We start from the raw sequence: 57,671 nt of genomic DNA on the forward strand, positions 1-57,671 counted from the left end.
TTTGAAATACGTAATTTTCAAAATCTCAAAATAGCTTAAAATCAACATTCCTTTATCATTTTTATAAACCACTCGTCTTAGCACTCTGGGGGTTTATCGAGTGGCGGCTTACGCCACCACTCCGTGCATTCGCACGCTCACTCCTTACGCTTCGCACGGAGCTATGCTTACGCTACTGCACGCATTAAATCCAAATAGAGAAAAACAGCTCCTTAATAAGTGGAAACTGCTGTCACGCACTACCGTTTGTGAGGGCAGTACGACCGTGGAAAATTGCTTGCCTTTGGCAAGTCGTCCTTCGGACAGACGGACAAGTCCTATAATTTACGCACCGCCGACTGCAGGTTTTATCAATTTTTTTGAATAAATCTAAGCCGTAGGCTTATTAAAATTCTCAAAATCTTTTTTGTACTCCGCTTCATCCGCCAAGATTTCATCAATAGCCGCATTCAAGGTCAACTCTCCTGCTTCTTTGGCAGAAAAGACAGATTGAATGGCATAGTAATCATCTTCAGTATAAGGAGCTTCCTCTCGAATAGAAAATCCCCCTGCAGCTAAACGCTCAATCACTGTTTTTACAGTTTTATTTGGCTGTTCCAATTTGCGGCTTAAAGATGTGATGGTATAAGTTTTTTCTTCTAATTGTCCTGCTTCTGCACGTTCTTGCTCAATATTTGAGATAGGAGGTGCTTCTAGCTGAACAGGTTGAACTTCTTCCAACACAGGAAGTTTTGCAAGTTCTGAGATAAAATCATACCCTTCCGCAATCGGCACAAGTGGACTATAAAATTCACGTGCCAATTCACCATTATTTGAAACATAACCACGACCGATTTTCCCTTTAATATATTTAAAGGTTTTCTTTTCGTTTTCATCCCCAAAAATCATACGATAACCGGAAGCCGTTAAACGACCAACCGCCAAACGTTTCATGAAGTTATCACGTAGCGCTGTTTTAAGATATTCCCCATCAGGGCGTTGCATAGCCAAGATAAGAAATACACCTGAAGCACGACCTTTTAAGACAATTTGTGTGACCCATTGAATCACTTCATCATATTCTTGATAAGATAAACTTGCAATGAAGGCTGCCCATTCATCAAAAAGAATAAAGTCAGGAGGCAATCCATAATCTGAATATCGTTTGCCTGGCTTATATTCTGGATGACTGGTCATGGTATCATAGCGCTGATTCATAAATTCAACAGCTTGCCTTAAGCAATTCATCATACTTTCTTTATCGATGAAAACACGGTCTTTAAAAACTGGAACATCTATTAAACCGACAAAATCTGAACGCTTAGGGTCACAGATACTCACTCTACCTACACGAGCCAAGGCTGAGAGCAAGGACATTAAGAGTACTGTCTTACCTCCACCTGTACCCCCTGCAATCAGTAAATGTGGGTCTGATTCATAATTCCAGTACACTCCATTCATGAGTTTCAAACCTAATTTCTTATCGATAACAACATCATCAACACCAATTCTATTTCGTTCTCCATCAATCGCAAACACATATTCTACATAAGACCTTTTAGCCAAAATCCTATTTTCATCAATAAAATTTTGTTCTTGAAAGTCCGCAAAGAAGGTTGTTTCTAATTCTGCAGAAAGAGATAAGAATTTTTCTTGATGTGTACCTCCATCAATTGGAAAATAAGTATGTAATTCATAAGAATTGGGCTGTTTTACATAGATTCGAGCAAGTTTATGCCGTTCCCTTGTTCCTTTATCTGTTTTAACCGTCACTTTCTCAATAAGATTGTGTTGCACAAGATAATTCAATAAAAGCCTTTTATAATTTTTCATAGAAAAACTTCTAAAATGACCATACGTGAATACCAGCAATCCAAATCCCAAAGAAAAAGCAATAAAAAAAATGCCTGTCAAAACAAGAGCGAGCATTTTAGAATCCATTGCTTGAAAATCTTTATAAAAAGCTGCACTAGGACTACTCAAAATAAGCCCTACAATGCCTACAAAACTTTGACGGTCATATTTATCAGACAGTCTTAAACGAGAACCCTTAGACACATTTTTTTGTCCCATAGGCTATTATTTTTGGTCTGCAGCTTTATTTTCTGATTTATTTTCAGGTTTTGGAGCAGCAGTTTGATTGGAATGATTAACTTTGCTTGCTTTTTCAATACTATCGGCACGGAACTTCACACCATCATAGTAATTTGTACGTGTTTGACCATTGTAAGTCGTCACTTCTTTATCATTCCAGAAGAAAGCAGAACGATTGCCGAGTTTGACTTCATCTTCAAATTCAATACCATCAAATTTTGTGGATTCAGGCATTTTAACTTCAATTTGTTCACCAAGTGCTTCAGAATAAAGTTTCACTTCATAATAGTCAACTACATTGGTTGGACGGCGTTTAATTTCACCTCCTTCAGCTTCATAATCTTCATAAACCATTTGTGGCACAGCAGTTTGGAAAGTAAGTTTTCCAAGCCCTTTGTCAAAATCTGCGATTTCTTCAGTCAATACATTTTGTTTTTCAAATACTGTACTTAATTTCAATGTCATATATATTTCCCCTTTTTAAACTAATTTCAATGATTCAGCGTAAACAACATATTCATAAACAAATTTCCCTTTTTGGGTACGATTGCGAACTTGTGCCAGTTTAACATCTGTCAAAACAACTTCTTGACGGCGTGTAGGTTTTGCGGCACTAGAGCCTTCGACACGGATTTCAAAACCTTCTGGTTGTTCTTTACTGGAAGCATGGTAACGAGTATAACCTTGCTCAACACCACGTTTTGCTTCAACTGTAACATTTTTATCTACGATGATTTTCTCACCGAGTAATTTTTTGGCTTTAATTGGAAATTTAATCATTTTCTCTCCTTAAGATTAATATATTTTGCTAGTTAATGTCATAGCAGACAAAGTTAGGACATCATTTTTTCAGGTTAAATATGAATTTGAAAATTAATAATGGTAATAACACAATTGAGATAACCATAGCCATTAATATTATCACTAAAGAAACATTTTCTTCATCTTCATTTGGCACTTCATAATAATCATAAATCATATTTTCATAACCTCAATAAATATTTACTTAAGACATAAATTTTTTATATGTTGCTTTAACACGTGTTAAAGTCCGTTCTGCATTCAAAAAGCCCCAGTCATTACTGGAAGCTTTTATTTTTTGTAACTGATCTATCGCTTTTTTATACGACAGTTGCAAGGCTGTTCTTTGGTCATAACGTAAACAACAGTCCATATGAAAATTATCATATATCAAATTGCAACGTCGCTCTATTTCTGTCAAATAGTTTCCTCTCTTATTCTAAATTATTCAACCAGTTCTCACTCTCATGAAAAATCCTTTGAATAACAACTTCATCTGAATAATCAATAAAAAAATACCAATATTTCCATTGGTATTTTTTACGTATTTTTTTATTGTGTTCAAGTAAAGGATAACCTGATGGATTTTTTGAAATACTATCCTTAGCATTTTCAAACTCTCTATCAAATTTTCTTAAAACTTGTCTTGACCTTGTTTGATAGTAAAGGAAGTCCCTTAAGCGTTCTAGGTCACGAGCTGCTTTAGTCGATAAACGTACGTTGTTCATCTTTAACCTTTAATCTTCCCAATGCTTCATCAGCATCTACTGTCCCTTCTCTGTAAGCAGAAGATAAGCCCTCCATAAGTTTACCATCTAGGATAACTTGATTACGGAGTTTTCGCAGTTCATCCTGCATATCGTCATATTCTCTTTTAGAAATGGTAACCATTTCCTCACGTGATATATTCAGCATAGCCATAACTTATCTCCTTTACTTTTTCTACTTTGATTATACCATAGCTTTATAACTCTATAAACTGTCCTACTTTCTTTTAGATTTTATCTTTGCGTTATATTTTGATTTTCAGTGCTTATCGACTACCGCCCTCCGTCTGCCGTACTAGCAAATAGTTCAAGGTTTGAAAAACAAAAAAAGCTCTTTCCACGACCAAGAAGAAAGAGAGTGTGAAGCCATTAGACATTCACTATTGACCGTACAGGAATCGAACCTATATTTTCTTTGGTACTCTGATGAAAACCAAAGATGTTTTACATTAAACTAACAGTCATTATAAAATCAGCTATAAAAGCCGATTTTTTAAAATTTATAACATATACTATTAAAATATCTTCATCATACATTACTGCCAGTAAAACAAACATTACTCTAGGAGCAACTCATTGACTTAAGTTTCTCTTTATAAATAAAAAGAACAAACACAATCTATTTAGTTGTTCATTGACTTAAGTTTTTACTGTTTTTCAGAACAAGCCCTATCTATTATTTCAGAAGGTCAGATATTCTTTCTTTTCTTTAGATATTTTTGATTGAATTGAGAAAGCGTGGAAGATACCCTGAAACTCAATATCCAGATAATGTAATATATCATTCAACATTATCACTATTTCTTTAAATATTTTTGTTTTAGCTGAGAAAGCGTGGATATTATACCCTGAAACTCAGCAGTCTTATTAGTTTTTTGTTTGAGTGACTTGTTAACCCCTTGTCACCAAGAGCAAGAAAGGCACGGACTTTTAGGATAACAAACACAATGAAAGTTGGTTTGGTTTCCGATTCACACGAGTTCTTCTGCTATTGCATAATGCTAGCATGAATCCTATATCCCAAAGGGCAGTTTTCTGCCACCTTTATACTCCTTCAGATTTTCTAGGCTCTCCTATCTCTCTGAAGTTGCTCCGCTCAGTCGTATCTTTCATTCACCTGCAGATTGTACACATTATCTCACTTTACTGTTGCGTACCCACCATCAGTCAATTAATCACACTTGAAGCAAATACTTCTTCATGCTATAATAGTAGTGTTCATGTACTATTAGTAGCACAATTAGGTTTAACTTTTTTGTTTTACTTAATTGAGTTATTTATAATGTTACAAATGCTCCATTTATTGGGGCTATTTGTTTATTTATGTTTTCAAAACAGTTAATGCATTCATTAACTATATTTATATTTTAATGTATTCATTAAAATTTGTCAAGCATTAAGTACAAATTTTTTTGATTTTTTTGGGAGGAATATTTTATGTTCTATGAAAGACTGCAGTTACTTGCAAAAAAAAATAAAAAATCATTAAATCAAATCGAAAAAGAATTAGAGTTACCCAAAAACACTCTTTATAACTACAAAAAAAACAGTCCTACAACTGACCGCTTAAATGCTTTAGCTAAATATTTCAATGTAAGTACTGATTACCTTCTTGGACGTGAAGAACAAAAAATAGATAATGATTTAACTGAAGAAGAAAATGAACTTCTCGCTGCTTTTCGCCTTGATAATAAAGACATGAGTTTAGAAGAACAAGCTGAATATGATGAAGCTATTAAAGAAATGATGGCAATAGCTAAAAGACTATTAAATGATGATTCTAAATGGAAAAAATAGATTATCATTATGAAAAAATTCGAATATCGAACTTCAAGTTCTCAATTTTATAAACAATGCCTCACAAAAGCAAATTTGTTACTAGATCAAATTTCTGAAACATTAAAAAAGCCTAAAATTAAAATAACTCCATTAGATATTATTTTCTATTTTGAAATGAATTATAATATTCTTTTCACGTTTTTTGGGTCTACTCCTTCACACAAAATAAATAAATTTGAAGCACTAGTACAAAATTCTAACTTTGAATTTGTAAATAAGAAAATGGTTAATCGCCTCGCAGGTATCACTATTCCTAAAAATGGAAGAATAGTCATTATGATTAACCAAACTATGCCACGTTCACGTGTTATTTATACAATACTTCATGAACTTTGCCATTTATACTTTCATAATATGGAAGCAAACAAAAGAATTTTTGCTTCAAAATTCTATGGAAATTATCCTGATAAAATACTACCTTATGAGGATGAGGCGAATATCATAGCTTCTATCTTATTTTGCCCCACCGACAAACTGGAATCATTATTTTACAGAAATTATTCTTTTAGCAAAATTATCTTAGTAACTAACATGAGTCACAAAGCTTTGCATAATCGACTTATGAATTATTTATATCATATTTTAAAACTACCTCGACCACTAGCTTTGGAACTAGTTTTAGGACTAAAAAATAATAATCATCTTGCTTCTAATAAAATAAAAAATCTCGTAATCCAAAAAAACTCAGGAAATGCGGCTAATAATAATTCTCCAATTAAAATAAGTAATGGAAATATTATAAATATAGTATCCTGTGTGTCCTTTTTAAAACGCCTATCATTAAACGAACTTATTTTAGAATTAGAATATGCACATTTCACTAAAAATACCTTATTGGAAGAATTAGTAATGAATGAATATTATAAAAAGCAATCAAAAAAACTGCTGGTTTAATCCAACAGTTTTATTTATTTTTTACGAGCATTTTTGTAAGTTTCTGAACCTTCTTTTACATAATCTTGTCCATAAAAACTAAAAATATCACCTTTTATAGTATAAGGTGTACTAGCTTCTCCAGCATATGACATAGTTTTTTTCTTTAGATCTAAATCCCAAGAAGAATCACCTTGTCCCTCTGTATCTGAAGTATATGTTAATTTATCACCTTTTATAACAATTTTTGGTGTATCAAAATATTTAGTATCTTCTTTATCATAATCTGAATAAGAATAATACGTTCCATCCAAATTGTTTGATTTTATTTGTTTTATTCCAAAAAATACGGAAATTAAAACTACTAAACCGATAATACCAATAATATAATATTTTTTACTTTTCATTTTCCTACCTTATTTCTAATAAATTCTACACGAATGGAACCATCATGTGTTAAATTGATATTTAGACTACCATTCTGTATGCTATCTTCTAAAAATGAAATTGCATATGGTTGAAGATTATATTGAAATAGACCTCTATTATCACTCAATTCAGCTGAACGATAGATTATATGCTTTTGTTCTAACGGAACTCGCATACCATCAGACATTGACACGCTAGCTGCCATGTTAAAACTATTACTATCATCATTGTAAAAATATCTAACTAACCAAGTTATTTCATGAACTGATATTGTATTTTCTAAATACTTCAAGGCAATTTTTTTAGGAGAAAAAATTAGCTCAAAACCAATACTCCACAAAACTCCAAGTGCTATTAAAATTAAATATAATCCAGATATTACCAAAGCCAATCCTATGTACATTTGATAATCTTTTTTAAAAGATTCCAATCCAATTTTTAAAATAACTTGATTAGGTAGATAAGTTATTAATAAAGTCCCTAAAAAAATTATTGCCATTAATAGGGTTAAATTAATCTTTTTTATTAGTTCTCCAATAAACTCGAACATTTTATTCTCCATCTTTAATATAAAAACATACTCTTAATATATATTTTACCATAAATAAAATTTATAAAATAAAAAGTCGTTAATAATAACGGCTCTTTACTTTATAAATTTTAAACACACTGCTTCATTTGCTTGGTTAATTTTTTGGTTAGTTTTAATCTTCCTTTATCAGAAAGGTTCATTTACTGCGGTAAATACAAACTTTAAGATAAAGCTTTATTTTAGCATAATCACACTTACAAAGTAAAAAGTCATTCTAAGACTTTTTACTTTTATTTTAAACGGCTATCTATCTGACTAAAATCCCTTTATAATTAGGCTTGGGCAAACTAATATGATACACCGAATTCACTATAAATATACTCTATTAAAATTGGTGTTAGGTCGTACCCTAAAGATTTTTCAACTAACTTGTCTAAAGTTTTATAACTCAACTCTCTACCATATCTTTTAATACTTTGATAAAAATAATTAGTTATAACAGAAGCTTTTATTATTGTAATTGGTTCATTTTTAATATCCCTTATACACGCTGGGGTAAAATCAGGTGTAACAACAATAGTGTATAAAAGGGAATGCCTCTCTCTATGTTGTTTAAGTCTTGAAGAATGAACTTCAAGTAGCTTATTTTTAGTAGACTTCGCTTCAATAGTAAAGTTCTTTTTATGAACTTCTGAAACATCATAGATACAAACAACATCTGGTTCACCAGCTCCTGAAATTTTTCTTGCCGAAACATCTTTAAATAAATTAAATGCGTCTGCTAAAGCATCTTCAAATAAATCATAATCTCTATGTTTTTCATTTCTTGAATACCTATTTATAGAAGAAACAATTTCAAGAAGTTCTTGATTTTCCTCACCAATGGTTTCACCAATTTCAGTCAATAATTCCTTAGGATAAAAGCTATAAAAAGACATTACTATATCTTCCATAAACTTCCCTTGAGCATCTTCTCCTTCAGGATAAGGCTTTTCATAAAATGGATATTTCTCTAATAGTCTTTTCACAAATGGAAATACTTCTTGTGATAAGCTAACATAGTTAGTCCTATAAGCTCTATGGCCAGTATTATTCCCTTGAACTAAGCTTCCCACACTTTCACCTTCAACAATATCTAATATACCTGCACCTTGAAATAACTGAGAAGCATAGCTCCACTCATGTATAGAGTTAGCCAATACACTTTCTTGTTTTTTAAATTCAACTAATTTTTCTTCAACCGAAGTTTTTCTTAGAGCTAATATATCCTGTATTAAATCCTCATATGTCAGTTTATCACATCGTTTAATAAACATAACTAGAAAAAAAACTTCATCATTATATAATTTTCCAGAAAGTCGAGGATCAACCAATAAATTAAACAAGAGGCGAAATGGAAAAATATTAAAATCTCCTGACATTTTTGAAAAAGGTTGACGAAACGGATTACCTATTAACATCGTCAAAAAAATTTTAGATACCTTTTCTGAATCTCCAATGTTATCTAGTAACAAATTCCCCAAAGGACTGAAAACAAATTTTTTATCGCCTTGCTTTTTAGTTTTTCCTTTAGCATAAAAACCAAACATATACCAAGCTATTTGAATAATCTTAAACTTACCTGTGTCAATACTAATCTTTTGTCGAGGAGAATATACGCCTTCATTTTCCATCTCTTCTAACATCTCTGTGATGCCTTTATCAGTCAATATTGCATTTCTACGAAGTGCGTAAGCATAAACAATCATTAAATCAAAATCTTTCATGTACTTCATTATTGTCCATTTTTGCTTTAAATCATATCTATTATATTCAATCATTCTAAAATGTCTCTTTCCACTTAATTTATTTTTTTATCATTTCTACAATTTTCTTACTAAGTAATGGTGGAACCGACTCTCCTATTAACATTCGAACAAATTTATCTTCTTTTTCATCTAGCTGTTCTGGGATATTCCAATCAAGTGGTAAAGAGGAAACAATAATTATTTCACGCAAGGTTAGAGCCCTAGCATCACTCCAAGTTCCATCATCTTTTAGTCTACCTGGATGTACATTATTGTGGCCACTAATCATAAAATTATTTGTAGCTCTAGCTGGGGAAGGTTCTGACCATTTCATTCTCTTATATGTATTATGAAACCCCTTAACTTTTACTCCATCCTTTTTCTTAGGATAATGTATAGGATTAGTCATTGCACTTTTTCCTTCTGGAGTATGCTTCATCACATGCACATTCATCTCGCTAGCTTTTAAGGCATTATGCCATTTTAGTGAACTTTTTTCCCCTGCCTCGAGACTCGGAAGATTACCAATAGATTCTTCAAGAGTAATTATCTTATCGTCTTTTTCAGGCCATGCCCATGATAATTTCTTTTTAAATAATTTTACAATAGCACGAGGACGACTTTGTGGTACTCCATAATCTTTTGCATTCAGAATATCTGCTTCAATAGTATATAAATCACCAAACTCTTGTTCTAGAATATCAATAAATGAATATTCCCCTTCTTCATATGTAAACTTCATTTTCAAAAATTTAGGAACATTTTCCACTAATACATAGCTCGGGTGTAAATCATGAATCGCTTTAATAACATACCAAAAAAGTTCATTTCTTGCATCAGTATAATATTGTTTTTTTCCTAGGGTACTCATTCCTTGACACGGAGGAGTACCTATAATCATATCTACTTTCTCTTTTTTTGCAGAGTTAATTACTTTGTTATATATAACATCATCAGTTATACTGCCCGTTATCATATATGTATTAGGATGAAGTCTCTTATAATAATCTGCTCGTTCTGGAACCACTTCATTGGCAACTTTGACATCAAACCCAATTTCTTCAAAGTAGGTTTCAGCAATACCCGCACTAGAAAACAGCGATAACAGTTTTATATTGTTTTTCATTTAATACCTTTTACTATTTCTTTTAACATCAGTGGAGGAATTCCTTCACCTATCAATGTTCTAAATTGTCTTTCACTTAAATTTGAAGGAATGTCCATATCTCCAGGCAAAGAAGAAATTATCAATAATTCCCTTAATGATAGAACTCTTGCATCAGAATATGTACCATCGCTTTTGAGTCTTCCCGGATGAACATTTTCCTGAGAAGAAATAATCTCATTTCTCATTGTCACTGTTGGAGCTGGAACATCCCACCGCATACGCTTATATGTGTTATTAAAGCCTTTTATTCTCTCACCATCAACCTTTTTCGGAAAATAATGCTTATTATCAAATGCACTTTTCCCTGTGGGTGTATGCCTCATACATAAAATTTGATTATCAGGATGCTTTCTAGAAAAATGATTTTTTACACTACTCTTCTCCCCAGATTCTAAAATTGGCAAATTACCTATAGCATCCTCCAATGAAACTATTTTTCCACTTGGACTAACTCTCCAATCTAAACCCTTCTTCCATACTCTATATACTATTCTAAAGCGAGTCTGAGGAACTCCAAAATCTGCTGCATTATATTCTACAACTTCAATATTATAATATTTTTCATATTTCACTTTCAATAATTCTTCCAGTGACAAAAATTCCCCCTTATATGGAAATACCATCTTTTTAAAACGAGGAACATTTTCTATAAGTAAATAATTGCTTTTTAATTTATCAAAAACCTCTAATGCCTCTAATACTAAATAATTTCTAGGATCTTTTAGATAATCCTCTTCTTTCTTATTAAGACCTGCTAATGAGACTCCTTGACACGGAGGAGTTGCAATAATTAAATCTATTTTCTGATTCAATACCTTATCATATATTTCTTTTTTTACTCTGTCCCTCGTCAAATCTCCTATAATAATATCTGTATCAGGATAAATATCTTTATGAGCTTCTGCACGTAATCGTTCAAGTTCACATGATAATACCATATCTATTCCTGCAGACTTTAAGTAGTACTCTGCAACTCCTATACTAGAAAATAATGATATACCTTTCATTCTTCCTCTTATTCTATTTATCTAACTTATTACCTTAAAATATCCACATGATAATTTTTTTATATTTATATTCATATGGTAATCATATAATTCTACACAACATTATAACATTTAAGCTTAAATTTTCAGTAATATTTGTACCAATCATCGCACTATTTCAACTGCACCATCATTTAAAATTTAAAGTACTATTCAATGATTATATTGACTATATATTCTCCATTTACTTTTTAAATATCACAAAATATATGATTTAGTAACTCTTTCTCATCGCTAAGTATTAAAAAAGAATATATTATAAATATTTTTTTCTTTCAATTTTTGCATCCACACAGTAAAAAAATTGCTAAGCTATTAAAACTCAGCAGTTTTTTATTCGACAAATTACACACACACTTTAATTGCTTGGTTAGTTTTTTGGTTAATTTAATACCCCTTCTATCACAATTACTGTTATAGTGCGGATAGACAAATTTTAAATCATTTTACCATAATGCTTTATATTAATATTTTATCACAATCAAACCTACAAAGTAAAAACCGCAGAATTATTATTTCACGGTCTTTATTTTATAAATTTTATTACACACATTTTCATTGCTTGGTTAGTTTTTTGGTTAGTTTTTATTTAATAATACTCTAAACCCAATAATAATAATCAAAAAACAAATATTTTGCTATAATTACATTATACAATAGAAGTAACAATTTAATATATGGAAACACACACATGCTAAAATATCCTCAAGGATTAAATAAACAAAGAAAAATTTTTTCAGAAAAACAAACGGAGAAAAAAGTGGTGCATAACACTGCGAAAAGTGCTCCGAATATGGTAAAATCTAAATCGGCAGTAAAATTTGGTAAACGTGGAATGAACTTTGAAGCAGAGATTAATGCGACGAATGATTATTATCTCGCACATGATATCGCTGTGATCCATAAAAAACCAACGCCTATACAAATTGTAAAGGTGGATTATCCCCAACGTAGCCGTGCTAAAATTACCGAAGCCTACTTTAGACAGGCTTCAACGACAGATTATTCTGGCGTCTACCAAGGAAGATATATTGATTTTGAAGCCAAAGAAACCCATCAGAAGACAAGTTTTCCTCTGAAAAATTTTCATGAGCATCAAATCGTCCATATGTCTAAAGTTCTTGAACAAAAAGGGATTGCCTTTGTTCTTTTACACTTTGCGTCTTTGGGCGAAACTTACTACTTGCCTTCTGAGAATTTGATTCGTTTTTATCAAGAGAAAAAAGGTTTGAAATCTATCCCTCTTGATTACATTAAGCAACATGCTTACCAAATTTCATCAAATCAGATTCCTAGGATTCCATACTTGGATATCGTTAATCAACTTTGCGAGGTGAATTAAAATTCCTACTAATAAACGAAAAAAATCAAAAATGAATCGAAATACAAACACAACAGTCAAAAGGTCCCTCATTTCGACATTGAAATGGGCTTTAATTCTTATTTTTTCAACAATCATCCTGACTTTTGTTGCTGCTGGTGCACTCTTTATCTATTACGCTAAAGATGCCCCAAAATTAGACATGAGTAAATTACAGTCACCACCATCAACTGTAGTCTATGACAAGGACGAGAAAGTAATTGCCACCCTTGGAGCTGAACAGCGCGATTTGGTACAGACTGATAATATCCCTGTCATGCTCGTTAATGCTGTAACCTCGATTGAAGACCGTCGCTTTTTCAATACACGTGGTGTTGACCCAATACGTATTGCTGGTTCTTTAGTTAATAACTTGCGTGGCGGACATATCCAAGGTGGTTCTACCTTAGATATGCAGTTAATTAAGCTGTCTTTCTTCTCCACAGACTCCGCAGACCAAAACATGAAAGTCAAAATTCAAGAAGCTTGGCTTGCCTTACAGCTGGACCAAAAATGGTCGAAAGAGCAAATATTTACCGCTTATGTTAATAAAGTCAATATGGCAAATGGTTATTACGGTATGGGCACAGCTTCTCAAGCTTACTACAACAAACCCTTAACCGAGTTGTCTATCGCACAATTAGCCCTGCTCGCGGGTATGCCACAAGCGCCAAATACTTATAATCCTTATAAAAATCCAGAAGCAGCAAAATATCGTCGTGATTTGGTTATCAATTCGATGTACCGTAATGGTAAAATTACGGCGAAGCAAAGAGATGAAGCCATCAATACACCGATCGATGATGGTTTGCAAGATTTGAAGAGTGGTGTAAATATCCCTGACTATGCCAATGACTTCATCAATGAGGCCATTAAACAAGCCAGTCGAGAAACAGGGACAGACGCACCGAATGCTGGGTTAAAGATTTATACCACACTTGACAGCAAAGCGCAGGAAAATCTATTCAACATTGTCAATACCAATGATTCTGTACCATTCACTGATGACGAACTTCAAGTTGCTTCAACTTTGATTGATACACAGACAGGTGGCGTTGCTGCCCAAATCGGTGGACGTAAGCAAGAAATCGTTCCTTTTGGCTCAAATCAAGCTACAGAACCTACTCGTGACTGGGGTTCAACGATGAAACCACTCATCGACTACGCACCAGCTTTTGAAAATGGCATTTATACAAGCACTGCCCAAACCATTTCTGACTCTGGTCCCTATTTCTATCCCGATGCTCAAAATATTCAATTGAATAACTGGGACAATCAGTATCTGGGAAATATCTCCGTACGACAAGCTTTAGCACTTTCACGTAATATCCCAGCCATTAAAACTTTAGCTGCTGTAGGACTAGATAATGCGACCGCTTTTGCCAACAAACTCGGATTTAAGTATCCTGTAGAAACAGGAAAATATGATGACAAAGGTGACCCTATTTTTGAACCTGGAACTATGACTTTCGCTAATGGGATTTCAAGCAACTCAAGAAGCAGGGATTCTCAATATGGTGCAAGTTCTGAACGTATGGCTGCTGCCTATGCTGCTTTTTCGAACGATGGTATCTACACAAAACCTTACTATGTTTCGAAAATTGTGATGCCTGACGGCTCGACAAAGACTTATGAGCCAGAGCGCACACGTGCGATGAAGTCCTCAACTGCTTACCTCATTACCGATATTCTCAAAGATGTTATCAAAGGAAATGACGGAACAATACCTGCTCTTTCTACAGGTCTTTATGCGCAAACTCCTGGCCTTCCTGAAGCAGGGAAGACCGGAACTTCCAACTACGATGATGCTGAGTATCCAAAAGCACTTGAAACAGCTGGAATCACTCAAGCTCAGCTTCAAGGTGGTTCAATGGCACCAGACGAAAACTTTGTTGGTTACACACCACAATATTCTATGGCTGTATGGACAGGATATAAAAATAGACTACAGCCTGTCTATGGTGAAAATATGTACGTCGCTGCTAAGGTTTTCAAAGCAATGATGACGGATTTATATCCTGATCCAACATCAGTTGCAGACTGGCAAATGCCAAGTGATGTCGTAAAACAAGGTTCTGACCTTAGTGTAACAGGAAATTAATTTATGAAAATCGAGAAAATCGTTAGTGAAATTGCTCAGGAAAATGCTTATATCCTGAGCAATTCTGCTTTGAGTATACTTATTGATCCTGGAAGTCAACCAGAAAAAATTATTGAAAAACTCCACGAAATTGACAAACCTTTAACTGCTATTCTCCTCACGCATGCACATTTTGACCACATTATGGGACTCGATGCTCTCAAGGAAGCATATCCCAAAGCTAAAGTCTATCTGCATGCAAATGAAAAAGAGTGGCTAAAAAAACCCGAGCTCAATGCTTCAGCCTTAATGATGCCTTCACCTGTCATTTGTAAGAGTGATGCAGATGAATATTATGACTGTGATACCCCTTATAATCTCTCTGGGCTGAGTTTCCACGTGCGTCATACTCCTGGGCATTCTACCGGAGGGATCAGTCTGGTTTTTGAAGAAGAAAAACTTGTTTTTTCTGGTGACGCACTTTTTGCCGATGCAATTGGAAGAACAGACCTCCCCACTGGAAATCACAGTCAACTACTGCAATCTATTGAGGAGAAACTTTTTACACTTCCCGAAGACTATACAGTTTATCCTGGGCACGGTCCAAGAACGACAATCGGAAAAGAAAAGCTTTATAATCCATTTTTCTAATATAAAAAAGCCCATAGGGGCTTTTTTATTAGGTTTAATAAACTTCTAGAAATTTTACTCAATAAAAAATATCTCTACTTGAGAGAGATATTTTTTTATTATACAGATAATGTTTGTCCAGGATAGATATTCCCTGTGATACCGTTTATTGCAGCAAGATCATCTGCTGTTCTTCCATAAGCAGAAGCAATTGATGTTAATGTATCGCCTGATTGGACAGTGTAAGAGCTATAAACGGTACTTGTAGCCATCGTTGTAGCACTTGTAGTTGATGTGGTCGTTGCAGTAGTTCCAGCTGATGGAATTTGGAGGACTTGGCCTTGCATGATATGATCTATAGCTGAAAGACCATTTTGTGAGAGGATCGCATCCATTGACACACCATAATGTTCTGCAATATCGTAGACTGTATCACCTTCATGAACAGTATAGGTTTGTGTACCATATGAGCTTGTATCGGTAGAAGTTGTAGTTGTCACATAGCTTGTTGTTGAAGTTGTGGCTACTTCTCCACCATCATAAGCTGTTAATCCATACTGTGCAATAACTGCATTTAATTTTGAAGCATAATTTGGATCTGTGGCATAGCGTCCTTGCAACCAAGCAGTTGCATCTTGATAAGAGCTTGTATTTTCACGCCAAACACCTGAATACAAGAAAGATCCACGTAATAAACGTGCTTGTGCTGCACAAGCCTCCGCAACTGAAGCATAAGCTTGGAAAGGCTCCACGACATTATGCATTTGTCCGTCAAGAAATTCTTGGGTAGGCAAATAAACTGGATTTCCTGAAGTGTATTTCACTCCAAAAATATTGTTATAGTTCACAGCCAATGCACTTTGTCCCGCACTACTTTCCAAAATACCTTGGGCGATCATAACTGATGGATAAAGACCATACTCGTTTGCGACTGGAGTTGCTGCTTCAGCCAATTCTTGTACTGACATTGCTTGAGCTTTTACAGCCCCAAGGCTTGTAAGAGCTACAGCTGCTGCGCCAAATAAAAATTTGTGTTTTGTATTCATTTTAAAAACTCCATAAATAAAATATTCATTATTCCTAAGTATATACTATTTATTATCTAATGTAAAACTATATAACCCTTGATATTATATTTTTATAGCGTTCATTCGCTTTTTTTATGTAAAACTGATAAAGTAGGTTTTATAATAAGAAGCAGGATCATCAAAGATAAAAGGAGAACTTTATGTCTAAAATTTATGAAAACATTACTGAACTTATTGGTCAAACACCCATTATTAAACTTCGAAATCTTCCTGAAGACAGTGCGGAAGTTTATGTTAAGCTCGAGGCATTTAATCCTGGAGGCTCTGTAAAAGATCGCATTGCACTCAATATGATTCGTCAAGCAGAGCGTGATGGGCTTCTAAAAGCAGGGGGAACCATTATTGAGCCGACTTCTGGTAATACAGGTATTGGGCTTGCCTTTGTTGGCGCTGCTTTAGGCTACAAGGTTGTAATTGTCATGCCAGAAACATTCTCACTCGAACGCCGCAAATTGATTCAAGCTTATGGTGCCGAACTTATTTTAACTCCTGCTGCTGGAGGGATGAATGAAGCCATTGCCACAGCAGAACGTCTTGCAGAAGAAAAAGGCTGGTTCCTCCCCCTTCAATTTGACAATCCGGCTAATCCAGCTGCCCATGAAGCCACAACAGCTGTAGAAATACTAGAAGCTTTCGGCGAAACCGGGTTAGACGCTTTCGTGGCCGGTGCTGGTACCGGGGGTACTATTTCTGGTGTCACACATGTGCTGAAAAAATCTAATCCTAAGCTCAAAAGTTATGCCGTAGAACCTGCAAGCTCTCCTGTCTTAACAGGCGGTCAACCACAGCCACATAAACTTCAAGGGATTGGTGTTCCATTTATCCCGAAAGCATTGGATACTTCTTCTTATGATGAAGTAATTGATGTCCCGGTGGAAGAAGCTTTTGCTACTGCTCGCAAAATTGGTTTTAGTCAAGGTTTCCTTGTAGGGATCTCAAGTGGTGCAGCGATTTGGGCTGCCCTTGAAGTAGCTAAGGAGTTAGGAAAAGGCAAAAAAGTCTTGACCTTGTCTGCAGACAATGGCGAACGCTATCTCTCTACCGAACTGTATGATTTTTAATTCTTAAACTCTTAACTTAAGAGAAAAATCAATAGTTGTATTTTAGCCAACTCTTTGCTTAAACAACAGATAAAAAAGCTCCGACACTTAATCGGGGCTTTTATTCTTTTATCAATTCGCCACTTTAAGCATTTCTTGATAAATGTTGCGGAAGATTGTAAGAAAGGCTTCAATCTCTAACATATTATTTGTATGGTCCAGACTGACACGTACAGCGCTGGTTGCAAGATCAGGTTTGACATGCATCGCCATGAGTGTACCGGCAGCAGCATTTTTCTTAGAAGAACAGGCAGATGTTGTTGAGATGAAAATCTCATGTTTTTCAAAAGCATGAACAACAACTTCTCCTCTCACTCCGCGAATTCCAAAGGTCAATATATTTGGTGCGAAGTCATCCATTTCCGAAAAGAGGATAATTTTTTCTTGATTAGAGAGTTCTTCGAAGATGACCGCTTTCATTTGCCAAATTTTTTCAACTTTATGATCAAAATCTGATAATGCAAGACGAAGCGCCTTAGCTGTAGCAGCGATACCAGCCACATTTTCAGTCGTCGAACGCTTGTTATTTTCCTGACCACCGCCATGTAAAAGAGGGGCTAGGCGTTTTCCTGATTTGATGTAAAGGAAACCTACTCCTCGTGGACCATGGAATTTATGTGCTGAAAATGTTGCAAAGTCCACACGTTCCAACATAAAGTCCTCAACAGCTATTTTACCAATGGCTTGGACAGCATCAATGTGGAAAGAAATGGTAGGACGATTTTCCAAGAGTTTAGCGATTTCTTTAATTGGTTGAATAGAGCCTATCTCGTTATTTACGGCCATGACAGATACCAAAATTGTATCTTCGCGGATTAATGCCTCAAGTTCTGAAACTTTAACAAATCCCCGTTCATCAACAGGTGCTTCATCAATCTCAAAGCCTTGCGTAGCTAACCATGCTGCAGTATTTTTAACTGCAGGATGTTCTATGGCTGAGATAATGATGTGCTTCCCAAATCTTTCTTTTTCATATGCCACACCTTTTAAGACCCAGTTATCGCCTTCTGTTCCACCGCTGGTGAAGAAAATTTCCTCGGATTTAACATGAAGTAAATCCGCAATCTGGCGGCGTGAAGCGTCCAAAAGACGTGTTGCAGTCGTTCCTAAACTGTGCAAGCTCGAGGGATTTCCCATAATTTTAGTGGCTACATCTGTATATGTACGTAAAACTTCTGGATTTATAGCTGTAGTAGCTGAATTATCAAAGTAAATGATTTTAGTTTCCCCATTTCTGAATAACATTTAGCAGCTTCCTTAGCTTAAATAAAAGAAAGCTTTTTTCATCCTTACATTCTATCACTTTTTTCGCGCTTTTTACAGCTTGAAAATCGTTAGGAGCACAACTGTTCACCATCATTTAGTTTTCCTATAAATATCGACACGGGATGGAAAACTTTTAGAATAACATCAACAATAAAAAAATACCATGGTTAACCACGGTATCAGTATTTCTACGCTAGATTATTTAACAGCGTCTTTCAAAGCTTTACCAGCTTTAAATGCAGGAACTGTAGTTGCTGCGATTTGGATAGCTGCACCAGTTTGTGGGTTGCGTCCTTCGCGAGCTGCACGTTCACGAGTTTCGAAAGTACCGAAACCGATAAGTTGAACTTTTTCTCCTTTTGCGAGGAATTCAGTTACTGATTCACCGAAAGCGTTAACTGCTTTTTCAGCATCTTTTTTAGTCAATCCAGCTTTTGCTGCAACTTCAGCAATAAGATCTTGTTTGTTAGCCATTTTAAAAATGTCCTCCATATTTTGTTTTACCTGTTCTTATTAGGCACTTTTCATTTTATCAAATGTTGTGTCCCTTTGCAAGCCTAAACAGCGTTTTTCTGCGGTTTTTAGCTGATTTTAAGGTTGAATCATCAAATTAAAAGTAAAGTTTCCACTGACTAAATCTAGCTGATTTGCTTTTAAGTATAAGTTATCTGCTAAGGCAAGTTGTGGTAAATGTAATATGACTTGGTCCTTCGTCGGCAAAACTTCGACAAAGTTTGGAAGTTTAATACTTGACTTCACATAAGCGAGAACAGCGCTTGTAGGTAAGTTCAATGTCCCTGCCGAGACGTTCTTCACTTGAAGCGCAACAGAACCATCATTTAAAGCCAGAGGTTCGAAATAGATATAGAGCGGAATTTTTTGACCAAAAAGTTGGTACGAGGCTTCTAATACAGCTTGACTGTTCGATAAATAGAATTTGTAGCTCATCTCTGATGTCTGAAAATCTTGCAAATAAGTATTAATAAGCTGGTTTAATTGGTTACGATCAGTCGTTATTTTGGCAACTTCTGTCGTCTCTGTAGGCTTACTTCCTTGTCCTAAAGATTGTTGATCTCGTACATTAAATACGCGACTCGAAATGAAAGCAAAAGTTCCTAGATTAATTGCTAATAGGGCAAGAAAGAGCCATTTCCAGATTGTTTTTTTATTTTTCATTGATCACCTGATATTCTTTGAACACTGCATCAGCCATGATTTGATAGCCAATGTTGTTGGGGTGGAAACTATCTGCTGTATAAAGGAGGTCATTGATTTGGGATTGATTTTCAGAAATACCTTTCTCCCCTCCAATTCCTTTGTAAAGCAAATCATTAATGGCAATAAAGCTTGTACTTTTCTCTTCTTTTACAGTTTCTTCCGTCGCGATATTCCAATTATTAATGATTGTTTGCAAGGCCGTTATATTAGGAAAATTCATATAGAAAGGATTATAAATACCTAAAACATAGACATGAGCCTTAGGATTATTTAGCCGAATAGTATCAAATATTTTTTTCAGTTCTGTTTGATAATTGCGCGCAGGTTGCTCAAAATCTTTTTCTTTAAGTTTTGAAAGATGAGCAGCATTATCTCGGATGACTTTCATGACGTCATTGCCACCAACAGTTAAAGTGATAAAATCCGCATCTTTTATAGCTGCTTGAATATCTCGGCTCTGTATTCTATCGTAGATTTGTGTACTGGTATCACCCGCATGACCAAAGTTTTGTAACTCTACTTTTTCTGTGGTTTGGTTTTCTACCTCTTTTGCTAAAAGAGGGACGAAACCACCCTGGCCTGTTGCATCACCAATACCTTCAGTTAATGAGTCTCCCAACGCCACGTAATTCAAGGTATTATTTTGATTCTGTACTTCTTCTTTTAAACGGTTGCCAGCTGGAGCACTCAGCAAAGAAAGCAAACAGAATACAAGTAAACTTGCTAGCAAAAAGCCAGCAAGTTCAAGAATAATTTTCAGTTTTTTATTCATAATCAATCATAACAGCCCAAGCACCCGGTCCTGTATGAGTAGCAATGGTAGAGTTCGTATCTAAGATAGAAATAGGTTTTTCTACAAATTTTTGCAAAGCTTCCTTCGCTTTATTAGAAAAATCAAGACCTTCTACATGTGAAATACCAATCTCACGAATCTTGCGCCCAGAGCTTGCGATATGTTCTACTGTTTCATCTAACCATTTTGTAAAGGTCTTATTTCCACGTCCTCGTGTCATTACACCCAACTCACGGTTTTTAAGCTCCATCACGATACGTACATGCAAAAGACTTCCTACGATCCCTGTTGTACGACTGATACGTCCTCCTTTAACCAGGTTTTCGAGCGTCGAAATCCCAATAAAAAGTTCTGTATTTTCACGTACATGATTTATTCTCTCTAAGATTTCTTCTTTTCCGAGACCTTCTTTAGCTAATCGTGCAGCTTCCACTACTTGGAATTTTAAACCTTGGTCCGTGAAATCACTATCAAGAACTGTTACATCACGACCAGAAAGCATCGCTCCTTGACGCGCTGCTTGTACTGTACCGCTTAAACTTTCAGTGATATGGATGGAAATAATCGCATCTTCTTCGCTGGCAATTTCTTCATATTTTTCTGCAAAGACCCCTACAGGAGGCTGGCTTGTTTTAGGCAACGCCTTTGAAGCCTTCATTTTTTCCATAAATGAGTCCAAGGGTAAGTCTGAATCAAGGTAAGTTGTACCGTCAATAGTTACCGATAATGGAACTACAGTAATATCAAGTTCTTCTACTAATTCTGGTTCAATCGTTATTGATGAATCTGTCACAATTTTAATTGTCATATTTTCTCCAAATCAAAATAAAAAGACTTCGATTTCTTTTCTAAACAATCTATGTTAATATATATTAATATTATACCAAATGAACTGCAATTTCGCTAATGCTCTTTTTCAAATTTATAAATATTTTGATTTTGGAAAGCGAAATTATTGTGGAAAGAAGGAGATCAATGGAAAAGCCAGCTTCTCGTGCTTATCAAATTGTCGACCAGGTCTTTAATGCCATCACACATGGGATAGGAACTGGTCTTGCTATTACAGGACTTGTTTTACTCATCCTTAAGGGAGTAGCCAATCACTCACCGATACAGATTGTTGCCTTTTCAATCTATGGTGCCTCTCTTGTACTGCTTTTTCTCTTTTCAACTTTGGCACATAGTCTTCACTTTACACGCGCCCAAAAAGTTTTTCAAGTTTTTGATCATAGCGGTATCTTTTTACTCATCGCTGGGACTTATACACCTTACTGCCTCGTTACTTTAGGAAATTGGTTAGGCTGGGGGATGTTAGCACTTGTTTGGCTCTGTGCAATCTTAGGAATCGTCGTTACAGCTATCTATCTTCCACGATGGAACACAGTACCTCGTGGCTCAACTGTTCTTTATATCGTTATGGGATGGGTTATTCTTTTTGCTATTTACCCTCTCTGGCAACTTCTTCCTGCCTATGGCTTCTGGTTTTTAGTTGGAGGAGGGGTGATCTACTCTGTCGGCGCTATTATTTATCGTTACAAATTCCCCTTCGCTCACGTGGTTTGGCATCTTTTTGTTCTGGGTGCCGCAATGCTGATGTGGTTCTCCATCTATGGTTATGTTGGCTCATAAGAAAAACGCTATTTATAAACAGCGTTTAAGACATAGGTTTTCAACTTATTCAAAAGTAAATCATTTTCTTCCACATAGACCTGAGTCTGTGTGGTTTTTTTTGTATCAGCAAAATGCAGAATAACTTGTATCCCCCCAGGAAATTCACGTAAAATTTGAGAAACGCGTGAATTATGACTTGCATCTTCAAGATTTAGCCACAGTTTACGCTGTGTGTCTTCTACTTCAATAACACGATCAGCAAGCATTTGCAAAGCATCATTTCTTTCAGAAACTTTCCCAGAGACTAAATAAAATTTTCCTTTTTCAAGATTTGCCATAAACCGCCGATAATTTTCTGGAAAAAGAGTAATATCAAAATTTTCCTTACTGTCAGTTGTCGATAGGAAAGCCATTGTCTCCCCAGTCTTTGTACGGTGGGTACGCACGGCAAGCAGTTCGACTAGTACAGTCGCTCGCTTATTTTTTTGCAACTCGGTCAGTGCTGTAAAATTTGTTTTCAGTTTAAGCGCTAAAGATTGCAAAGGATGAGGCGTAATCCCAACGCCTAAAAATTGCTTTTCAAACTCATATTTCTCTGATTGTAGATAATCCTCTGCATCTTGAAAAGAGAATTTTAAGGCAGAATCTCGAAAAAGATCCAGTTGGATATTTTGGTTATAATCAATCAAAGTCGGTAAGTTCTGGGCAAGCTTCCCTCTGTTCCTATCTTGCTCATCAAAGGCTCCAATTTGCACAAGAGGAAGTAAATAATCTTCTTTCTGGAAATTTTGCGGTAAACTTTTTACAAGATTGGCTAAATCATTAAAGGGTCTATGTTCAACAATCCAGAATGCCATATCTCGTGGAATGGTCCGTACATTTGCTAAGCCTAAGGCAATTTTTCCATTTTCTACTCTGTCATGATAGGGCATCCGATTAATGAAAGGTTGCTCCATTTGGAAATCATTATCCAAAGCGTCTTGAATCATACTCTCTCTTTTGCGATCTCGCAGTTGGACCTCATAAAATTCATCGGGATAATTCGCCTTGAAGTAGGCAATTTGAAAAGCTAAAGCAGCATAAGCATAGGCATGGGAACGGTTAAAACCATAGTTAGCAAAACGTTCAATCAGACGGTATATCTCCATAGCTTGTGCTTCAGTATGCCCAAGCTTCAGACTACCTGCTAAAAATTCAGCTTGGAGCTCTTCAAATTCTTTTCCTTTCTTCTTTGAGATTGCACGGCGGAGCAAGTCAGCCTTACCCAAAGAGAAGCCAGCAAAGCGTTGTGCAACTTGCATGATTTGTTCCTGATAAATCATAATGCCATAAGTCGGGGCTAATATTTCTGTCAGAGTCTCGTCAACGACTTCTACTTTTTCCTGTCCGTGACGTCGAGCAACAAATTGTGGAATAAACTGTGAAGGGCCTGGACGAAAAATAGATGTCGCATCAACAATATCCTCAAACTTTGTTGGGGCTAGATTACGCAAGAAACGTCTCATCTGTGGATTTTCAAATTGAAAAATACCTAGAGTATTTCCAGCGCGAAAAAGTGCTAATGTTTTTTCATCTTCTAAATCAATGTGCAAGGGATCAATACGCACGTTTTTACGTTGTTGTACTAATTCGCACAAACGCTCAATTATCGTTAAATTACGTAAACCCAAAAAGTCGATTTTTAAAAGCCCGATTGCTTCGACATCCAGTGCCTCATACTGTGTGAGTGCCAAATCATCGGATGGTTTTAGAGGGACGTAATTGACCAAAGATTCTTGGCTTAACACTACGCCTGAAGCATGTGTTGAGGTTTGACGGGGTAATCCCTCAATCCGAGTAGCAATCTCATATACTTTTTGCAAACGGCTATCGCGCAAAACTTCAGCCTTAAGCCTAGGGTTTTCCTCGTATTCATCACGAAGGGAACCAAAACGTTGTCCAAGCATCCGTGTAAGAGAAGAGAGCTCAGCCTCATTCATTCCAAAAGCTTTTCCTACATCACGTAAAGCTTGACGTTTACCCAAGGTCGAGAAAGTTACAATCTGCGCCACGTGGTCACTTCCATATCGTCGCTTCATATAAGCAAGTAACTCGGAACGTTTGGTATCGGGCATGTCAATATCGATATCGGGCATCGCGACACGTTCTGGATTTAGGAAACGCTCAAAGAAGAGATTATTTGCCACAGGATCAACATGAGTAATCCCCAATGTGTAAGCTACTAATGAACCAGCAGCAGAGCCGCGCCCCATCCCACAGTAGATAGCATTTTCACTTGCATAGCGTAATAAGTCCGCAACGATAAGGAAATAATCATCAAAACCCATCTGATGAATGACCGAAAGTTCATGTTCAAGACGTGTGCGGTAAACTTCTCCTACAGGCAGATGGGCTTCTGCTCTTTCGCGTAAGAGTTCCGCAGCATCTCTTTGTTTATCAAACTGAGGTAATCCTAACTTTTCACTAAAGTCATATGAAATATTTTCCACTAAATTTTCAAGATTATCTAAAGCTTGAGGATAATTCTTAGCATATAATTTTTCATAGACTTCTGGCCTCTGTAAAAGTTCAGCATTTGATAACGTCAACTCTTGATTGTAAGGTATTAAGTCACGTATCGCATGCAGAACTTCAAGGCTTTCATTATCGGCCTGTGACAAGTAGCGTACAGGGTTGAATGGAAGGGGGGGAAACTGAAGTGATATTTGCTCGGTGCTAGTAGGCAAGACTCCCACATATACTTCTGCCTGAATCTGTGAAAGGGCAGAGAGATTTGCATAAGACTCGGGTACCACCAAAGCCACATCTTTTAAAAAGCTCTCAATATCAGAAAAACGGTGGCGTCCGTAATTATAGCTGGAGGATATTTTTAAAAGGTTTTTATAACCCTCAGTATTTTTTGCAATAAAACTAAAGGAAACAGGTAAGGTTTCTAGCTCAAAAACAAGCTCAATTCCAATAATGGGCTGTATGTTTTTCTTTTGCGCTTTAATAGCAAAGCGATAAGCACCATGTAGATTTCCAACATCGCAAATGCCGAGTTGTTTATAGCCCATTTTTTCTGCCATATTCAGATAATCATCCACTCGGACAACACTGTCTAAAAAACTGTACTCTGTTTTGGTGTTGAGTTGTGCAAACATATGACCCCTTTCTCCCTTGTTTTTATACTTTTTTCGCATAATTCTTGAATTTTAGCTCTAATAGTATTATACTTTATTTTGAAGAAAAATCGAAAGAAGAATTATTATGAAAGTACTTGTAACTCTTTTCTGGTCAGCCGTTATCGGCGAAGTTGTAGGTTACATCATGACCGCACTCGCTGGGGTAGCTGACAAGCCGTTTAGCACTTTGGTTGTCTCACTGGTATTCGGACTTTTTGTTTTACTCATTAGTAAAGTCGGAGTTGTGGAACCAAAGCATTAATCTCTCTTTCAAAGACCGATCAAAAAAAGCAGGTTTTTAATCTGCTTTTTTTGTGTCATAATAATCCTTTTCTTGTAGCTCCCAATACTCTTGATCTGTCTCACTAATTTCTCTTAAAATACGTGCCGGATTTCCCACAGCGATGACATGTGCGGGCAGATCTTTAGTAACTACTGCTCCTGACCCTACAATCGTTCCCTCACCAATACTAACACCTGGATTCACAATAACACCTGCACCGAGCCATACACGATCGCCAATAGTGATTGGTTTTGCATATTCAAGCCCTCGAACCCGAACAGCTGCATCGATAGGATGCAATGGTGTAATCAGGCTTACGCGAGGTCCAAACATTACATCGTCTCCAATAGTGATGGGCGCAACATCCAAAAAGGTACAATCCACATTGGCATAAAAATTTTCACCAATGTGTGTGTTAAAACCATAATCGACTTGAAGTGGCGGATTCACATAAATAGATTTTCCTGTACTCCCAAACAATTGTTTCTCTAAAGCAATAATTTCTTTTTGATCCATTAGGCTGGTTTGATTTATCTTTTGGGCAAGTACTCTTCCTGGTTGTGGATCATACTCTTTTTCAATCTTGGATGCACTGTAAAGTTGCCCTGAAATCATACGTTGATATTCTGACATTGTTTCTCCTCTCAGTATTGCAACAAGTATATCAAATTGTGATAGGAAAAAATATTAAAAAGTAAAAATAAAAATCCCCAATTTCAGTAGGGATTTTTATTTTTACATGTTTTCCACTGCAGCTTTAACAAAGGCTTGATAAAGTTCTTCTGGACGGTTTGGACGTGATTGTAATTCTGGATGATATTGACAAGCCACGAAGAATTTCTTGTCTGTCAACTCAACGATTTCAACCAAACGATTGTCAGGAGAAACACCAGAGAATGTGAAGCCCGCAGCTTCAAATTGTTCACGGTATTTATTGTTAAATTCATAGCGGTGGCGGTGACGACGTTGAACAACATCCGCATCGTTATAAGCCGCACGTGCTTTAGTATTTGCTTTAAGTTTTGATGGGTAAAGACCTAAGCGTAAAGTCCCTCCCATGTCTTCAACATCGACTTGATCACGCATGATATCGATAATTGGATATGGTGTTTCTGGGTTTAATTCGTAAGAATGCGCCCCTTTCATGCCTAAAACATTGCGTGCAAACTCCACGCAAGTCATTTGCATACCAAGACAAATACCCAACATTGGCACATCATTTTCACGGGCATAACGGATAGCCGAAATCTTACCTTCTGAACCACGTTCACCAAATCCACCAGGGACGATAATACCATGTGCATCTTTCAAACGTGCAGCAGCATTACTATCGTCTAAGTCATTTGCATTCACCCAGTCCAATTCAATGTCACTATCTGCTGGATATCCCGCATGTTTCAAGGCTTCTGTCACTGAGATATAGGCATCTGGTAACTCTACGTATTTACCAACCAAAGCGATTTTGACTTTTTTCTTAAGGTTCATCACATGGTCAACCATTGCTGCCCATTCGGTCATATCAGCTGCAGGGGCGTCAAGTTTCAAATGATCACAAACGATTTGATCCATGTTTTGCTCTTGCAAGTTTAATGGAATTTGGTAGAGATGTTCCACATCAAGAGACTGGATAACTGCTTCAGGATCAACATCACAATACATGGCTACTTTGTCGCGCATTTCGCGTGTGATTGGAACTTCTGTACGAAGCACCAACATATTGGCCTGGATACCATATTCACGCAATGTTTTTGTCGCATTTTGTGCAATTTTTGTTTTTAACTCACCAGCTGCACGCAAGTGAAGAATTGGTACAGTGTGAATATACATCACATTATCTGAACCCACTTCTGCCTTCATTTGACGTAAAGCTTCAATGAATGGCAAAGATTCCATATCACCTACTGTACCACCAACCTCAGTGATGATAACATCTGCATCAGTCATTGTTGCTGCACGCTTAATTTTTTCTTTTAATGTATCTGTAACGTGAGGTACCATTTGAACTGTGGCTCCAAGATACTCCCCTTTACGCTCTTTACGTAAAATTTCAGAGTAAACTTTACCTGAAGTTACATTTGAGTATTTATTAAGATTGATATCAATAAAGCGCTCATAGTGTCCAAGGTCAAGGTCTGTTTCAGCGCCATCGTCTGTAACAAAAACCTCACCGTGTTGATAAGGGCTCATTGTCCCTGGATCAATATTAAGATATGGGTCAAATTTTTGTACAGTTACTTTAAGGCCTCGGTTTTTGAGCAAACGTCCCAAAGACGCTGCAACAATACCCTTACCCATTGATGATGTACCACCACCTGTGACGAAAATATACTTAGTTGCCAATGTGAAATCTCCTCTGTTTTCTATATTAAGCCTGGGGAAATGTGACAGAAAAATAATTATTTTTATTTTTCCTAACGAGGCGCTTAGGCAAAACTCCGTAAAGCTTGCCGTCGAACATTTAGTGGTTTTAGCCACAAATGTGAGTCACGAAATAAAAAAATAAGCTCCCTTTTGTAAGGGAGCTTCTGACTTTACCGCAAAAAGCGGTGCCCGAATATTATTCTATATGATTTTGATTTTTTTGTCAAGGTCCTAGATTTTATCTGGAGTAAAAAAGAGGATAAGAACTCCTATCCTCCTTTTAGAAATTAGTGAATATCAGTCGAACTCGCGAGCAACTGGTTTCTCTCTGAGGTCAACTACTTCGACTTTAAATGTCATCTGCACCTCCCTCTTTAATGTTAAATTCATTTTCTCACACTTTGTCCTTATTACCAACTGATATGCAAAATTTCCAGTAAGGCACTTATCCAGACTTTTACTTACTCATAACTTGCACGTTCCCCACCAATAAGCTTAGGACGCGATTTAAGAGCTGTGACATGCGCTCCGCCAAGTTCTTTCAAGACAGGTCGCACAGGGATTTGGACATGCTTCACATGCATGCCAATAGATGTGTCACCAATATCAAGGCCAGCATATGCCGTGATATGCTCAACTTCTACTGGTGCCTTAAACAGCTTATAAGCTGCCACTTGCCCACTTCCTCCAGCATGGAGCTGTGGTACAACAGAAACAATTTCCAAGTCTTTTTTATCCGCCAATTCTTGCTCTACAAGTAAAGCACGGTTAAGGTGTTCACAAGCCTGGACAGCTAAATAAATTCCACGTACCTTGAGTGCTTCGTAAATCGTTCCAACAATTACTTCGCCAATCTCAGCTGAGGAGTTTTTGCCAATTGTACCGCCATTGACTTCGGAACTAGATAGGCCCAAGACAAAAATCTGTCCAGCTTTTATCTCTGTTTTTGCAATAACATCTTCAATAATTATTTTTGTTTCTTCTTTAATTTGTTTTAAGTCCATGAAGCGCACCTGATTTCTTAAGAATTTCTGTGAGAAGTAAAGCAAGGACAAAGCCAGCACTGGTTTGCACAGCATTAATTGCCATATCTGGTACTGCCACGGCCAAACTTCCAACAATAAACATATCTGCTATAAAATAACCGCCGACCATAACCACAGTAGCCAACACGTAATTAAGTACTTTGCTTTTTGTTATGACACCTAAATAACCTTGGAGTCCATGAATGACTAAAGTAAAGAACATGTATGCCGCATATCCCGCAATAAAATCATTGAGAAATCCTGCTAGTGCACCAACAATTAGACCTTCACGTTTTCCAAGAAGCATCGCTGTCGTGAAAATACCCGCATCGAGTAAGGTAAAATAACCACCAGGAATAGGTATTTTTGTGAAATAACCCAAGACAAATGTCAAAGCAGCTAACAGAGCTAACAGGGTTAATTTTTTAGTTGAGTACTTCATTGATCCTGCTTTCTTTTACTTTTTAACGTCTGTTCAAATTCTACGCCGTAACGCTTATCAGCAGACTTCGGTGTATTTTTTATTGATTTAACTACAAAGTCAACAGCTTCTCGTGTTGCTGCGGTTAAAGTTTTACCATTAGTTAATTCTGCAGATAAAACAGAACCGAAGATGTCTCCAGTGCCATGATAAGCCCCTGGCAATTTTTCTGCCAAAACATAGTCGATCTGTCCGGTGCTTCTTGCTGCAGCAGCTCCAATGTATTTTTCATCAAGCATAACACCTGTCAGAACAATATTTTTTGCCCCACGTGCTTGCAATTTTTCAATGAGCATTTCAATGAAGCCCTCTGTCTGAACCCCTTCTTGATAAGGAGTTCCTGTGAGGAGACACGCTTCTGTGATATTGGGCAAAAGGACATCTGCATAAGGCAAAAGCTCACCCATTTTTTCTACAAAGTGCATGTCAAACACACTATAAAGCTCCCCGTGGTCTGCCATAACCGGATCAATAATGGTCAAATTATTTTCATCTTTATATATATCAATTAAGCCTTTGAGCACGTCAATTTGTTCAGCAGAGGCCATAAAGCCACTGTATATTCCATCCATCTGAAGATTTAGTTCTTGCCATGCTTGAATAATGTTGCGCATTTCATCTGTAAGATCAAGATAAGTAAAGTTTGTAAAGCCTCCTGTATGTGTTGATAAAAGCGCTGTTGGCAATAATCGACACTCAATACCATACGCACTAATAATCGGGAGTGCCACGGTTAAGGAACAACGACCCACGCAAGAAATGTCATGTACAGCAACAATATTTTTAGTCAAGATAAATTACCTCCTTGAGATAGAGCCCTTCTGGGGCAGCAGTCGGACCTGCTAGGTCACGATTTTTACTTTCTAAAATCTTTTTAATCTGGGAAACAGGCATCCGCCCATTCCCTATCTTGATAACAGTTCCCATCATATTACGCACTTGTTTATAAAGAAAACCGTTACCACGAAAAATAAATTTATAATTTTCATTGTCGAGTTTCACGATTTCAGCTTGAGTAATCGTTCGGACCTTATCTTCAACTGTAGCACCAGCTGCTGTAAAGCCAGTAAAATCGTGCGTACCAACCAAATCCGCTAGAGCTTGTCGCATCAAATCTTCATCAAGTTTATAACGAAAATGTGCACGATAAAGGCGATGAAAGGGGCTTCGAACTTTACTATTTTCCAGAAAATATTCATAAATTTTTTCATGCTTGTTAAAGCGAACATGAAAGTCCTCTTCAACTTGTGTGACTTCATGAAAGGCAATATCTGATGGGGTTTGCGTGTCCAAAGCAAAACGTAAACGTTCTTCATCTCGCTGCCCTTGTAAGTCGAAGTGAATCCGTTGAGCATGTGCATGAACACCTGAATCAGTACGCCCTGAACCATGCAATATTACAGGCTGATGAGAATTTAGCTTTGTCAAGACTTTTTCAATTTCTTCTTGGACAGTCCGTTGATTATTTTGAGTTTGAAAACCTGCAAAATTTGTGCCATCATAAGCAATCGTTGCCATATATCTAGTCATGCTTATATTATAGCAAAATCAAGAATATATTTGTCTAACATAATTTAGAGTTTCCTCACCATTCTACATAATCCTCACTCTATTTTGAAAGCCCTTTAGTGTCTTAGAGCTTACATTGATGAGGTTAGAGCCTATTTCACAAATGTACGCCATGTGTCTATATAACGTGTTAAAAACGCCCACGAGATTTTTACTCACTGTACTGATAATAACCGTACGACAGTTAGATTACTACTGTCGGAATCTTGCATAGAATAAAACAATATAGATTTGGCACAAATTTGGCTCAAAACACAAAAATGAGTATAAAAAATGCCCCGCCACGAAGGCGGAGCGAGGTTTGGCACCATGATCCGAGGGGGATTCGAACCCTCGACCGTTCGCTTAGAAGGCGAATGCTCTATCCAGCTGAGCTATCGGACCAAAATAGACAAGTAGAATTTTTCACTACTTGTCTAGTCTATCATATTTTTCTAATTGAAGCAATTATTGTCCTGTATAAGGATCAACATAGGCAGTTGTATCATCTGCGTTAGCACCTCCCATTCCTGGGTCAGTAGTTCCATATGCTGTACTATCGTCTACTGAAGCCCCGTAAGGGTCTGGGGTGGTTGCACCAGTCTGATTTTCCTCAGAGGAATTCGTTTTATCAGATGAGCTTGGTTTATCACTTGTCGCTGCACTACCATCTGTCGCAACATAGGTAGCAGAATTGCTGCTATCAAGATTCACAAAAGAACCATTGACATCAATACCATAAACCGTTGATTTGCCATTTTCTGTCACTGTTGCTGAAGGCATGAAATAAGCGTCAGGTATATTACCTGTTAATGTTTCATAAGTGATCAAATTATTACTCAAACTATTGCTAGTCTCTTTTTTCAGTGAGTTACGTAAAGCATTTTGAACTGCTAATGTCGTATTTGTAGACAAAAGCTGATAAGATCCACCATCTCCTGGATTCATATAATCAATCCCTTGATATTGAATCGAAACGATTTTATTAAAACAATCCTTATAACCTAGTAAAGAAGTTAATGTTGAACCGTTGATTGGAATATTTGTTTTGATGTCTTCACTAATATCATCCAAGAATTTTTGATATTGAGTAATGTTATTCAACGCTAAGAGCTTTGTCACTACTGCTGAAATAACTTCACGTTGGTGCGCTGCACGGCCGTAGTCTCCATTAGGTAAATGATGACGATCACGCGAATAAACAAGCGCTTGATCACCATTAATATGTTGTTTGCCTGGTGGAACTTTCGCAGTGTACTCCGGCTCTGTATCAGAGATATAAAGTGTCTGTCCAGTGGTATTGTCAATATCAATACCACCCACATCATTAACCAAGTTGACAAGACCATCAAAATTAATCATGAGGAAATTATCAACATTGATTCCAGCTTGTTCTCCAATCGTCTTCATGGCATATTGCACACCTGTTTCCAGTCCTCCTGCATTATACCCCATTGGATAAGCGGCGTTCATCTTCTGTGTCGAAATAGTATTACCCTTATCATCCAAAATGTTAGACATAACATCTCGTTCAAGAGATACCATCGTTGTTGTATTCGTTTTGGGATTAAGCGTCATCACAATCTGTGAGTCTGAATTTCCATCCCAGCTTGTTGATCCTCCGCGACCAGCTCCGCCAGTATCGACACCCATGAGTAAAATTGTTAATGGCTCAGTTGCCTTAATAATTTTCCCCGCATCTGTACTTCCAACTTCAGCATAGGTTTTCGAGAATGCTTTTGTTGTGCTATCTAAAACTGTCGAAACATAGACAGTGGCTGCTCCAGCCGTTAAGGCGATGATCCCAACGATCATCAACAGCGATTTTTTCCAAAGTTTCATAGTAAAATTATATCAAATTTCAACAAATAAACAACAAGAAATGAAAAAAGCGACTAAATAGACATTTTTTTCCTATTTGACCGCTTTGTTTAGCTTAAAAAAACTTGACCATTTGATACACATCTATCAGCTGTCCATCCTCATCACGTGCACCGTATTTTTGAATTGTTTCAAGATCAAAACCAAACTTTTTATATAAATGAATTGCTGCTTTATTACGCTTTTGAACAGTTAATTCAAGTCGCTTTATCACATCCATTTCCTCAATCCATTCAAGAGCATCTTCAAATAGAAAAGAACCAATACCATAACCTTGAAATTGTGAACTCACAGCAATAAAAATATCCCCAATATGGCGTATGCGATAATGAAAATCTGCTGTGATATGCAGCACACCAGCAATTTCTTGACCAACAAAGGCCAGAAAATAAGCATTATTGTCTTTCGTAAGAATCTGCGCCAAGTAATCTTGCATTTGAGTGGGAGACATAAGAATCCCAGCTTCATCTAAAGTCAAAAAATGACTTTCTTTCCCTACCTGATTAAGAAAAGCAATGAGTGCTATACTATCTTCAGGAGTTGCTTCGCGTATCAGTAACTCTGTACTCATAATTCTCCTAGTAATGCTTCATAGCGTTGCCCGTGTGGAAAGAGCTCCAAGACACGTTCAGCATCTGTTGCAAAGCCCTCTGCGTATTTATCAAGCTTTACTTCTAAATACGCATCAGGTAAATTTTCACCTAGCAACTCGCCCCATTCAATAACAGAAACTCCTTCGCCAAAAAGATAATCGTCAAGGTCAAAGCTATCAGGATCATCTACTGCACGGTAAACATCCATATGATATAAAGGTAGCTTTCCTTCGTCATATTCCCGCACAATGGTGTAAGTGGGGCTCTTAATCATCTGTGAAATTTCTAAACCTAAAGCTAAACCCTTTACAAAGGTTGTTTTACCTGCGCCAAGTTCACCTGTCAAAACAATAATATCTTGTGCCTGAAGAAGGCCACCTAAACGCTCAGCAAATGTGAGCATTTTTTCTTCATTAACTTTTAATCTCATAGCTTTATTATAGCACAACTCACAGCGTGAAATTCAGTAATCACGCCTGTCCTGTTTTGAGCGGTGAATATTGCACCAAAAAAAGATTCCTTACGAATCTTTTTCTTTTATAGTTTTACACCAATCTCTTCTTTGACTACTTCTACAATAGTATCAACTACTTCATTTACTTCTTCGTCTGTTGGTGCTTCCGCCATAACACGGAGAAGTGGTTCTGTTCCGCTTGGACGTACGAGAATACGCCCCTTACCATTCATTTTTTCTTCCATGGCTGTAATAACTTCACGAATAGCTGGAATATCCATTGCACCTTCTTTAGCAGCGTTATTTGCTACACGAACATTTACAAGTTTTTGGGGATAAATTGTAACTTCAGCCGCTAATTCTGATAATTTTTTACCCGTTTCACGCATTACTTTTACAAGTTGAATCGCTGAAAGTTGGCCATCCCCAGTTGTATTGTAGTCCAAGAAAACCATATGACCTGACTGTTCGCCACCAAAGTTATAGTTGTTTTTACGCATTTCTTCAACGACGTAGCGGTCACCTACTGCCGTTACAACCGAGTTCATACCAGCATCTTCCAGCGCCAAGTGGAAACCAAGATTAGACATAACAGTCGTAACTACAGTATCTTTTGCCAATTTTCCTTGTTCGAGGAGATACTTACCAACGATGAACATAATTTTGTCACCATCTACGATGTTACCATTTTCATCTACTGCAATAAGACGGTCTGCATCACCATCAAAGGCCAAACCGATGTCACTACCTGTTTCAACGACTGTGTCTGCTGTTTTCTCTGGATGTGTTGAGCCAACACCGTCATTAATGTTAAGGCCATTTGGATTTTCACCGATGACTGTGAGTTCGGCATTTAAATCAGCAAATACAGCACGGGCAGATGTATATGATGCACCATTAGCCGTATCGAGTACAATTTTGTAACCTTCAAAATCTCCTTCAGCTGTTGTTTTCAAGAAGGATTGATATTTACGTACAGCTTCATTATAATCGTGTAAAATCCCTAAGCCTTCAGCAGAAGGACGCGGTAATTTATCTTCTTCAGCATCAATCAATGCTTCGATTTCTAACTCTTTATCATCATCAAGTTTAAAACCATCTGCTCCGAAGAATTTAATTCCGTTATCTAAGGCTGGATTGTGACTGGCAGAAATCATGACACCCGCAGAAGCGTCTTCTTTACGTACCAAATAAGCAACACCTGGTGTAGCGATAACACCCAAGTCATAAACTTCAATCCCTACTGATAAGAGACCTGAAATAAGGCTAGTTGAAAGCATTTGCCCAGAAATACGTGGGTCACGCGCTACATATACTTTTGGTGTTCCAATTTCGTGTTGGCTAAGGACATAGCCACCAAATCGCCCAAGTTTAAAGGCCATTTCTGGTGTTAACTCTACATTAGCTTCTCCGCGAACACCATCTGTTCCAAAATATTTACCCATTTTATTCTTCTCTTTTCTTTTTTACTTATTTATTTTTTTATTTTTTTACTGGAGTCAATGTGACTTCTACTTGACTAGGTTTTACACTTGCCCCATCTGCTTGGATATCGACATTCACTGTTTCTTTTTCTTTAATGTCAGATATGTCTACAGTCGCATCAACACTGTCAATCTTATCGAGAGCACTCTGTTCACCTGAAATTGTTACTGTTTTCTGCGAGAGCGTAGTCTTCATATCTGAGAGACTTTGATCAAGCGTGCCCGTTTTCTTCACATTAACTGGGACTGTTTTAGAGGGCTTCTCCACACTCACTTTCATTTGCACTGTCGCTGGACTGATTTGTGCGGGGAGTAATTTCCCATCAGCATCAACTGCATGTAAGGTAACTGTACCAGAGTAATCATCATTCAAGTATGCATCACTTGGCAAGGCTGCTTGAATGGCATGAATTTGTTTGATACTTGTTTCACCTGCTGTCACCTTGACTTTTTCTTGACTTAGCTTGATGTCATTAACTTTGAAACCATCTGGAAGCTGCGCTTGTTCAATCAACGGCGTAACATTAAATTCAGCACTGGCTTTCTTTTCTAGACGAACAGTCAAGGTTGTCGGTTCAATTTGTGCGTTTATACCATTAGGAAGTTGTTGAATACGCACAGGCATCGTAACTGTTCCTTCTTTTGCATTAGACAAATCCACCACAAGATAGAAGTTCCGTGAGTCAGGGTTTTCTTCTGTATTAATTTGAACACGATTGTAACTCGTCAGGTAGACATTTGCAGTATTATTATAACCACTGGCAAAATATTCATCTGAATTATACTTGATTTCAATAGGTACATTGGAAATCGTTGTTGTATAAACCTCTCCAGTTGTTGAATTTCCTTGATTTCTCAATGCAGCAGAGCTAGCATTAAAGAATAAAATCACTGCAAAGAAGATGGAAGCTAAGATTGTAAAAAGTTTTGAAGCGAAAAAACTATTTTTCATTATTTTTTGCCTCCTGTTTGTTCTGGTCCCAAAATAGCAATAAGTTTTTCATGGAACACTTCTTTTGAAATATCTGCGTACAACTCGCCATTATAAGCGATAGATATCCCTCCTGTTTCTTCCGAAACAACAAGAACTAAAGCATCTGAAGCTTCTGATAAACCAATAGCCGCACGATGTCGGGTTCCAAACTCTTTAGATATCCCAGTCTTCTCAGTTAAGGGAAGATAAGCGCTGGTCACAGCAATTTTATCGTCTTGAATAATCACAGCACCATCATGTAAAGGAGTATTAGGAATAAAGATGTTGATGATCAACTCACTGGAGATATCTGCATCTAACCTTATCCCTGTTGAAGCATACTCACTTAGTGTTTGTGTTCGCTCAATAGCAATAAGTGCTCCAATTTTCCGCTCAGACATGTAGGCAAAAGATTTTTCATATGCATCTATATAGCTATTGATAGAGCGATTGCGTCCTCCGGATAACCTATTGGTCGTCCGACCTAAGCCTTCCAAAGCTCTACGTATTTCTGGCTGGAAGATAATAACACCAGCAATTGCACCATAGGTAATCACTTGGTTAAGTAGCCACTCCAACGTGGTCAAACCTATCAAACCAGCAACTATCCTAATGAGAACAAAAATAATGACACCGCGTACTAGGCTCACCAACTTTGTACCTTGTACAAAACGCATAGCTAAATAAAGAAAAAAACTGACTATAGCGATGTCAATGATTGAAATGAACACACGCCAAGGCGATTGGTTTAGTTCTAATATCTTTTGCCAGAAGTCAAGATTAAAAATTTGACTAAAATCACTCACATACTGCCCTCCTCACTGACTTACTCTTTTTCATTATAACAAAAATCCTTTTCTTTATGTTATCTTCTACATTCAAAGAAAAAGTGACAATTTTAGCATTGCCACTTTTAGACTTTATGATTTTGCTTGACGTGCTGCTTTTCGTGCTGCTCGTCTTGCTTCACGTTCAGGATCTACCGAGCGTTCTTTTCGTTCTCTTTTTTCGCGAACCGGTTTTTCTTCATTTTTATTAGAATTCTTTGCTTCACGGGCAATAAATTTCTCGTAATCTCCCGACATTCGTGCATATCGTAGGAATTTTTTCTTCGCATCTGCTGCAGCCTTTGCATAAAGCAACTCTGCTTGCTCCGCATTGACCTTCATAAGATTGGCAAAACGAGATTGTTTCACCAATAATTCTCTGACTTGACTAAAATCTGGACGTTTAAAATCCAAAGTAAGAGGATTTTTTTCTACTTCTTCAAGTGCTGGATTATATCGGTAAAGTTGCCAATATCCACTGTTTACTGCGGCTTTTGCTTCATCAAGCACCTTGCTCATGCCCTCATAGTTCCCATGGGTTATGCATGGTGTGTAGGCAATAATTAGAGAAGGACCATTATGTTTTTCCGCCTCATCAAAGGCTTTGATTGTTTGCATCATGTTTGCACCGCTTGCGATTTGTGCCACATAAACGTTACCATAAGTCATGGCCATAAAGCCAAGATCTTTCTTCGCAGCAACTTTACCCCCTGAAGCAAACTGTGCAATCGCACTTGCTGGTGTCCCTTTGGAAACTTGACCACCAGTATTGGCATAAACTTCATTATCCATAACGAGGATATTTACATCTGCGCCGCTGGCAATAACGTGATCCAAACCACCAAATCCAATATCATAGGCCCAACCATCTCCACCAAAAATCCATTGTGTAGGTTTTACAAATTGGTCTTTTTCTTTATATATTTCTTGCAGGAGAGCTGAATTTTCTTTTTCTTCTTTGAGCAAAGCTTTGAACTTTTCGGCGCGTGCGCGTGTGCCTTCAGAATCCTCCAGATGCGCCACCCAATCTTCAGCTAATTGTGCTAAGGTATCCGACATCTCAGGTAGTGCTACTTTAACTTGCGCTGCAAGTTTTTGTCGTCTTGTTTGACTTGCAAACCACATACCATAACCGTATTCAGCATTATCCTCAAAGAGTGAATTTGACCATGCTGGTCCTTGACCTGCATTATTAGTAGTGTAAGGGGCAGCTTGTGTTCCACCATAAATAGATGAACATCCTGTAGCATTAGAAATCATCATACGATCACCAAACATCTGTGTGAGAAGCTTGATATAAGGTGTTTCACCACATCCAGAACACGCACCAGAAAACTCAAAGAGCGGTTGGTTAAACTGTGTAGCAGCGACAGTACCAGAGCGTGCTGGATTTTCCTTTTGCTTCAGTGTCATCCCAAAAGCCCAGTTGATAGCCTGAGATTTTTGACTCTCATAGGGTACCATTTTAAGTGCTTGACCTTTTTTCGGACAAGCTTCCACGCAAAGGCCGCATCCTGTACAGTCCTCGATAGAGACCTGAATCCGGTACTTCAAGCCGTCTTTACCACGGTAATCCATCACACTGAAGCCCTCTGGCGCCACATTCCATTCATCTTCATCTGCGAGGAAAGGACGAATGGCAGCATGAGGACAGACAAATGAACATTCATTACATTGAGTACATGCAGCACCATTCCATTCAGGAACTTCCAAAGCTATGCCACGTTTTTCAAAAGCAGATATCCCTAGCGGACTGTTTCCTGCCGTTACATTTGTAGCCACATCCTGAACAGTTAATTGATCACCTTCAAAAGCATTGACCTTGTCTAAAAAGTTAAAGACATAGCGTTTACGCGCTGTATCTGCTGGAGCAGCTTTAATAATTTTTTCTTCTGTATCCGCCCATGAGGTAGGTACTTTTACTTCATGTAAATGATGCAGAGCTGCATCCATCGCTTGTAAGTTTTGCTCTACAATCTTAGGAGATTTACGGGCATACTTCTGCGCATCCTCCTTAAGAATCTCATAAACCTTATCAAATGGCATAATATCGGTCAGCTTAAAGAAAGCCACTTGCATGATGGTATTAATGCGACGTCCTAAGCCAGTCGATTGTGCTATTTTCGCAGCATCAATTGTATAGAAACGAATTGCTTTTTCCGCAATATACTTTTTAAGCTGAGCAGGTAAATTTCGATCAAGTTGTTCATCTGTCCAGCTTGTATTGAGGAGGAAAATCCCTCCAGGACGTAAGCCTTTTGTTAAATCGTATTGACGCACATAGGTTGTATTATGGCAAGCTACAAAGTCAGGATGCGAAATCATATATTCCGACTGAATAGGACTGTCACCAAAACGCAAGTGACTTACGGTCAGGCCACCCGATTTTTTCGAATCGTACTCAAAGGCGCCTTGAACATATTTATCCGTATGGTCACCGATGATTTTAATAGCAGCTTTATTCGCACCTACAGTCCCATCTGAACCAAAGCCCCAGAATTTTGCTTGATAAGTATCTGCTGAAGTGAGGTCCAAGTCCCCTGCAAGTGGTAAGGAAAGATGTGTCTGATCATCATCTATGCCGATAGTAAAACTTTTCTTCACAGATTTATTTTTCAGCTGCTCGAAAACCGCCATGATGTGCTCTGGTCGCGTATCTTTACCACCTATGCCGTAACGTCCGCCAATAACAGAAATATTTTGCTCAAATAGCAAATCTTTAACATCAAGTAAAAGAGGCTCAGCATTACTTCCTGCTTCTTTTGTCCGGTCAAGTACAGCAAGTGAAGTTACAGTTTTAGGTAATTTTTCAAGAAAATTTTCTGATGGAAATGGACGGTAAAGATGGATATTCAAAAACCCTACTTTACGCCCCTGATGATTCAGGTAATCAACAGTTTGTTTAACTGTTCCTGCAACAGATCCCATACTTACAATAACTTCTTCGGCGTCTGGTGCTCCATAGTAATCTACCAAATCATAGTCCGTCCCACGTAAATGGTTTATTGCACGCATATATTTTTGCACACGTGCAGGAAGTTCTTCATAATAAGGATTGACCGTTTCACGCTGTTGGAAGTAGATATCAGCGTTCTGATTGGTTCCCGAAACTGTGGGATGATCTGGATTCATCGCACGTTGACGGAAAGCATTTAACTTCTCTTGGTTAATAAGTTGTGCTAGGTCTTCGTAATTTAGAACCTCAATTTTTTGGATTTCGTGTGAAGTGCGAAAACCATCAAAGAAATTTAAAAAGGGCACAGATGCTTCAAGCGTTGTCAAATGAGATACAGCTGACAAGTCCATAACTTCTTGGACACTAGATGCTGCTAACATGGCAAAGCCTGTCGATCGCGCTGCCATAACATCCGAATGATCGCCTGAAATATTTAGTGCACCTGTAGCGACTGCACGCGCTGCCACGTGAATAACCCCCGGAAGAAGTTCACCTGCCATCTTGTACATATTGGGCAACATCAGCAAAAGTCCCTGAGATGAGGTAAAAGTTGTTGCTAGAGCGCCCGCTTTTATGGCACCATGCAAAGCTCCAGCAGCACCTGCTTCTGATTGCATCTCGCTCAGTTTAACAGGTTGTCCCCAAATGTTTTTGCGGCCCGATATCGACCAAGCATCTGTATAATCAGCCATTGGTGAACTCGGCGTAATGGGGTAAATCATTGCAATTTCAGAGAAAGCATACGCAACATGTGCGGCTGCCATATTCCCATCCATAGTTTTTTTCATGATAAAGTCCTTATGTAAAAGCATTTATTTGGTTTTTCATCAGAAGAAACGGTGTCATTTGTTTTTTCTGTGGAAATATTCCTGAAAATCCAAGAGCTCTTACGCTTAAATTTTTGACTACTTCTATTTTAGCACTTTTAACTATAGGCTCCATGAGTGATGAGTGTCAAACACTTTTGACAAAAAGAGCTAGAAAAAGCAGATACCCGTAATAAGAATCTGCTTTTGTGGATAAAAAATTATCAGAACTCTATTAACCTTCCGTAATACGTATTTCGGTCTCTTTATCAAAGAAGTGCGCTTTATTAAGGTTAAGTGTAACAGTGATTTTTTCGCCAGGCTGGCGGAAGTCCCTTGCTTCTACACGTGACACAAGCTCTGTATCTCCTGCCTTAAGATAAAGCATTGTTTCAGCACCCAAAAGTTCTGAGACAGTGACTTCAGTTTCAATTTGTGCTTCAGGATAAGCCTCCTCGGCAAGAATTGAAGCTGAGATATCTTCTGGTCTTATCCCCATAATGACTTCTTTTGAAGAATATCCTTTTTCTTTAAGAAGCTTGTGTTGGCCTTCTGGAAGTGTTAAGCTAATGCCTTTCCCGATGAGTTTATTACCTTCAATCTTGAGATTTAAGAAGTTCATCGCTGGGCTACCGATGAAGCCAGCAACGAATTTTGTCGCTGGTTCATTGTAAAGTTCTTGCGGCGTTCCGATCTGCTCGATACGTCCGACAGTCCCTGATTTGTCAGCGTTCGGTGTTGAACTCATAATGACGATACGATCTGCAAGGGTCATCGCTTCAGTCTGGTCATGTGTGACATAAATAGTTGTGGCTCCTATACGACGGTGAATTTTAGCAATTTCTGTACGCATAGAAACACGGAGCTTGGCATCCAAGTTCGACAAAGGCTCGTCCATAAGGAAAACCTTAGCATCGCGAACAATGGCACGTCCCATAGCCACACGTTGACGCTGTCCACCAGACATATCTGCAGGTTTACGATCGAGTAAATCGGTCAGCCCAAGAATTTTTGCTGCATTTTCTACACGTTGTTTAATATCCTCTTTTTTATGTTTTCGCAGCTTAAGTCCAAAAGCCATATTGTCAAAAACAGTCATATGAGGATAAAGGGCATAGTTTTGGAAAACCATAGCAATATCACGATCTTTTGGTGCAACATCATTCATCAGTTTACCATCAATGGTAAATTCACCTTCTGTGATATCTTCAAGGCCTGCAATCATGCGTAAAGTTGTTGACTTCCCGCAGCCTGATGGTCCAACAAAGACGATGAATTCTTTGTCTTTAACATCTAAATTAAAATCCTCCACTGAATATTGTGTAGCATTCGGATATTTTTTATAGACCTTGTCTAATTTAAGTGTTGTCATTGATTCTCCTTTACCTTGCTGTATTTAAGCTATCTTTATTTTAATGCAAACGCTTCCGTTGAACAATGTACAAATTGCACAAAAAAACTGTACAAAATGTACAGTTTTAACTTTATTTTACTTCTTCTTTGAGCTGTTCGGCTTCCTCAGCAAATTTCTGAGCAACCACTTCAAGATCGGCTTCCTCATCTCCTAGATAATGGTCATTGTTGATTTCATCAAGGTTAACAAAAATTTCGATGTGCCCATGGAGGTTTCTAAAAGTCACTGGGGCATCTCCTCCATATTCTCCATCCACATTGATCATCATTTTCTTATCTGTGAGAGGCTCGACTTTGATTTGACTTGATTTCAGGTATTCAATATTGACATCATCCACGTGACTACCTTTAATCACCATGGAAATCAAAGCAAGTAATTCGAACAAATTATCGGTCTTCACCAAAATAAGGGTAAAAAGACCATCATCTAGTTTGGCATCTGGTGCGATTTTTTCAAATCCTCCAACAGAGTTGGTCAACGCTGCAAAGAACATTGAAATTTCACCTTCAAACACGCCATCATCATGCGTGACTTTTACTTTTTGCTTCCGAATTTGTGGTAATAAATCAACTCCTTTAGCAAGATAAGCCAAATAACCAAAAGCTGTTTTCAAACGACTGGGTACACTATAAGTTAGCTCTGTTAAACTTCCGCCAGCCGCAATATTAATGAAATACTCAGCATCGTTAACTTGTCCCACGTCAATATTCAAGGTCTGATTTTTACCAATCATTTCAACAGCTGCCAAGGGTCTATTGCGAGGAATTTTAAGCGCACGCGCAAAATCATTGGTTGTTCCAGTGGGGATAATAGCTAGCTTAGGTCTTTTATCAAACGGAGACATACCACTGACAATTTCATTGATAGTTCCATCACCACCAGCTGCTACGATGAGATCAAATCCTGACTCAGTAGCACGGGCTGCCTCTTTTTGAGCTGACTGTGGGGCTGGCGTCGTCTGAAAAGCAGAGGCTTCATAGCCAAAACTTTCTAACTTATCCAAAATATCTGCGACATTTTTTTTAATGATTTCTTGCCCACTGCTTGGATTGTAAATCAATCTTGCTTTCATAATTTCAGCAACTCCTCTTCTGACCAAACTTCTATACCCAAATCTTGTGCTTTAGTCAGTTTTGATCCTGCATCTGCTCCAGCTACAACTAAATCTGTCTTTTTAGAAACGGAACCGGAGACATTTGCGCCTAAAGCTTCCAACTTCTCTTTAGCCTCTGTTCGTGTCATAGCCGTTAATTTGCCTGTTAAAACAACTGTTTTTCCTGATAAAACACTATCTGTCTTTGGTTTAAGACCAAGATATTCGAAGTTCACTCCCGCTTCTGCTAATTCTTGAAGCAAAACTTGCGCACCTTCTGTTGCAAAATAACTGGTTACAGCCTTAGCAATCACTGAACCAAGGCTTGGAATTTCGGCTATTTCTTCTAAGCTCGCTTCCGACAGAGTATGAAGACTACCAAAACGCTCCATTAATAATTTGGCAGCTTTTGAGCCCACATGACGGATGCCTAAACCGAAAAGAAGCTTTTCTGCTGAGTTTTCTTTTGAAGCTTCAATAGCATTTAATAACTTGGTTGCCGATTTTTCTTGGATTTTATCTAGTGCTACTAATTCATTAAACTGCAGCTTATAGATATCTGCCACATCTTTGATTAAGTTATTTTTAAAAAGTTGCGTAACTATTGATTGTCCTAGACCAGAAATATTCATCGCACCACGACTAGCAAAGTGAATAAGTTTTTCACGATTTTGCGCTGGACAAAGCGGATTGATACAACGCAGGGCTACTTCATCTTCAAAATGCAAAAGCTCAGATGAGCATTCTGGACAATACTGAGGGATTTCCATTTCTACAGAATCCTCTGGTCGTTTCTCAAACAGAACACGTTGCACTGCTGGAATGATATCCCCCGCCTTATAAATCATGACTTTGTCCTTAAGACGGATATCTTTTTCCTTAATATAGTCAACATTATGCAATGTAGCACGCGATACTGTAGTCTGCGCCAAGGTCACAGGAACCATATTTGCTGTTGGTGTGACAACTCCTGTGCGTCCAACTGTCCAATCTACCGAGAGTATTTCCGTTTCTGCCAGTTCGGCTGGAAATTTATAAGCAATTGCCCAACGAGGAGCCTTGACTGTAAAACCTAGCTCTTCTTGCTCTGCTAGGTTATTCACTTTAATAACGACGCCATCAATATCATAGTCCAAGTCATCTCGAAGAGAAGCCACACGCTCAATGAAGGCCCAGACTTCATCAATATTTCGCGCAAAAACACGTTCTTTGTTGACGACAAGTCCAAGCTTTTCTAAGTACTCCAAAACTTCTTCTTGAGTGTCATTTGTCGCAGGACTCGCTTCTTGATAAAGGAAGGTTGCCAAGCCACGCTTGGTCACCTCTTTCGTATCTAACTGCCGTAAAGTTCCGGCTGCTGCATTACGTGGATTCGCAAACGAAGGTTTGCCTTCGAGTTCACGTTCCTTATTGAGTTTGACGAAATTCTTACGTGGTAAATAAGCTTCACCTCGCACCACAATATCGATGGGTTCTTTTAATACCAATGGGACATCTTTGATGCGTTTAACATTTTCCGTAATGTTTTCTCCTACACTTCCATCTCCACGTGTCGCAGCTACGACAAGCTTACCTGCTGTATATTTAAGAGAAAGTGAAAGACCGTCAATTTTTAACTCACAGATATATTCAGGCTTCGGAATAACTTTACGGACACGTTCATCAAAATCTTCCAGTTCTTCACGCGAAAAAGCATCTGCTAGGCTGTAGAGATTATATTCATGATTATATTTTTCAAAGCCTGATAGCACGACATCCCCTGTACGATGGGTCGGCGAATCGGCACGGACTAAGTGTGGATTATCGTGTTCTAGTGTTTCTAACTCACGATAAAGGCGATCATACTCCGCATCTTCAACCGAGGGTGTATCCAAGGTATAATATTCGTGAGCGTACTTGTTTAATAACTCCGTTAACTCTTTGATCTTTGACTCGATATTCATACTAGTAATTTTATCATATTTTTCGGTTTCCTCTGAGTAAGAAAGTTGTTATAATGGAGAAGTTCAATAGCTTATGTTAAGCTTAATTTTTATGAGGTTTTTAATGAAGAAAAAGATTTTTAATAAGGTTGTGATTGTACTGGCAGTCTTGCTCAGTATCATCATCATAACAGCTGGTATTCTGGGTCGACAGATACTTTTTCGTGATTATCCTGTTTTCCAGTCAATGTCCCAGAAAGAGATTATCGAAACAACCAATATCCTGCCTGAGGATAACGACTATGTCAAAAAATTAAAAAATAATGCACTTGACATCTACCTGAGTAATGCTTCCAGTGAACTGGCAGAAAAGCTTGGAAAGAACGAAAAACGTGTTAATAGTATTGTCAATGGCGAGCTTCCTGAAAATCAGTTCTCACAAAATCAAGAAGAATTACAACAAGCACTGGGGGCAAGTGATGAGCAGATGACTCAACTCTCACAAACTTATGAGAATGCACGCCTTAATCGCGCCATTGATCAGCTCCAATCAGAGGCTAAAACTTTAAAAGCTGAGCAGTTGCCTCAGTTTATTAAAGATGCAAATCAGTTAACGAAACAAACTGAAAAGAGTATTCAGTCCTATATCGAAGATAACAATGCTGTTTCTAAGTCGACTATTTCTGCTTCTGTTCAAACGCTCCATGATGCAAACTCCCTCCTCAATAATTTCACACAGTTTGTAAACTACACAAATAATTATTCGACTATTACAAAGCTTCAATTTGATAAAATTTCTACCAATAACTCACTCATGGAAGACTTTCTTCCCGTATTTAACAAGGTAAATGCTTATCTTAGCCAGAAGGAAACTGTTGAAGCTCGTATCAAAGAGTTAACGGACTTCCAACAAAAAGTCGAAAAGTCAGAACAATTGAGAAATTCCAGCATAGAACTGCCTAATCTTAAAGGTCAAACACTTGCAGATATAAGAAAAAAAGCCGGGTCGAATTACAAAATTGAAGTGGAGCCTACTGATGAGAACAAAGACACTTCTATTGTAACCCGCCAAGTTCCTGATCCTTCTGACTTTGATCGTATTCTAAAAGGTGAAACGATTACTGTTCAAACAAAGAAAAAAGCTGAAGAAAAGAAACCTTCGTCCAATACCAACAAAAAGGATGAAGATAAAACAGACAAAAAAGGTGAAAGCAAATCAAAAGTTAAAAACAAAGGAGACAACTAATGGCTAAGAAAATAATTCTCCGCACACTTGCCGTTCTTTTTCTACTTTTATTATTTGTAGGAGCTGTCGGAGCGGTTGGGGCGGTTTATCTTCTCGATAAAGAATCACATCATGCACATACGATTGAGCTCAAACCTTCCCCTCAAGCCATCTCCCAATCCTTTACAATTACGGATATTAATGGAGAAGCGCTTCAGGATTCTTCAAATATCTATAAATATATTCCCGCACAACTCTCAGGTAAGGATAAAAACATCCCTGAACTTTACACAAAAGCTTTAGTTGCCGTTGAAGATAGCGACTTCTATTCTCGGAAAACCAAGGGTTATTCCATCAAAGGGGTGACTAATGCAGTCTTATCAGAAGTACTTACGAAATTACATCTCGCGAACGGTGCCCGTGGAGGCTCAACCCTTGATCAACAATTAGCAAAAAATCTTGCGCATGGTGGTTTTACTGCTGATAAATCACTGTCTCGGAAAATCGTTGAATTAATTGATGCCCACAGTCTTGCTGAACGCTATTCCCGTGAAGAGATTCTCACAAGTTATCTCGACACTTTGCGCCTGACACCAGAAACTATCGGTCCTGGTGCAGCTTGGAATAATCTTTTTTCGACACCAATGATTGCCTCAGAGAAAACACCTCTTTATATTGCTCAGATTGCTTATTTAGCAGGTCTCGGCCAAGCCCCTTCAACTTACGTACAAGACTTTGAAGGTGCTGGGAAACAACGCGCATTGACTGTGCTTTCTGTCATGAAGTCCAACAAAATCATCTCTGATCAAGAGTACAAAGACAGCGTAGAGGCTGTAAAAAAAGAACTCGTACTCAAACCAAGCTATACCCAAGGTATTCCACATGCGTATCAATCCTATATTGCACAAGTGCAAAAAGAACTCGGCCAAATTGCTTTACCAAGGAATGCCAAAGTAGTCGTTAAAACCTATGCAACTAAAGCACATCTGGATTATCTGGAGAGCGTGGCTAACCATACCGCGCCGGATGTCTCAAATATCCCACGTAATGATTTACCAGAAGGGACTTTGACAGCAATATCTGTTGTTGATACCCAAACAGGTCATATTTTAGCTCTAAATACAAACTCGGACAATCCACAATTGCCGATTTCCTCTGGTCGTTCTTCGGGTTCAACGATAAAACCTTTGCTCGACTATGCGCCCGCCCTTGAATATGGCTATATCAGCGAAAACAGTACTTTAAATGGTAATGCTACAACTTACGCTGATGGCACTCCCTTAATGAATTACGGTGGTAATAATTATGGTCCTGTTCCTGTTGGCTTTGCCCTTGGTAACTCGTTAAACTCGGCAGCTTTACAAACTTTTAACATGACGAATGACGACCAAAAGAATAGTATTATGCAGCCATTAGGTATTGCTTCCCTCAAATATGACCAAGAATCAATGTCTATTGACTATAATTTTTCTCCTTTGCAGTCCGCTTCGGCGTATTCTGCGATTGGTAATGATGGTGTGCGCGTTACACCTACAGCTGTTGCTTCTGTCACTGTAAATGGCCAAGAGTTACCTCTTTCTCAACCTGAGTCACAACGTGCGATGAGTTCTGCAACCGCTCGGTCGCTCGTCAATCTCATGCAAAATGTTACACAGCCCAATGGATCTGAGCCTTTGGCTGCACAACCTCAATGGCCAAATGCTTTCGCCACAAAATCTGGGCTCTCCAATTTTCCCGATACTGCAACAGAACCTGCACGTAGTCAAGGTGCTCCTGATGCTTGGATGGCAGCTACTTCTACAGGTGTTTCAACCGCCGTTTGGGTCGGAAGCCCCGATATGAGTGGGAAATACTATGTTCCAGCTGCGCCCATTGAACAAGAAAACAATATGCGTGTCTATCTCTTGAACAACACAATCAGATATATGAATCAAGGAAGGAACATTCCTCCATTTAGTTATTCAGGTACAGCGATGTCCCACGAACCACTGCTGCCAAAGTTACCTCAGATTACTGCGGCACCAACGCCCCAAGCTATCCAACAAGTCAGAGACTTTAACGCTGTTACTCCAAGTGTTACTCCTGGTTTAGAAGAATTTTATCAAGTTCATCTTCAAGACAAACTCTTAGATGCAAGATCCGTTTATGGTGCCAAAGATTAATCCACATAAAAAAAGCTGCTTCTGAGCAGCTTTTTTATTTATGATGCAACGGTCAATTGTTCTTGAACATACTGTGCATAAAGTGGGTGTGTTTTTACAAGATTACTGTGTTTACCTGCTCCCGTAATTGCTCCTTTCTCAATAAAATAAATATTATCTGCATCAACAATTGTCGATAACCGGTGGGCGATGACTAAAGTTGTTCTTCCCTTCATCAGGCTGTCCAATGCCTTTTGGACCATTGCTTCAGATTCTGAATCCAGACTAGCTGTAGCTTCATCGAGCATAAGAATTTTTGGGTTACGTAAGAAAGCACGTGCAATAGCCAAACGTTGACGTTGTCCGCCGGATATTTTTACCCCACGCTCGCCCACTTGTGTATCCAATTGGTCAGGCATATTTTCGACAAAACTTCGTGCAAAAGCTAAGTCTAGCACTTCCCATAGTTGTGCATCACTGTATGTACCGTCTAAACCGTAAGTCAAGTTGTCACGAATAGTTCCTGCCATAATCGCTGAATCTTGTGAAACAAACCCAATTTGGCTACGCCAATCTTTGAGGGCTAAGTTTTCAATATCATAATTACCCATTGTCAACTTTCCTCCTGTTGGTTTATAGAAACGCTCTAAAATAGAGAAAATAGTTGATTTTCCACCTCCCGAAGGCCCTGCAAAGGCAACGATAGTATTTGGTTTCGCTTCGAAAGTAATATTTTTCAATATTTCTTCAGAGTCATCATATGAAAAACTAATATTTTCTGCACGTAAAACTTGGCCTTCAATATCTAGGTTTTCTCCAAGACTTAACTGCTCTTGTTCTTCTTCTAAAACTTCATTCAGACGAGCTGTGGCTCCCGATGCTTTAGAACTTGCGGTAAAGAAAAGCGCTAGAGTTGGGACAGACCCAATCATGTTCATAAGGTACATCAAGAAACTCATCAAAGTTGCCATTGTCATTGCACCGATGGCAACCCGATGAATCCCATAAAGCAGTAAGCCAAAGATTGTTGACATCATTAACAACATCATAATTGGTTGCATGGAACCATCAAAAATTGCTTCACGGAGACCAATTTTATAAAGTTTATTGATATTCTTCTCCGCCGAATTTGTCGCTTGAACTTCTGCATTAGAAGATTTGACCAAACGAATTTCGCTAAGCACTTCACTTGCTGTGCCAGAAAATCCTGCAAGAGCATCTTGACGCTGGATTCCAAATTTTCGGCCAAAAGTGGCCAAGGGCATAATAATCAATGTCGCAATAGGTACGGCTATCACCATTGCTACAGTCATCTGCCAATCCATACGAAACATCATAAAAATTGAGCCGACAAGAAGCAAAAGGCTTGTTAAAGTTTGAGGTACAGTATTCGCTAAAAGATCTTTCACTTGTGTTGTATCGTTGACCAAGCGACTCCCAATTTCTCCTGTTTTGACTTCATCAAAGTACTTCACAGGAAGATGAACCATCTTATTCCACACTGTTAAACGCAATCTTTTTACTACATTTTCTCCAAAAAAACCAAGAACTGAAGCACCCACCGCGCCCAGTAAAGCAGAAAGGATATAGACCAGAACGACGTTCCCTAAAAGACCATAATCAATTCCTTGTGCAAATCCTGAAATAAGTGGCTGTATCATTTGGGGCACAATAAGTTGTAATATAGCTCCTAGAATACCTGACAACATACCTATCGCAAAGTAGGAATATTTTGGTTTACTCTTAGCAATAAGCTTCAAAAAATCCTTACTTTTTATTTTATTGGCTTTTATTTCTCTTTCCATTGGTATCTCCTTTTATTATTTAGTTTACTCGTTATAAAAACTAACAAAAATGATTATAAAACTTTTAATTAGTTTTGTCAATAAAAAACTAATTATTTTTTTAAAAAAATAGCCTTTAGACTTGGAATAGCTTTAATAGCTAAGTTCACTTCCAATCGGTAACTCATTATTTTTTAAATGCACTCATATTTTTATATACTTAGCGCGGTTCTTTAAAGTGAAAAATCGTAATAAATGCCCAACGATTTTAAAGCAAAAAAAAACTGCCGAATCCAGCAGTTTTTTGTATTATACAATCTATTGCAAAAGGCGGCAGACGGATTTGAACCGACGATCAAGCTTTTGCAGAGCCATGCCTTACCACTTGGCTATGCCGCCACAATATTAATCATTATACCGAAATTTAAGGATAAAAGCAAGAACTTTTGCAGCTTTTCAAATTTCTCCACTCAAAACTGAAGGAAAAGCCCTAAGCAATTTCTCTTAGAGCTTTTCTTTTTTCTCAAAGTGTTATCGATATTAATTTGCAGCTTTTTCTAAAGCTTGAATACGTTTTTCCTGGCTAATAACTTCTGTAGCCAAATCTTTGAAAGTAATTGCGTTCATCAAATGGTCTTGTGCGTGTACCATATAGAGATCAATCTCTGTATGAATACCTTGTGCTTCTTTTGTTAGCATATCTGTTTGAACATCATGCGCTTGGAGCAACTCTTGGTTCGACTCCTGAAGTGATTTTTCTGCTGCTTCAAAATCTCCTTCTTTTGCTTGTTGGATTGCTTGAAAGGCTAAGCCTTTGGCATTTCCACCATGCATGATGATTCCCATCACAATTTCCATTCTTTCTTCGTTCATTACATCCCCTTTTATTTCGTTATCTTTAAATTCCTTTACTTCATCAAGGCTTCTGCTGCTTCAAGAACTTTATCGCCACGCATCATACCGTAGTCTTGCATTTTGATCACATCCATTGGTACATCCACAGCTTGTGCTTTCTTTTGTACTTCTGCCTTCATGAAGCCTACTTGTGGTCCTAAGAGAAGGACATCTGGTTTAGGAGTTCCAGCAAGCATATTATCAATGTCTGCTGTTGATTTTGCGAAAATTTCGTAGTCTAATCCTTTGTCTGCTGCTGCTTTTTGCATTTTAGAAACCAAAAGAGATGTTGACATGCCTGCTGCGCAAGCTAAAGCGATTATTTTATCAGCCATAATAATTTTTCCTTCTTTTTCTTTTTATAGTCTTAAGTATACCGCTTTCATCGATTTTTTGCAAGTGTTTTCATAAAGGCAGAGAACAACTTTAGATACTGTTCCCATTCTCCTTGATGAGTGCTTGATACCAATAGTAAGAATCTTTAGGAATTCTTTTGAGACTGCCTTGCATACTTTCGTCCTGATCCACATAGACAAAACCATAGCGCTTCTGATAACCGTTCAGCCAACTGAGTAAATCAGTATAAGACCATGTGTGATACCCAATTACTTGAGCCCCATCCGTTAGAGCTTCTCTTATAGCTTTAACGTGACTTTCCAGATATTTGATGCGGTAATCATCATGAATTTTTCCATCTTCAAGCTTGTCGTATTCACCTAGACCATTTTCTGTAATCATTACAGGTATACGATAACGGCTAGTGATACGGCGTAAGGCGATACGCAGTCCTATGGGGTCAATTTCCCAATCCCAGTTGGTACGTTCAACGGCAGGATTAGTGACACGCTTGTAGAGACCTGGAATACCTTGTTCACCACCAGATCCTTTGACTCCAGTAGTATTCATTTTGCCAAGTGTGACTCCACCTTCGTGCGGATTCCAGGCATTGGCAGCTGTTTGATAATAATTAATCCCTAAAAAGTCAGGGCGGGCTGACTTTAGAAGTTCAAAATCTCCCTCTTCAGTTTCAAACATCAGACCATTTTCTTTAAGATAATTCAAAGCCACAATAGGATATTCGCCATAGCAATACACATCCATCCAAAAATTCGCAAACATTTCCTCTGCGTTTTCAGCTGCTAAAACATTAAGTGGATTAGCATCAATCGCGTAGTTTGGTGTGTAAGCAAAGGAAGGACCGATTTGGCCTAACATATCCATTTCATGAAAAGCATTGATTACAGCTGCATTAGCCAAATTTGCATGGTGATTGACTTGATAAAACAGCTTCATATCTACCTTTCCAGGTGGGTGCGTAGCCAGGATCCACCCATGTTGTGTAAAGATGTTTTGTTCATTCAAAGACACCCAATATTTCACTTTTCCTTTAAAGGCTGTAAATAGCGTTTGCGCATAATGCACAAAATCCTCAATAATCTGGCGACTTTCCCAACCTTGATATTCTTCTTCAAGAGCTTGCGGTAAATCCCAATGATAGAGAGTAACTACCGGTTCGATATGATTGGCAATCAATTCATCAACCAAATCCATATAGAATTGTAAACCTTGCTGATTAATTTCGCCCCGACCTTCAGGAAAAATACGGGTCCAAGCAATTGAAAAACGATAAGATTTTAATCCCATTTTAGCCATAAGTGCTACATCTTCTTTGTAACGATGATAGTGATCAACAGCAATGTCTCCTGTTGTCTCCTTAAAAGTTTTGCCCGGAATTCGGACAAAGTTATCCCAAACTGATGGACCTTTTCCATCTTCGTCATGCGCACCTTCAACCTGGTAAGCTGCTGAGGCCGAGCCCCATAAAAAGTTATCAGGGAAAGCTTTAAGTTTTCTGTGTTCCATTATAATTTCTCTCCGTTTGAGGCAATGACTTGACTGTACCACTCAAAAGAATCTTTCTTCGAGCGTTCCAAGCTACCATTTCCCTCATTGTCTTTGTCTACATAGATAAAGCCGTAGCGCTTTTTCATCTCTCCCGTCCCTGCAGAGACAAGGTCAATAAAGCCCCAAGGTGTATAGCCCATTAGGTCTACACCGTCGTATTCCACAGCATCTTTCATTGCCTCAATATGTGCTTTTAGATATTCCACACGGTATGGGTCGTGAATGCTACCATCTTCTTCTACTTTATCCACAGCACCAAAACCATTTTCGACAATAAAGAGTGGTTTTTCATAGCGTTCATTGAACCAGTTCATGCTATAACGTAGACCTAAGGGATCAATTTGCCAGCCCCATTCTGATGCTTCAACATATTGATTTTTTACCAAATCTCGGTTTTCAATATAATCAAAAGTCGGCGCTCCCAGATTCTCTTGATTTTCCGTTTTTTCAGCTGTGCTTGGCATGTAATTTAACTTAAGACTTGGATCAATCTTTTCTGCCTGATCTTTAATGGCAAAACTCATATAATAACTAAAGCCGATATAATCTACTTCTCCTTTGGATAAATCTTCAATATCCTCTGGGGTAATGTCCAAATCAAAGGCTTTACGTTCAAAATACTTGAGCATATAACTTGGATAATGCCCACGCGCATGTACATCAGTAAACCATAAACGACGCTGCATAGCGACTTGTGCTGCCATCATATCCTCGGGTTTACATGTTGCAGGGTAAATCGGGCACATCGCAATCATGCAGCCAATCTCAAAATCAGGATTAATTTTATGCCCTAAATCAACAACTTTAGCAGAGGCCACTAATTCATAGTGGGCTGCTTGATACATAATCTTTTCACGGTTCTCGCCTGCCACGAACTTCAAACCAGAGTTAGTGAAGGGTGCAAAATCCAGATCAAAATTTGCTTGATTATTTATCTCGTTAAACGTCATCCAGTATTTAACTTTATCTTTGTAGCGGGTCATTACTACTTCAGCAAATCTTACGAAAAAATCAATCAACCGACGATTACGCCAGCCGCCATACTCGGTAACTAAGTGATAAGGCATTTCAAAATGCGAAAGCGTGATAACTGGCTCAATACCGTTTTTCAAACATTCGTCAAACAAATCATCGTAAAATTGTAGTCCTTCTTCATTAGGCTCACTTTCATCTCCATTTGGAAAAATACGGGTCCATGCAATAGATGTCCTGAAACAATTCACACCCAACTCTGCAAAAAGTTTGACATCATCTTTATAACGATGATAGAAGTCAATGGCTTCATGATTAGGATAATTTTCGCCGGGCAAGACACCATCAGTAATTCGACGCTCAACACCGTTTGCTCCAGCAGTCATAACATCGGCAACAGAAACCCCTTTGCCTCCTGCATTCCAGCCGCCTTCAAGTTGATGAGCAGCAACAGCACCGCCCCATAGGAAATCTTTTCTTAAAGTCATTTTTCTTCTCTCTTTCCTCAAATTATATTGATTTAATTTTAAATCTTTTACAAGGTTTGAACTAGCGTGTTCGTTAATTTTTAAAATCCTCCCCTTTTATAAACGCTCAGTTCTCCTCTATAATCGTGAGCTCATATAACTCTTGATGAGCTTACGATTATAGAAGAGAGATTAAGTCAATGCTTAATCTCAACTCACTGCTATGCTTGTTCAGCTCGCTCTGCTTCGTATGCTTCTTTTTCTTGTTGTACAAGAATCGCATCGTATTTTTTAGCAAATGGCCAATATATCGCACCTGTTATGAAAATCATCAAGGCTTGCCATGCTGCACCTTGCCAACCACCAACAATCAAACCAGAAAGGATCGGTGGCGTTGTCCAAGGAACAAAGATGCCATTAAACGGTGGGATAATTCCCAGCGCAATAGCCGCATAAGTTCCAAATCCTGAAACGAGTGGTGCAATTAAGAATGGGAAAGCTAAGATTGGGTTTAAGACAATCGGCATACCAAAGAGGACAGGCTCATTGATATTAAAGAAGGCTGGTGCCAATGTTAACTTACCAATGGTTTTCATTTGAACAGAACGTGCACGGTAAATCATAAAGATAACGAAACCGAAAGTCATTCCTGAACCTGTAACCGTAATAAACTGATCCATAAAGGCTTGCGTAACAATATGTGCCCCATGATCAAGTGATAAGTTACCCTCTTGGAACAATTTGAGGTTATCGGCATTGTTAGCCAAGAGCAACGGTGTCATGATACCGCCAATAACTGTGGCACCATGCACCCCAAACCACCAGATAAATACAGGTAAGAATGCAATTAAGAAAACGCCAAGTGGTCCATCTGTAGCATGTTGTAAAGGTGTTTGAATTAAAGTATAAATCCATTCAATAGGTGTTTGATCAGTTGCCAATACAGATAGAGCGTAGATAAGCATTGCTACAAAAGTAATAACGAAAGCTGGCACTAGAGCACCAAATGAATCAGATACATTTGCAGGCACTTGTTCAGGAAGTTTGATACGGATATCTTTTTTCATGAACCATGAGTAAGACCAACCAACCAATAAACCAGCAAGCATGGCGAGGATCATTCCTTTACCACCAAGCCAAGCTGCATCAATAACACCATTTACTTGATATTCTCCCACAACAGCAGAACCGTCAGCAATTTTAGTCACTGTTGAAATAGTACTTGGTTGAAGCATCACCATGACAATAATAGAAGTCAAACCAGCAGAGGCCCCTTCGTATCCTTCACTCTTCACCCAAGAATAAGCAATACCAAAAGCTGCAAAGAGGGCCATAATACCAAATGAAGCAGCATAGGCTTGATTAAAAATAGGGGCCCAACCAATTTGTGCAATCCAGTCCGCAACATTTTGTTGAGGGAAGTTTGCTAAGATGAGGAAGATTGCTCCAATAATAATGAAAGGTATCGGATACAACATACCGTTTTTAATCGCTGTAACGGCTTTTGTATTCAAAAATTTCATCATCGGAGGCATTAATTTCTCATTGATAAATTTATTCATATTTTTACTCCAAAAATTTTATTTTTAATTCATTAGGGCATCTGCAGCTGCAACTACATTTTTGCCATTCATCATGCCATAGTCTTGCATCTTAATCACATCACAAGGAACACCTGCGGCATTTGCTTTTTTTGTGACTTCTGCTTTCATATAAGCAACTTGAGGACCTAATAAGAGGACATCTGGTTTGTTCGAACCAGAACCTGCTAACATGTTATCAATCTCTGCTACTGATTTAGCAAAAATTTCATAATCTTTTCCAGCTTCTTTTGCTGCCTGCTGCATTTTTGTTACCAACAATGATGTTGACATACCTGCTGCACATGCCAGTGCAATAACTTTATCTGCCATTTTTTTCTCCTTATTCTTTTGAGCTCAAGAATATTATAGCGTTTTCTGAAAAGGCTTTCAAATGAATTTAGGAAACACTTTTCCTGGACTGAAACAAGATAAAAATGGCTTAAATCAAGGGTTTATGACTATAATTTTCGAAATAAATATAAAAAAACTTGCAAAAATTGCAAGTTTTTTAAAACATGTTTCACATTTTGGAACAAATCGAGCGCTAATCCTCTAAAAAATGAAGCGTTTTATGGGCCAAAACTTCGAGAACCGCAACAACAGGAAGCTGGGTCGTTAAGTTTCCTAGAGGATAAAGTTTAGACCATTCCGGCGTGAGATTGTAAAAGAGTTGCAAGTCAGCCAGTCGCCCAACTGTACTGTCTTCATTATTTGTCAATGAAATAATTTGCGCACCTTCCTGCTTAAATTCTAACTCTTTATTGATAATTTGAATCGTTTCGCCAGATGCGGATAAAATTAAAGCAATAACATTGCCTGTGCCATTGATTTGGATAGCTTGGAAAGGATCGTTAATCACAAAGGCACGCAAGCCTGCATTCACAAAATATTTACACGCATAATCAGCCAAAGATCCAGAATTCCCAATCCCCATAAAAACGGTGTAATCTGCTTTAGCAATCATCTTGGCTGCT

General features: G+C 37.9%; 52 protein-coding genes, 2 tRNA genes and 1 pseudogene (1 of these 55 only partly in view). 10 read left to right on the forward strand and 45 right to left on the reverse strand.

Annotated features, from left to right (window positions below; all coding sequences use genetic code 11):
- Positions 1-369: 369 nt before the first annotated feature.
- The 7 genes and pseudogenes from KJS37_RS01730 to KJS37_RS01760 form a co-directional block, all read right to left on the reverse strand.
- Positions 370-2,052, reverse strand: coding sequence for an FtsK/SpoIIIE domain-containing protein (locus tag KJS37_RS01730; protein ID WP_213495637.1), 1,683 nt, complete (start codon positions 2,050-2,052; stop codon positions 370-372).
- A 6-nt stretch (positions 2,053-2,058) separates the two neighbouring features.
- A complete protein-coding gene (locus KJS37_RS01735) occupies positions 2,059-2,538 on the reverse strand; it encodes a DUF961 family protein (RefSeq protein WP_213495640.1) in 480 nt (159 codons plus the stop codon).
- Positions 2,539-2,553: 15 nt separating this feature from the next.
- On the reverse strand, positions 2,554-2,853 hold the full coding sequence (locus KJS37_RS01740; RefSeq protein WP_213495642.1) for a hypothetical protein: 300 nt from the start codon (positions 2,851-2,853) through the stop codon (positions 2,554-2,556).
- A gap of 226 nt (positions 2,854-3,079) precedes the next feature.
- Entirely contained in the window at positions 3,080-3,247 is a 168-nt protein-coding gene (locus KJS37_RS01745) for a hypothetical protein (protein ID WP_230625255.1), read from the reverse strand.
- A gap of 61 nt (positions 3,248-3,308) precedes the next feature.
- The gene (locus KJS37_RS01750; RefSeq protein WP_014025141.1) at positions 3,309-3,602 is read right to left on the reverse strand and encodes a type II toxin-antitoxin system RelE/ParE family toxin; all 294 of its coding nucleotides are present in this window, start codon (positions 3,600-3,602) and stop codon (positions 3,309-3,311) included.
- Positions 3,577-3,795 (reverse strand): hypothetical protein, encoded by a 219-nt coding sequence (locus KJS37_RS01755; RefSeq protein WP_040086686.1) that lies wholly within the window; start codon positions 3,793-3,795, stop codon positions 3,577-3,579. Before KJS37_RS01755 ends, KJS37_RS01750 begins: the two co-directional genes overlap by 26 nt.
- Before the next feature lie 229 nt (positions 3,796-4,024).
- Positions 4,025-4,105 (reverse strand): annotated as a pseudogene (locus tag KJS37_RS01760).
- A 973-nt stretch (positions 4,106-5,078) separates the two neighbouring features.
- Between KJS37_RS01760 and KJS37_RS01765 the strand changes: the two are divergent.
- Both KJS37_RS01765 and KJS37_RS01770 read left to right on the forward strand, forming a co-directional pair.
- Positions 5,079-5,438, forward strand: a complete 360-nt coding sequence (locus KJS37_RS01765; RefSeq protein WP_213495643.1) for a helix-turn-helix domain-containing protein — start codon at positions 5,079-5,081, stop codon at positions 5,436-5,438.
- A gap of 9 nt (positions 5,439-5,447) precedes the next feature.
- Positions 5,448-6,374, forward strand: a complete 927-nt coding sequence (locus KJS37_RS01770) for an ImmA/IrrE family metallo-endopeptidase (protein ID WP_213495645.1) — start codon at positions 5,448-5,450, stop codon at positions 6,372-6,374.
- A gap of 14 nt (positions 6,375-6,388) precedes the next feature.
- Here KJS37_RS01770 and KJS37_RS10385 read toward each other — a convergent pair whose 3' ends face one another.
- The 5 genes from KJS37_RS10385 to KJS37_RS01795 all read right to left on the reverse strand — a co-directional run bounded on the left by KJS37_RS10385 (position 6,389) and on the right by KJS37_RS01795 (position 11,276).
- Positions 6,389-6,760, reverse strand: a complete 372-nt coding sequence (locus tag KJS37_RS10385; RefSeq protein ID WP_244851291.1) for a hypothetical protein — start codon at positions 6,758-6,760, stop codon at positions 6,389-6,391.
- The gene (locus KJS37_RS01780) at positions 6,757-7,332 is read right to left on the reverse strand and encodes a super-infection exclusion protein B (protein WP_244851293.1); all 576 of its coding nucleotides are present in this window, start codon (positions 7,330-7,332) and stop codon (positions 6,757-6,759) included. Before KJS37_RS01780 ends, KJS37_RS10385 begins: the two co-directional genes overlap by 4 nt.
- A gap of 329 nt (positions 7,333-7,661) precedes the next feature.
- On the reverse strand, positions 7,662-9,134 hold the full coding sequence (locus KJS37_RS01785) for a hypothetical protein (protein WP_213495648.1): 1,473 nt from the start codon (positions 9,132-9,134) through the stop codon (positions 7,662-7,664).
- A gap of 25 nt (positions 9,135-9,159) precedes the next feature.
- Positions 9,160-10,227, reverse strand: coding sequence for a DNA cytosine methyltransferase (locus KJS37_RS01790; RefSeq protein ID WP_213495650.1), 1,068 nt, complete (start codon positions 10,225-10,227; stop codon positions 9,160-9,162).
- The gene (locus tag KJS37_RS01795; RefSeq protein WP_213495652.1) at positions 10,224-11,276 is read right to left on the reverse strand and encodes a DNA cytosine methyltransferase; all 1,053 of its coding nucleotides are present in this window, start codon (positions 11,274-11,276) and stop codon (positions 10,224-10,226) included. Before KJS37_RS01795 ends, KJS37_RS01790 begins: the two co-directional genes overlap by 4 nt.
- 730 nt (positions 11,277-12,006) lie before the next feature.
- On the opposite strand from KJS37_RS01795, the gene recU reads away from it, so the two are divergent.
- The 3 genes from recU to KJS37_RS01810 are packed head-to-tail and all read left to right on the forward strand — an operon-like array spanning position 12,007 to position 15,406.
- Positions 12,007-12,657: a Holliday junction resolvase RecU gene (gene recU / locus KJS37_RS01800; protein ID WP_017369393.1), complete on the forward strand. Its 651-nt coding sequence runs from the start codon at positions 12,007-12,009 to the stop codon at positions 12,655-12,657.
- Between the two features lie 31 nt (positions 12,658-12,688).
- Positions 12,689-14,776: a transglycosylase domain-containing protein gene (locus KJS37_RS01805; protein WP_213495654.1), complete on the forward strand. Its 2,088-nt coding sequence runs from the start codon at positions 12,689-12,691 to the stop codon at positions 14,774-14,776.
- Positions 14,777-14,779: 3 nt separating this feature from the next.
- Positions 14,780-15,406, forward strand: a complete 627-nt coding sequence (locus KJS37_RS01810) for an MBL fold metallo-hydrolase (protein ID WP_096368675.1) — start codon at positions 14,780-14,782, stop codon at positions 15,404-15,406.
- 98 nt (positions 15,407-15,504) lie between these two features.
- On the opposite strand, the gene KJS37_RS01815 is transcribed toward KJS37_RS01810, so the two are convergent.
- Complete coding sequence (locus KJS37_RS01815) at positions 15,505-16,431, reverse strand: glucosaminidase domain-containing protein (RefSeq protein WP_213495656.1); 927 nt, start codon at positions 16,429-16,431, stop codon at positions 15,505-15,507.
- A 182-nt stretch (positions 16,432-16,613) separates the two neighbouring features.
- Here KJS37_RS01815 and cysK point away from each other — a divergent pair, with 182 nt between their 5' ends.
- Positions 16,614-17,534, forward strand: coding sequence for a cysteine synthase A (gene cysK / locus KJS37_RS01820; protein WP_213495658.1), 921 nt, complete (start codon positions 16,614-16,616; stop codon positions 17,532-17,534).
- A gap of 111 nt (positions 17,535-17,645) precedes the next feature.
- Here the strand turns inward: cysK and KJS37_RS01825 are convergent, their stop codons facing one another.
- From KJS37_RS01825 to fakB, 5 genes are all read right to left on the reverse strand, one after another.
- A complete protein-coding gene (locus KJS37_RS01825) occupies positions 17,646-18,791 on the reverse strand; it encodes a cysteine desulfurase family protein (protein ID WP_308442728.1) in 1,146 nt (381 codons plus the stop codon).
- Positions 18,792-19,037: 246 nt separating this feature from the next.
- Entirely contained in the window at positions 19,038-19,313 is a 276-nt protein-coding gene (gene hbs, locus KJS37_RS01830) for a non-specific DNA-binding protein Hbs (RefSeq protein WP_003133973.1), read from the reverse strand.
- 117 nt (positions 19,314-19,430) lie between these two features.
- Positions 19,431-20,015 (reverse strand): YpmS family protein, encoded by a 585-nt coding sequence (locus tag KJS37_RS01835; RefSeq protein WP_096368679.1) that lies wholly within the window; start codon positions 20,013-20,015, stop codon positions 19,431-19,433.
- The gene (locus KJS37_RS01840) at positions 20,005-20,829 is read right to left on the reverse strand and encodes an SGNH/GDSL hydrolase family protein (RefSeq protein WP_308442727.1); all 825 of its coding nucleotides are present in this window, start codon (positions 20,827-20,829) and stop codon (positions 20,005-20,007) included. Before KJS37_RS01840 ends, KJS37_RS01835 begins: the two co-directional genes overlap by 11 nt.
- Entirely contained in the window at positions 20,822-21,658 is an 837-nt protein-coding gene (fakB, locus tag KJS37_RS01845) for a DegV family protein (RefSeq protein ID WP_003133969.1), read from the reverse strand. Before fakB ends, KJS37_RS01840 begins: the two co-directional genes overlap by 8 nt.
- A 167-nt stretch (positions 21,659-21,825) precedes the next feature.
- Here fakB and trhA point away from each other — a divergent pair, with 167 nt between their 5' ends.
- Complete coding sequence (gene trhA / locus KJS37_RS01850; RefSeq protein WP_017369401.1) at positions 21,826-22,479, forward strand: PAQR family membrane homeostasis protein TrhA; 654 nt, start codon at positions 21,826-21,828, stop codon at positions 22,477-22,479.
- Between the two features lie 8 nt (positions 22,480-22,487).
- On the opposite strand, the gene KJS37_RS01855 is transcribed toward trhA, so the two are convergent.
- On the reverse strand, positions 22,488-25,604 hold the full coding sequence (locus tag KJS37_RS01855; protein WP_213495664.1) for a DNA polymerase III subunit alpha: 3,117 nt from the start codon (positions 25,602-25,604) through the stop codon (positions 22,488-22,490).
- A 106-nt stretch (positions 25,605-25,710) separates the two neighbouring features.
- Here KJS37_RS01855 and KJS37_RS01860 point away from each other — a divergent pair, with 106 nt between their 5' ends.
- A complete protein-coding gene (locus KJS37_RS01860) occupies positions 25,711-25,887 on the forward strand; it encodes a DUF2929 family protein (protein WP_017369403.1) in 177 nt (58 codons plus the stop codon).
- Between the two features lie 36 nt (positions 25,888-25,923).
- Here the strand turns inward: KJS37_RS01860 and KJS37_RS01865 are convergent, their stop codons facing one another.
- From KJS37_RS01865 to ligA, 17 genes are all read right to left on the reverse strand, one after another.
- Entirely contained in the window at positions 25,924-26,541 is a 618-nt protein-coding gene (locus tag KJS37_RS01865) for a sugar O-acetyltransferase (protein ID WP_213495666.1), read from the reverse strand.
- Between the two features lie 102 nt (positions 26,542-26,643).
- Positions 26,644-28,248, reverse strand: a complete 1,605-nt coding sequence (gene pyrG, locus KJS37_RS01870) for a CTP synthase (protein ID WP_017369405.1) — start codon at positions 28,246-28,248, stop codon at positions 26,644-26,646.
- A gap of 482 nt (positions 28,249-28,730) precedes the next feature.
- Entirely contained in the window at positions 28,731-29,273 is a 543-nt protein-coding gene (locus tag KJS37_RS01875) for a TIGR01440 family protein (protein WP_165711862.1), read from the reverse strand.
- Positions 29,254-29,736: an ECF transporter S component gene (locus tag KJS37_RS01880; RefSeq protein ID WP_165711861.1), complete on the reverse strand. Its 483-nt coding sequence runs from the start codon at positions 29,734-29,736 to the stop codon at positions 29,254-29,256. The genes KJS37_RS01875 and KJS37_RS01880 overlap by 20 nt, the downstream gene beginning before the upstream one ends.
- The gene (locus tag KJS37_RS01885) at positions 29,733-30,566 is read right to left on the reverse strand and encodes a pyridoxamine kinase (protein WP_017369408.1); all 834 of its coding nucleotides are present in this window, start codon (positions 30,564-30,566) and stop codon (positions 29,733-29,735) included. Before KJS37_RS01885 ends, KJS37_RS01880 begins: the two co-directional genes overlap by 4 nt.
- Positions 30,559-31,305 carry a tRNA pseudouridine(38-40) synthase TruA gene (truA, locus tag KJS37_RS01890; protein ID WP_017369409.1) on the reverse strand — a complete coding sequence of 249 codons (747 nt, stop codon included), beginning with the start codon at positions 31,303-31,305 and terminating at the stop codon, positions 30,559-30,561. Before truA ends, KJS37_RS01885 begins: the two co-directional genes overlap by 8 nt.
- Positions 31,306-31,654: 349 nt before the next feature.
- A tRNA-Arg gene (locus KJS37_RS01895) sits at positions 31,655-31,728 on the reverse strand.
- 63 nt (positions 31,729-31,791) lie between these two features.
- Positions 31,792-33,165, reverse strand: a complete 1,374-nt coding sequence (locus tag KJS37_RS01900) for an LCP family protein (protein ID WP_213495668.1) — start codon at positions 33,163-33,165, stop codon at positions 31,792-31,794.
- Between the two features lie 94 nt (positions 33,166-33,259).
- Entirely contained in the window at positions 33,260-33,775 is a 516-nt protein-coding gene (locus tag KJS37_RS01905) for a GNAT family N-acetyltransferase (RefSeq protein ID WP_213495670.1), read from the reverse strand.
- Entirely contained in the window at positions 33,772-34,227 is a 456-nt protein-coding gene (gene tsaE / locus KJS37_RS01910; protein WP_213495672.1) for a tRNA (adenosine(37)-N6)-threonylcarbamoyltransferase complex ATPase subunit type 1 TsaE, read from the reverse strand. The genes KJS37_RS01905 and tsaE overlap by 4 nt, the downstream gene beginning before the upstream one ends.
- 107 nt (positions 34,228-34,334) lie before the next feature.
- The gene (gene glmM / locus KJS37_RS01915; RefSeq protein WP_213495674.1) at positions 34,335-35,696 is read right to left on the reverse strand and encodes a phosphoglucosamine mutase; all 1,362 of its coding nucleotides are present in this window, start codon (positions 35,694-35,696) and stop codon (positions 34,335-34,337) included.
- Positions 35,697-35,733: 37 nt separating this feature from the next.
- Positions 35,734-36,687: a CdaR family protein gene (locus KJS37_RS01920; protein ID WP_017369414.1), complete on the reverse strand. Its 954-nt coding sequence runs from the start codon at positions 36,685-36,687 to the stop codon at positions 35,734-35,736.
- Positions 36,687-37,514, reverse strand: coding sequence for a diadenylate cyclase CdaA (cdaA, locus tag KJS37_RS01925; RefSeq protein ID WP_096368690.1), 828 nt, complete (start codon positions 37,512-37,514; stop codon positions 36,687-36,689). The genes KJS37_RS01920 and cdaA overlap by 1 nt, the downstream gene beginning before the upstream one ends.
- 114 nt (positions 37,515-37,628) lie before the next feature.
- Complete coding sequence (gene nifJ, locus KJS37_RS01930; protein WP_207781119.1) at positions 37,629-41,279, reverse strand: pyruvate:ferredoxin (flavodoxin) oxidoreductase; 3,651 nt, start codon at positions 41,277-41,279, stop codon at positions 37,629-37,631.
- Between the two features lie 253 nt (positions 41,280-41,532).
- Positions 41,533-42,669: an ABC transporter ATP-binding protein gene (locus tag KJS37_RS01935; RefSeq protein WP_096368691.1), complete on the reverse strand. Its 1,137-nt coding sequence runs from the start codon at positions 42,667-42,669 to the stop codon at positions 41,533-41,535.
- Positions 42,670-42,781: 112 nt separating this feature from the next.
- A complete protein-coding gene (locus KJS37_RS01940; protein ID WP_017369419.1) occupies positions 42,782-43,783 on the reverse strand; it encodes a diacylglycerol kinase in 1,002 nt (333 codons plus the stop codon).
- Positions 43,780-45,747, reverse strand: a complete 1,968-nt coding sequence (gene ligA / locus KJS37_RS01945) for an NAD-dependent DNA ligase LigA (protein ID WP_165711858.1) — start codon at positions 45,745-45,747, stop codon at positions 43,780-43,782. Before ligA ends, KJS37_RS01940 begins: the two co-directional genes overlap by 4 nt.
- Positions 45,748-45,850: 103 nt before the next feature.
- Between ligA and KJS37_RS01950 the strand changes: the two genes are divergently transcribed.
- Together KJS37_RS01950 and KJS37_RS01955 are read left to right on the forward strand one after the other, a co-directional pair.
- On the forward strand, positions 45,851-46,972 hold the full coding sequence (locus KJS37_RS01950; protein WP_213495677.1) for a PASTA domain-containing protein: 1,122 nt from the start codon (positions 45,851-45,853) through the stop codon (positions 46,970-46,972).
- On the forward strand, positions 46,972-49,113 hold the full coding sequence (locus KJS37_RS01955) for a transglycosylase domain-containing protein (protein ID WP_213495679.1): 2,142 nt from the start codon (positions 46,972-46,974) through the stop codon (positions 49,111-49,113). The genes KJS37_RS01950 and KJS37_RS01955 overlap by 1 nt, the downstream gene beginning before the upstream one ends.
- Positions 49,114-49,151: 38 nt before the next feature.
- Here KJS37_RS01955 and KJS37_RS01960 read toward each other — a convergent pair whose 3' ends face one another.
- The 9 genes from KJS37_RS01960 to KJS37_RS02000 all read right to left on the reverse strand — a co-directional run.
- Complete coding sequence (locus tag KJS37_RS01960) at positions 49,152-50,897, reverse strand: ABC transporter ATP-binding protein (RefSeq protein WP_213495681.1); 1,746 nt, start codon at positions 50,895-50,897, stop codon at positions 49,152-49,154.
- Positions 50,898-51,204: 307 nt separating this feature from the next.
- A tRNA-Cys gene (locus KJS37_RS01965) sits at positions 51,205-51,275 on the reverse strand.
- Positions 51,276-51,416: 141 nt separating this feature from the next.
- Positions 51,417-51,749: a PTS lactose/cellobiose transporter subunit IIA gene (locus KJS37_RS01970; protein ID WP_017369424.1), complete on the reverse strand. Its 333-nt coding sequence runs from the start codon at positions 51,747-51,749 to the stop codon at positions 51,417-51,419.
- A gap of 35 nt (positions 51,750-51,784) precedes the next feature.
- Entirely contained in the window at positions 51,785-52,105 is a 321-nt protein-coding gene (locus KJS37_RS01975; RefSeq protein ID WP_017369425.1) for a PTS sugar transporter subunit IIB, read from the reverse strand.
- Between the two features lie 91 nt (positions 52,106-52,196).
- Positions 52,197-53,633 (reverse strand): glycoside hydrolase family 1 protein, encoded by a 1,437-nt coding sequence (locus tag KJS37_RS01980; RefSeq protein ID WP_165713070.1) that lies wholly within the window; start codon positions 53,631-53,633, stop codon positions 52,197-52,199.
- Entirely contained in the window at positions 53,633-55,135 is a 1,503-nt protein-coding gene (locus KJS37_RS01985; RefSeq protein ID WP_213495682.1) for a 6-phospho-beta-glucosidase, read from the reverse strand. The genes KJS37_RS01980 and KJS37_RS01985 overlap by 1 nt, the downstream gene beginning before the upstream one ends.
- Before the next feature lie 200 nt (positions 55,136-55,335).
- Positions 55,336-56,676, reverse strand: a complete 1,341-nt coding sequence (locus tag KJS37_RS01990; RefSeq protein ID WP_213495684.1) for a PTS sugar transporter subunit IIC — start codon at positions 56,674-56,676, stop codon at positions 55,336-55,338.
- Between the two features lie 24 nt (positions 56,677-56,700).
- Positions 56,701-57,027: a PTS sugar transporter subunit IIB gene (locus tag KJS37_RS01995; protein WP_213495686.1), complete on the reverse strand. Its 327-nt coding sequence runs from the start codon at positions 57,025-57,027 to the stop codon at positions 56,701-56,703.
- Between the two features lie 214 nt (positions 57,028-57,241).
- Positions 57,242-57,671 carry the 3' portion of a MurR/RpiR family transcriptional regulator gene (locus KJS37_RS02000; RefSeq protein ID WP_017369431.1) on the reverse strand. 311 nt of this gene lie beyond the right edge of the window, so the window shows 430 of its 741 coding nt (coding positions 312-741); its start codon lies off the right edge, out of view; its stop codon occupies positions 57,242-57,244.

It is taken from the genome of Lactococcus formosensis, assembly GCF_018403745.1.
In the GTDB taxonomy this organism is placed as follows: Bacteria; Bacillota; Bacilli; order Lactobacillales; family Streptococcaceae; genus Lactococcus; species Lactococcus formosensis.

Coding starts and splice junctions, on each gene's coding strand:
- KJS37_RS01730 (WP_213495637.1), bottom strand. CDS start 2,052: ATGGGACAAAAAAATGTGTCTAAGGGTTCTCGTTTAAGACTGTCTGAT.
- KJS37_RS01735 (WP_213495640.1), bottom strand. CDS start 2,538: ATGACATTGAAATTAAGTACAGTATTTGAAAAACAAAATGTATTGACT.
- KJS37_RS01740 (WP_213495642.1), bottom strand. CDS start 2,853: ATGATTAAATTTCCAATTAAAGCCAAAAAATTACTCGGTGAGAAAATC.
- KJS37_RS01745 (WP_230625255.1), bottom strand. CDS start 3,247: ATGGACTGTTGTTTACGTTATGACCAAAGAACAGCCTTGCAACTGTCG.
- KJS37_RS01750 (WP_014025141.1), bottom strand. CDS start 3,602: ATGAACAACGTACGTTTATCGACTAAAGCAGCTCGTGACCTAGAACGC.
- KJS37_RS01755 (WP_040086686.1), bottom strand. CDS start 3,795: ATGGCTATGCTGAATATATCACGTGAGGAAATGGTTACCATTTCTAAA.
- KJS37_RS01765 (WP_213495643.1), top strand. CDS start 5,079: ATGTTCTATGAAAGACTGCAGTTACTTGCAAAAAAAAATAAAAAATCA.
- KJS37_RS01770 (WP_213495645.1), top strand. CDS start 5,448: ATGAAAAAATTCGAATATCGAACTTCAAGTTCTCAATTTTATAAACAA.
- KJS37_RS10385 (WP_244851291.1), bottom strand. CDS start 6,760: ATGAAAAGTAAAAAATATTATATTATTGGTATTATCGGTTTAGTAGTT.
- KJS37_RS01780 (WP_244851293.1), bottom strand. CDS start 7,332: ATGTTCGAGTTTATTGGAGAACTAATAAAAAAGATTAATTTAACCCTA.
- KJS37_RS01785 (WP_213495648.1), bottom strand. CDS start 9,134: ATGATTGAATATAATAGATATGATTTAAAGCAAAAATGGACAATAATG.
- KJS37_RS01790 (WP_213495650.1), bottom strand. CDS start 10,227: ATGAAAAACAATATAAAACTGTTATCGCTGTTTTCTAGTGCGGGTATT.
- KJS37_RS01795 (WP_213495652.1), bottom strand. CDS start 11,276: ATGAAAGGTATATCATTATTTTCTAGTATAGGAGTTGCAGAGTACTAC.
- recU (WP_017369393.1), top strand. CDS start 12,007: ATGCTAAAATATCCTCAAGGATTAAATAAACAAAGAAAAATTTTTTCA.
- KJS37_RS01805 (WP_213495654.1), top strand. CDS start 12,689: ATGAATCGAAATACAAACACAACAGTCAAAAGGTCCCTCATTTCGACA.
- KJS37_RS01810 (WP_096368675.1), top strand. CDS start 14,780: ATGAAAATCGAGAAAATCGTTAGTGAAATTGCTCAGGAAAATGCTTAT.
- KJS37_RS01815 (WP_213495656.1), bottom strand. CDS start 16,431: ATGAATACAAAACACAAATTTTTATTTGGCGCAGCAGCTGTAGCTCTT.
- cysK (WP_213495658.1), top strand. CDS start 16,614: ATGTCTAAAATTTATGAAAACATTACTGAACTTATTGGTCAAACACCC.
- hbs (WP_003133973.1), bottom strand. CDS start 19,313: ATGGCTAACAAACAAGATCTTATTGCTGAAGTTGCAGCAAAAGCTGGA.
- KJS37_RS01835 (WP_096368679.1), bottom strand. CDS start 20,015: ATGAAAAATAAAAAAACAATCTGGAAATGGCTCTTTCTTGCCCTATTA.
- KJS37_RS01840 (WP_308442727.1), bottom strand. CDS start 20,829: ATGAATAAAAAACTGAAAATTATTCTTGAACTTGCTGGCTTTTTGCTA.
- fakB (WP_003133969.1), bottom strand. CDS start 21,658: ATGACAATTAAAATTGTGACAGATTCATCAATAACGATTGAACCAGAA.
- trhA (WP_017369401.1), top strand. CDS start 21,826: ATGGAAAAGCCAGCTTCTCGTGCTTATCAAATTGTCGACCAGGTCTTT.
- KJS37_RS01855 (WP_213495664.1), bottom strand. CDS start 25,604: ATGTTTGCACAACTCAACACCAAAACAGAGTACAGTTTTTTAGACAGT.
- KJS37_RS01860 (WP_017369403.1), top strand. CDS start 25,711: ATGAAAGTACTTGTAACTCTTTTCTGGTCAGCCGTTATCGGCGAAGTT.
- KJS37_RS01865 (WP_213495666.1), bottom strand. CDS start 26,541: ATGTCAGAATATCAACGTATGATTTCAGGGCAACTTTACAGTGCATCC.
- KJS37_RS01875 (WP_165711862.1), bottom strand. CDS start 29,273: ATGGACTTAAAACAAATTAAAGAAGAAACAAAAATAATTATTGAAGAT.
- KJS37_RS01880 (WP_165711861.1), bottom strand. CDS start 29,736: ATGAAGTACTCAACTAAAAAATTAACCCTGTTAGCTCTGTTAGCTGCT.
- truA (WP_017369409.1), bottom strand. CDS start 31,305: ATGACTAGATATATGGCAACGATTGCTTATGATGGCACAAATTTTGCA.
- KJS37_RS01900 (WP_213495668.1), bottom strand. CDS start 33,165: ATGAAACTTTGGAAAAAATCGCTGTTGATGATCGTTGGGATCATCGCC.
- KJS37_RS01905 (WP_213495670.1), bottom strand. CDS start 33,775: ATGAGTACAGAGTTACTGATACGCGAAGCAACTCCTGAAGATAGTATA.
- tsaE (WP_213495672.1), bottom strand. CDS start 34,227: ATGAGATTAAAAGTTAATGAAGAAAAAATGCTCACATTTGCTGAGCGT.
- glmM (WP_213495674.1), bottom strand. CDS start 35,696: ATGGGTAAATATTTTGGAACAGATGGTGTTCGCGGAGAAGCTAATGTA.
- KJS37_RS01920 (WP_017369414.1), bottom strand. CDS start 36,687: ATGAAAAATAGTTTTTTCGCTTCAAAACTTTTTACAATCTTAGCTTCC.
- nifJ (WP_207781119.1), bottom strand. CDS start 41,279: ATGAAAAAAACTATGGATGGGAATATGGCAGCCGCACATGTTGCGTAT.
- KJS37_RS01935 (WP_096368691.1), bottom strand. CDS start 42,669: ATGACAACACTTAAATTAGACAAGGTCTATAAAAAATATCCGAATGCT.
- KJS37_RS01940 (WP_017369419.1), bottom strand. CDS start 43,783: ATGAAAGCAAGATTGATTTACAATCCAAGCAGTGGGCAAGAAATCATT.
- ligA (WP_165711858.1), bottom strand. CDS start 45,747: ATGAATATCGAGTCAAAGATCAAAGAGTTAACGGAGTTATTAAACAAG.
- KJS37_RS01950 (WP_213495677.1), top strand. CDS start 45,851: ATGAAGAAAAAGATTTTTAATAAGGTTGTGATTGTACTGGCAGTCTTG.
- KJS37_RS01955 (WP_213495679.1), top strand. CDS start 46,972: ATGGCTAAGAAAATAATTCTCCGCACACTTGCCGTTCTTTTTCTACTT.
- KJS37_RS01960 (WP_213495681.1), bottom strand. CDS start 50,897: ATGGAAAGAGAAATAAAAGCCAATAAAATAAAAAGTAAGGATTTTTTG.
- KJS37_RS01970 (WP_017369424.1), bottom strand. CDS start 51,749: ATGAACGAAGAAAGAATGGAAATTGTGATGGGAATCATCATGCATGGT.
- KJS37_RS01975 (WP_017369425.1), bottom strand. CDS start 52,105: ATGGCTGATAAAATAATCGCTTTAGCTTGCGCAGCAGGCATGTCAACA.
- KJS37_RS01980 (WP_165713070.1), bottom strand. CDS start 53,633: ATGGAACACAGAAAACTTAAAGCTTTCCCTGATAACTTTTTATGGGGC.
- KJS37_RS01985 (WP_213495682.1), bottom strand. CDS start 55,135: ATGACTTTAAGAAAAGATTTCCTATGGGGCGGTGCTGTTGCTGCTCAT.
- KJS37_RS01990 (WP_213495684.1), bottom strand. CDS start 56,676: ATGAATAAATTTATCAATGAGAAATTAATGCCTCCGATGATGAAATTT.
- KJS37_RS01995 (WP_213495686.1), bottom strand. CDS start 57,027: ATGGCAGATAAAGTTATTGCACTGGCATGTGCAGCAGGTATGTCAACA.